Consider the following 56462-nt stretch of genomic DNA (forward strand, 5'->3'; position numbering starts at 1 on the left):
ACCAGCACCCCGGTCACCGCGGCGACCAGCGCGGACAGCACCGTGGCGATCTGCGAGGCGCGGGCCCGGGAGATGCCGATCGCCTCCGCGCCGTCGAGATCGTCGGCGATCGCGCGCAACTCCAGCCCGATCCGGGTGCGCCGGTAGAACACGACGAGCAACCCGGCGACGACGAACAGCGCGGCGACCGCGGTCAGCTCGGCGGGCGACACCGCCAGGCCGGCCAGGTCGAACCGGTGCTTGCTGACGCCGTACGTGAAGTTGCGGGACTCCCCGCTGTAGGGGACGGCCAGCAGTTCGGCCAGGACCACGCTGACCGCGAGGGTGGACAGCAGCCAGGAGGCGGACTGGCCCGACTGCACGAACGGCCGCACCGCGGTCCACTCGACGGTGAGCGCCACCACCACCATCACGGCGAGCGCGGCCACGTAGGCGAGCCAGACCGGCAGGCCGGCGCCCACCGCCACCAGCACCGACATGGGCATGAGCATCACCATCTGCCCGTGGGCGAAGTTGATGACGCCGGTCGTCGTGAACAGCGTGGCGAAGCCGACCGCAACCAACCCGTAGATCGCGCCGTCCGCCAGGCCCGGCACGAGCACCGTCTGGAGGAACTCATGCATGGGGGGACCCACTCCCGGCGCGTGACGTGACGTCTCTCTTCACCATGGCGCGAAACGTATATATGATTTGGATGACAGTCAAGAAGGGCGTCTCGGCGCCCGTGGGGAGGCGCCCGTGTCGGGGAAGAGCGGCCGAGCAGGCCTGGAACGTGCGGATGGGGTGCTGCTCAGCACGGTCGTCGGCGGGACGCTGGTCGTGACCCTCAACCGTCCGAAGTCCGCCAACGCCCTCGACGACGAGCTCATGGACGGGCTGGCGAACCTGTGGCGGGCGGCGGCCGGGGCGCCGGAGCTGCGCGCGGTGCTGCTCACCGGCGCGGGCAAGGCGTTCTGCGCCGGGGCGGACGTGTCCATGCTCTCGGTGCCGAGGGTGAAGGTGGGCGACACCGCGGCCGAGGAGCTCGACTTCCTGCCCGGACCACGCCTGGGGATACCGGTGATCGTCGCGGTGAACGGGGTGTGCGCCGGAGGCGGCCTGCACTTCGTGGCGGACGCCGACATCTGCATCGCGTCGCCGGCGGCCCGCTTCCTGGACCCGCACGTCAGCGTCGGCCAGGTGTCCGCGCTGGAACCGCTGCAGCTGCGGCTGCGGATGCGGCCGGACCTGCTGACCCGCCTCGTCCTGCTCGGCCGGCACGAGTCGCTGTCGGCCGAACGGGCCGAGCGCGCCGGTCTCGTCTCCGAGGTCGTCGAGCCGGACGCGCTCGTCGACCGGGGGATGGAGCTGGCCGCGATGATCGGGCGGAACTCGCCGGAGGCGGTGCGGCTCAGCCGCCGGGTGCTGCGCACGTTCGAGGAACGGCTCATCGCCACCGACATGGATCTCGGCTGGGAACTGATCCGGCGGCACCGGTACCATCCGGACGCCGTCGAGGGCCCGGCCGCCTTCCTGGACAAGCGCGAACCGAAGTGGACGACGTCGTGAGGACAGCCGACTGGAACCGCAGGCCGCGGGTGGTCGCCCCCGAGCTCGCGGACGTCTGGCGCCGCCGGGGCTTCCTCACCGAGGAGCGGATCGGCGACCTGCTGGACCACGGCGCGACGCGGTGGCCGGACCGACCGGCGATCATCACCACGCACGGTGAGACGAGCTTCGCCGAGCTGGCCGCCAAGTCCGCCGCGGTCGCGCGAACCCTGATCGCCGGCGGGGTACGGCCGGGTGACGCCGTCTGCTGGCTGCTGCCGACCGGCCCGGACGCCGTCGCCGTCGCGGCGGCGATCTGGCGGATCGGGGCGATCAGCAGTCCGATCGTGCCGCTGTACGGCCCGCGCGAGATCCGCACCGTGCTGGACCAGATCCGGCCGGCGGCCATCGTCACGTACGCCGACGACCGGCGCCGGGCCTACCCGGACGAGTTCGACGAGGCGCTGCGCGACATCTCGCACGAACCCGCCGCACGGCTGCTCACCACCGGCCGGTCGGCGGGCTGGCGGGCGGCGGGCGGGGAGGGCCCCGGCGCGCTGCCGTCCGGGATCGAGCCCGCCGCCCCCGCGGACCCCTGCCTGGTGCTGTTCACCTCGGGCACCGAGTCCGAGCCCAAGGGCGTGGTGCATTCCGTGGCGGGCCTGCGGCACGAGCTGCGGACGACCGTCGTGGAGTGGGGCCTGACGTTCCGCGACCGCATGGTGATGGCCTCCCCCATCACGCACATCACCGGCCTGCTGCAGGGCTTCATGATCCCCTGCTGGGTGGGGGCCACCGCGGTGCTGATGGAACGGTGGGACCCGGCCGTGTGCGCCGAGCTGGCCGACCGTACCGGTGCCACCTACATGGCCGGCGCCACGCCGTTCCTGCGCGAGCTGCTCGACGTGTACGCCGCCGAGGGGCGGGACCGGTCGCCGCTGCGCCAGTACTGCTGCGGCGGCGCGGCGGTGCCGCCGGCCCTCATCCGGCGCGCCGACGAGCTGGGCATCGCGGCGTACCGGGCGTGGGGCATGACCGAGCTGCCCACCGCGACGCTGCCCAACGAGCTGGACCCGCTGGAGTTCCGGGCGGAGACCGACGGCCGGCTCGCGCCGGGCGTGAAGCTGCGCGCCGTGGACCCCTCGGGTCGGGACGTCGAGCCGGGCGAGGTGGGCGAACTGCTGCTGCACGGCCCGGAGATGATGCTCGGTTACGTGCGCGAGGAGCTGAACGCGCACGCGTTCACCCCCGACGGCTGGTTCCGCACCGGGGACCTCGGCTCGCTGGCCGCCGACGGGCAGGTGCGGATCACCGGGCGGCTGAAGGACGTCATCAACCGCGGCGGCGAGAAGTTCTCGGCCAGGGAGATCGAGGACGCCATCGTCAGGCACCCCGACGTGGCGGCCGTGGCGATCGTCCCGGTGCCCGGCGGCCGGCTCGGTGAGCGGATCGGCGCGGCCGTCGTCTCGGACCGGGAGGACCTGACCCTGGAGGAGGTCGGCCGCGCGGTGACCGGCCAGGGGCTGGCCCGGCACAAGCAGCCGGAGCTGCTGCGGGTGGTCCGCTCGCTGCCGACCAACCCGACCGGCAAGATCAACAAGGCCGCGGTGGTCGAGCTGTTCGACCCGGAAACCGACTGATGGGCGGCCTGCTGGACGGGCGCTGCGTCGTCGTGACGGGCGCCGGGAGGGGCCTGGGCCGCGCCTACGCGCTCGCGTGCGCGGCCCACGGCGCCGGGGTCGTGGTCAACGACGTGGACGCGGCCGCCGCGCGCGCCGTGGCCGCGGAGATCGCCGCCGCCGGCGGGCACGCGGTGGCGGAACCGGGCTCCGCCGGGTCGTGGGAGGTGGCGGCCCGGCTGGCCGGGACGGCGGAGCTGGAGTTCGGCCGGCTCGACGGCCTCGTCGCCAACGCCGGGATCACCCACCACGCCTCGCCGTGGGAGGAGGACGAGGCGCGGCTGCGGCGGATCGCCGAGGTCAACGTGCTCGGTGTGCAGTTCGCCGCGGTGCACGCCATGCGGGCGATGGTCCGGCGGGGCGCCGGCGGGTCGATCGTCACGGTCGTGTCCGGCGCCCGGTTCGGCATCCCCGGCATGAGCGCCTACGGCGCCACGAAGGGAGCGGTGGCCGCGATGACCGCCGGCTGGGCGCGGGACTGCGCGTCCGCCGGCATCCGGGTCAACGCCGTGTCGCCGCTGGCCGAGACCGGCATGGCGGCGCTGGACACCCGGCCCGACCGGCCCGCGCTGGGCGCGCCCGGAGACGTGGCGCCGGTGGTGGTCGCGCTGCTCAGCGACGCCACCCGCGGCGTGACCGGCCGGATCGTCCGCTTCGACGGCACCGATCTCGGCGTGTATGCGCCGGAAGCCCTCACCCCGGTCACCGGCTGGACGGCCGGGGATCCCGCCGAGTCGATCGCGGAGGTCCTGGCCCGGCTCGGCGGCCCCGCAGCGGCCTGAACGCCCCCTGTCCACCCCGGCCCGGGTCCGCGGCCGGACCACCGTTCGAGACGAAAGCCACCGCTGAAATGATCACTACCTCCTTCACCGAGACCTTCGGCGTGCGGCACCCGCTGCTGTGCGGCGGGATGACCGGCCTGGGCCGGGCCGAACTGATCGCGGCCGTCGCCGAGGCCGGCGCCCTCGGGTTCCTGACGGCGCTGACCCAGCCGACGCCCGAGGCGCTCACCCTGGAGATCAAGCGCACCCGCGAGCTGACCGACCAGCCGTTCGGGGTGAACCTCACCATCCTGCCCACCATCCGCCCGGTCCCCTACGACGAGTACCGGGCGGCGATCATCGAGTCGGGGATCACGGTCGTCGAGACGGCCGGCGGCAACCCGGACGCGCATCTGCCCGACTTCAAGGCCGCCGGGATCAAGGTCATCCACAAGGCGGTCGCGGTACGGCACGCCGTCAAGGCGCAGGCGCTCGGCGTGGACGCGGTCAGCATCGACGGCTTCGAGTGCGCCGGCCACCCCGGCGAGGACGACATCGGCGGCCTCGTGCTCATCGCCGCGGCCAGCCGGGCGCTGGACGTCCCGGTCATCGCCAGCGGCGGCATCGCCACCGGCGCCGGCCTGGTGGCGGCGCTGGCCCTCGGGGCGTGCGCGGCGAACATGGGCACCCGGTTCATGGCGACGACCGAGGCGCCCGTCCACGACAACGTCAAGCGGCAGATCGTGGCGAACTCCGAACGGGACTCGATCATCGTCTTCCGCGAGTTCCACAACTCGGCGCGGGTGGCGCGCAACTCGGTGTCGGAGGAGATCGCCGAGATCTCACGCCGGCCGGGCTCGTCCTTCGAGGACGTCGCCCACCTCGCCTCGGGGGTACGGGGACGGGAACGCGTCCTCGGGGCGGGCGACATGGAGGACGGGCTGTGGTGGGCCAGCCAGGCCCAGGGGCTCATCACCGAGGTGGACAGCTGCCGGAACGTGGTGGACCGGATCGTCGCGGACGCCGAGGAGATCATCCGCCACCGGCTGCCGGGGTTCCTGCCGGCGGCCTGACCCGGGTCGGCACTGCGGTGTGGCCGCTCCCGGCACCGGAGGTCGCACCGGCCGTTGCGCGCAGTGCGGCTTATGAGGCCACGCACACCGCGGGTCGGCGGCCGGTTCCGGTGCCACCGGGCGGTCAGTCGCCCGGCTGCCCCCACTCGCGCAGCACGTCCGCCGCGTCAGCCGCCGCCCGCGGCACCGGGGCCACCGGGGCGGCCGGGGTGCGGGAGAACCTGGGCGCCGGGGCCGCCTGGACCACGCCGTCCGCCTCGGCGTACGTGCCACGGGCCGCCAGGTGCGGGTGGCCGGGGGCCTCGGCGAAGCTGAGCACCGGGGTGACGCACGCGTCGGTGCCGGCGAAGTGCGCGGCCCACTCGTCGCGGGTGCGGGAGGCGAACGCGGCGGTGAACCGCTTGCGCATCGCCGGCCAGCTGGCCGGGTCGTTCTGCTCGCCCAGCTCGGCCGGGTCGATGTCCAGCCCGGCCAGCAGCGCCGCGTAGAAGTGCGGCTCCAGCGCGCCCACCGCGACGAACCCGCCGTCGGCGCAGGTGTAGGTGTCGTAGAAGGGCGCGGCGCCGTCGAGCAGGTTGCCCTCCCGTTCGTCGCGCCAGGCCCCCATGCCGCGCAGGGCGAGGGTCATCTGGCTGAGCAGCGCGGTCCCGTCGACCATGGCGGCGTCGACCACCTGGCCACGGCCGGACCGGGACCGTTCGAACAGCGCGGCCAGCACGCCGACGAGCAGCAGCATGGACCCGCCGCCGAAGTCGCCGACCAGGTTGAGCGGCGGCGCCGGGGCCCGGTCGGCGCGGCCCATGGCGTGCAGCGCGCCGGTCAGGCCGATGTAGTTGATGTCGTGGCCGGCCTGGCCGGCCCACGGCCCGTCCTGGCCCCACCCGGTCATCCGGGCGTAGACCAGGCCGGGGTTGCGGGCCAGGCAGGTGTCCGGGCCCACGCCGAGCCGTTCGACCACGCCGGGGCGCAGGCCCTCGATCAGCACGTCCGCGCGTTCGGCGAGGCCGAGGACGACGGCCCGCCCGCCGGCGGACTTCAGGTCGGCGTGGACCGGGCGCCGGCCGCGCAGCACGGCGTCGGTCGCGTCCGGGGCGCCGAGCCGGAGCCCGCGGCCCGCCGGCCGTTCGATCCGGACCACGTCGGCGCCGAGATCGGCGAGCACCATGGCCGCGTGCGGGGCCGGGCCGAGCCCGGCCAGTTCCACCACTCGCAGTCCCGCCAGGGGGCCGTCCTTCATCGGGTTCCCGCCTCTCTACTTGCGCTTGCCGTTCACGAACGCGTCGAGCCGGGCCCCGGCCGCGGCGGACGCGGCGGCCTCGGCGATCGTCGCGGCCTCGATGTCGAGCTGGTCGGCCAGCGACCGCGCCGGGGCGTCCCGGAGCAGGCGCCGGGTCCGGCCGAGCGCCGGGAACGGCCCGGCCGCGATCCGCGCCGCGGCCTGCCGGGCCGACTCGGCGAGCTCCTCGTCGGGGTGGACGTCGGTGACCAGCCCCCAGTCGGCGGCCTCCCCCGCCGTCAGTCGGCGATCGGTCAACGTCAGGGCGAGCGCCCGGCGCAGCCCCACCACCTGCGGCAGCAGCCAGGACGTGCCGCAGTCCGGGGTCAGCCCCGCCTGGGCGTACGCGGTCAGGAACGTCGCCGACTCGCCGGCGAGCACCACGTCGGCCACCAGGGTGAGGGCCAGTCCGGCGCCCGCCGCCGCGCCCTGGACGGCGGCCACGACGGGGACCTCCAGACGGGCAAGGGTCAGCACCGCGCGGTGCGCCGTCCGGGCCAGCTCCAGCACGTAGCCGGCGCGGTCCGCGGCGCCGTGCATCGCGGTGACGTCCCCGCCGGCGCAGAAGTTGCGGCCGCGGCCGAGCAGCAGCACGCAGCGCACCCCCGGGTCGGCCGCCGCGGCCTCGGCGGCGTCGCCGAGCGCACGCGCCATGGGCAGGTCCAGCGCGTTCGAGGACTCCGGCCGGTCGAGCTCGATGGTCGCCACCCCGTCGGCGACCTCGTACCGCACCCAGGTCCCGGTGACCGCCTGCTCGTCCACCGGTGCGGTGGTCAGGCCGGCGAGGACCAGGTCGGCGAGGTGCCGGTAGGCCTGTGCGGCGTCGAACCCGGTGGCCGACTGGATGGCGCCGCGCTGGATGGAGTTCATGACCTCGGCCACCGCGGCCCCCACGAACGACGCGTGGATCGGGCGCAGCACCCCGGCCCTGACCCCCTCCGTCACCAGGCTCTGCACCCGCTCCGCCGCGTAGCGGGTGTTCTCCTGGTAGACCTCGTTGGCCGGGCCGAAGGCGGCCACGTCCGCGAGGAACGCGGCCGAGGCGGGCTGCAGCTCCGCGGCGACGGCCTCCAGGTAGACGGCGAGCTGCCGGGCCGGGTCGCCGGAGGCGGCGACCCGGGCCTCGATGCGCTCGGCCGCCGCCTTGAAGAACGAGCGGACGGCGGCCACCACGATCTGCTCCTTGCTGGGCGCCACCGCGTACAGGGTGGTCCGGGAGCAGCGCAGCCGCTCGGCGAGGTCGCCGATGTTGAACGACGCGAATCCCTCGGCCAGGAACAGCTCGCGGAGCTGCGCCAGTGTCTCCTCGCGCCGGGTGCGAGTCCTGTCGGGCGACGGCATGGCACCGACTCTACGGCAGCCCCTGGCGATCAGTACAGTTTCTGATACTTTGGTACTCCATTCCGTACTCTAAGGAAGCTTCGATGCCCGCATCGCGTGTCATGCCAAGCGAAGAGAGTGCCGACCTGATCGAGATCGTCCGGCACCTCGCCGACGGGGAGCTGGCCCCCCGGGTCGCGAAGGCCGAGGCGGACGAGGACTTCCCGCGCGACGTGTTCCGCACGCTCGGCGCGATGGGCGTCCTCGGCCTGCCGTACCCCGAGGAGTACGGCGGCGGCGGTCAGCCCTACGAGGTGTACCTGCAGGTGCTGGAGGAGGTCGCCCGGGTCTGGTCCAGCGTCGCCGTCGGCACCAGCGTGCACGTGTTGTCATGCTTCGGGCTGTTCAACTTCGGCACCGACGAGCAGCGGCGGGCCTGGCTGCCCGACATGCTCGGCGGCGAACTGCTCGGCGCGTACTGCCTGAGCGAGCCGCACGCCGGCTCCGACCCCGCCGCCATGACCACCCGCGCCGTCCGTGACGGCGAGGACTACGTGCTCACCGGCGCGAAGGCGTGGACCACGCACGGCGGGCGCGCCGACTTCTACACGGTGATGGCACGGACCTCGGACGACCGCAGGGGCATCTCCTGCTTCCTCGTCCCGGCCGGCGCCGAGGGCCTGAGCGCCGACCCGCCCGAGCACAAGATGGGCCTGACCGCCTCTCCGACCGCGACGATGCGCCTGGACGGCGTGCGGGTGCCGGCCGAGCGCAGGATCGGCGCGGAGGGCGACGGTCTCGGCATCGCGCTGGCCGCCCTCGACTCCGGCCGGCTGGGCATCGCCGCCGTCGCCACCGGCCTGGCCCAGGGCGCCCTGGACCACGCCGTGGCGTACGCGAAGGAGCGCTCGACGTTCGGCAGGCCGATCGTCGAGCACCAGGGCCTGGCGTTCCTGCTGGCCGACATGGAGGCGGCCGTGCAGACCGCCCGCGCGATGACGCTGCACGCCGCCCGGCTGAAAGACCTCGGCCTGCCGTTCGGCCGGGAGGCGTCCATCGCCAAGATGGTCGCCACCGACAACGCCATGAAGGTCACCACCGACGCCGTCCAGGTGCTGGGCGGCTACGGCTACACCCGCGACTTCCCGGTGGAGCGTTACATGCGCGAGGCGAAGGTCATGCAGATCTTCGAGGGCACCAACCAGATCCAGCGCATGGTCATCGGCCGCTCGCTCGCCGGGAACACCGCACCCGTGATCACCGCAGTCAGCAGGGAGAAGCACTGATGCAGGTCGCCGACACCGCAGTCATCGTCACCGGCGGGGCCTCCGGCCTCGGCGCCGCGACCGCCGAGTTGCTGGCCAAGGAGGACGCGGAGGTCTTCGTGTTCGATCTCAAGCAGAGCATCGACGCCGTGGACCCGGTGCCGGGAGTGGAGTACCTCCCCACCGACGTCACCAGCCCCGAGGAGGTGCGGGCCGCCGTCGCGACGGCCGCCGCCGGCCTGCCGCTGCGCGCGGTCGTCAACTGCGCGGGCATCGGCCCGTCGGCGCGGATCCTGGGCAGGAACGGCGTGCACGACCTCGACCTGTACGCGCGCGTCGTGCAGGTCAACCTCATCGGGACCTTCAACGTGCTCGCCCTGGCCGCCGAGGCGATCGCCCGCACCGAGCCGGACGAGCACGGCCAGCGCGGCGTGATCGTCAACACCGCCTCGGTCGCCGCCTACGAGGGGCAGATCGGGCAGGCCGCGTACTCCTCGTCCAAGGGCGGCATCGTCGGGCTGACCCTGCCCGCGGCGCGCGACCTCGCCCAGCACGGCATCCGGGTCAACACGATCGCCCCGGGCATCGTGGAGACGCCGATGCTGGCCACGGTCTCCGCGGAGTTCCGGGAGGGTCTGGCGGGCGGCGTTCCGTTCCCGCGGAGGCTGGCCCGCCCGGACGAGTACGCCCACCTGGCGCTGACGATCATCCACCACGACTACCTCAACGGCGAGGTCATCCGGATGGACGGCGCGCTCCGGATGGCACCCCGCTGACCTCAGCAGTCACGACCCGGGCAAAACTCTCCAGAAACCAGAGATGGCCCGGTGCGTGTCGTTTCGAATCGTCAGTCGCGTGTCGGCGACCTGGAAGTCCGACTTTCGGTGAGCGTGGATATCCCTCACCCGAACTGCGAGTGCGGTTGAGTGCACGGCAGTTGCGTTCTCGTGGCTTGCGCGTAGACCTTCCCGCGAAGCAACTCACAGGCATCGACCACCAGATGCGGACCAAGGGGATGAGGGGGTCATGCGCGGGCTCTGTCGGGGAGAGCCGGACTACCGGCGAAGTGGCAGGCGGCGCCGTGCGGCCGCTCGCCGGCGCTCTCGATCGGGTCGGTGGTCACGCAGATCTGTCGGTCGCTGCGCATGGCCGGTCCGATCGGACAGCGTGGGTGGTAGCGGCAGCCGGTCGGCGGGTTGTGCGGGTCGGGCGGCTCGACGTCGGCTGTGGCAGCAACCTCATCGGCCAGCAGATTTCCGGTGCGCGATGGTGCAGCGTCGACCAGATCGCGAGTGTAGGGGTGCCGTGGATCGGTCACCACGGCCTCGGTCGGGCCGACTTCGACGATGCGGCCGAGGTACATGACGGCGATGAGGTCGGACATGTGACGGACCACCGCGAGGTTGTGCGAGACGAACAACATCGACAACCGCAGTTCGCGTTGCAGGTCCCGGCACAGGTTCAGCACAGCGCCCTGCACGGACACATCCAGCGCCGAGGTGATCTCGTCGGCGATGACCACCTTGGGCCGGCCGGCCAGCGCCCGGGAGAGCGCCACGCGTTGCCGCTGCCCTCCGGAGAGCCGGCCGGGCAGCATGCCGGCACGGTCGGAGCCGAGATTGACAAGCTCCAAGAGCCGGCAGACCTCGACATTTCGGGCGGCCCGGCGAAGGAACGCGCCGCGCGGCATGGCCTCGGCGATCGATTCACCGATCGTCATCCGCGGGTCCAGGGACGAGGACGGGTCCTGGAGCACCATCTGGACCGGCCTGTTGCGGCGCGCCTGCCGTCGTACGTCGGTGCCGTCGAGCAGCACCCGGCCGCCACTGACCGGCGAGAGCCCCACTGCGGTACGGGCCAGCGTCGACTTGCCCGAGCCGGATTCGCCGACCAACCCGACGACCTGCCCGGACGGAACCGTCAGGCTGACCCGGTCGACGGCAGTGAGGCCAGTGTGACGGTGACCGTACCGCACGCTGACTTGGTCAAAGCGCAGCTCGCTCATAGCACTCCTTCACGATCGGCGGCCACCCGCCGCCCGTGCTCCGGCTCCGGCGCAGCGCCCGTCGGTTCGGGCGTGTCGGCGGCAACAGGGTGCCAGCAAGCGACGCGGTGCGGCGATGATCAACTTGGGGGAGCCCATAAGCCCCATGCCGATCATCGCGCGTTGCCGCATGCCGCCGGAGAACTCGTGCGGGTACTGCCGCGCGCGGCGTTCAGCGGCCGGAACCCGCACCGCACGCAGCCGTTCCACCGCCCGGTCGAACGCCTGCTAGCGGCTGAGCCCTTGGTGCTGTCCGGCGACCTCGGCCAGCTGACTGCCCATCCGCCGGGTCGGGTTGAACGACGTCATCGGGTCCTGGAACACCAAATGGCCGCATGCCGACCGCAGCCGTCCGCGAGGGGCGAATGTTTTCAGGGGCTTCCCCGCGGGCCGGTGGGGAGTTTGGATCGCTTCGCCGGCACCTGCGGTGAGCTTCCTCGCGCCACCACCACCGAAGCAGACCGTTGCACGGGACGAAGACAGCGTCTCAAGGCCACAGGTTGGTTGTGAACAGCTCGGCGAGCAGCACATACTAGAGGGAATGAAGCCAGCCAGCGGCGCGTCCCGCCGTCACCTGCCCACCAGTCCCTTCAAGCCTCCGCCTCCTGCCCCGCCTGTCGAGCAGTTCAGTGTGAACGACCAGGTAACCCATGATCGGTACGGTCTCGGCGTGGTCTTGGCTGTAGAGGATGGGATTGCTGTGATCGTCGACTTCGGATCACAGCAGGAACGAATCATGACCCCATACAAGAAGCTGCACAAACTCTGAGACAGATGCCCCGTAGGGGAAGCGCATCGCGCGAGTACGGCTCCGTCGGCGGCCACCTCGGCGGGCGTCCACGCGCCGGCGCCCTCCTGCGCGGGCAGGACCTGGATCTTAATCCGTCCTCGTCAGAAGCTCACCTGCCCAGACCGGGCAGCGGCGCTTGCAGGATCGACGAGGTGCGGCATGAGGGAGCGCCTGCCCGGACATGAGCCGGGGCCCGCGCTTGTCGAGCGCGGACCCCGAATCACGATGCGGACCTGGGTCAGACGAGAACGATGTTCTCGGCCTGGGGACCCTTCTGGCCCTGGGTGATGTCGAACGACACCTTCTGGCCCTCGTGCAGCTCGCGGAACCCCCGGGCGGCGATGTTCGAGTAGTGGGCGAAGACGTCGGGGCCGCCACCCTCCTGCTCGATGAAGCCGAAGCCCTTTTCCGCGTTGAACCACTTCACGGTTCCGACAGCCATGTTGAATCTCCTTAAGCAGGGGCCGAACCGGAATCCGCACTGCACAGATTCCGCGTCGCCGGATGAGGCCCCCTCCGGAGATGGCCGGAAAAACAAAATGCGCCTGAAGGTCACATCCCGCCAGGCGCACACAAGTTTTATGGGTACCACAACTGCAACTGCATGGATGGTAGCACACGCCTAAGGTGACGGAACATCCGAGGTTCAAAAGGCGGGATGTCCTGGCCGCTCGGGAGCCCGATCCGCGATAAACCCTGCAGACGCCAAGGCGAGGGGCCGAGCAGGGTCGACCTCGACGGAATTCTGATCACACCGCCCGTGTCGGGCGTGCGGTCCCACCGGCTCTTGCTCTTTCCAGGGTACGGCAGTGCTTTACCCCAGATGACAGGCTACGCGTTACTTGGGATTACAGGAAACAGCGCAAACGTGCGGACGAACGGGGGAAACGATGGCAGAGTCGGCATCCCCGGAAACGGAGCCGTTGTCTCCGGATTTCAAATTTCTCAGATATCTGCGATCACCTGGCACAGCTCCACCAGGGCGTCGGCGTCGACCGTACGGTGCGCGCCCGCCTCCTCCACCGCCGAGGGGACCGGCCGCTCGCGCGTCGCCTACAACCGCCCGGCGTCACTGCGCATGATCCGCCGGTGGAGATCATTCAAAGTCACCTGGTACAGCTGAGCCCTGCAGAAGACAGGCGCTCCCCCTTCCGTTAGCTCAGTCGGGCTACGGCTGGGTGAGGACAGCGGCCGCGTCGTGGTCGGTCGCGTGACCGTTGCTGCCGGCCCAGTCGGACAACATCGAGCGGCCACCGTTTATCCGCGGCAGGACGGGGGCCTGATGGCAAAAGCCCGGCCCCTGTTCGCGGAACGCCTGCCGTGGGCATCCCAGCGCCGGGCAGACCAGGCGCCGTACTGTCACCGACACCACCGCTGTCCGCCCGTCGACCGGGACGTCCGTGGCCGTCCGGCCGCAGAAGCCGTGACACGGGCGGTCAGGACCCCGCACACCGGGCACGGCACGGGCTCATCCCGAGTGCGGGCCATGACCCGGCAAGGCTGGCCGACCTGAACGTCACGGTTGCCGCGCTGCTGGTCCCGCACGGCTGCAACGTCGGCTAAACCCGGTCATCGGCTCGGCCGAACCGCTGACCCGGGACCGGCTGTCGCACGTGGACCAGACCTACCTGCGGCACGCGACCTACCGCGCCGCCAACGCCGCGCTGATCGCCGCGCAGCAGTCCATCGGCCTCGCACAGGCGTGGGGCGGCCGGCTGGTCGCCTCGATCGACGGGATGCGGTTCGTGGTTCCGGTCCCGTCGGTGTACGCGCGGCCCAACCCCAGGTACTTTGGCCGCCGCGGCGGCGCGACCTGGCTCAACATGATCAACGACCAGGCGGCGGGCCTGACTGGCAAGGTCGTGGCCGGCACCCTCACGCGACTCGCTGTATGTGCTGGACGTGCTGTACGACCGCGACGGCGGCGGCCGCCCCGAGGTGGTCGTCACCGACACCTCCTCCTACAGCGACATCGTGTTCGGCCTGCTCACCCTGGCCGGGTACGCCTACGCGCCGCAGCTGGCCGACCTGCCCGATCAGAAGATGTGGCGGATCGACGGCCGCGCCGACTACGGCCCGTTCAACGACGCCGCCCGCGGCCGCATCGACCTGAAGCGGATCGAGCGGCACTGGGAAGACATCCCGCATCATCGGCTCCATCCACACCGGCGCCGTGCGCCCACGACGTGATCCGGATGCTCTCGCGCGACGGCCGCCCCACCCCGCTCGGCAACGCGATCGCGCACTACGGTCGCATCTCTAAGACGCTGCGCATCCTGGATGGCCGACGAACCCGGGTATCGTCACCAGATCAAGGCCAACCTGCAGGAAGGCCGCCACGCCCTGACCCGAAAGATCTCCACGGCCGCAACGGGCAGCTGTACCAGAACTACCAGGAGGGCATGGAAGACCAGATCGGCGCACTCGGCCTGGTCCTGAACGCGATCGTGCTGTTTAACACCCGCTACATGGACGCCGCCCTATCCCACCTCCGCACAACCGGGTTCGACATGCGCGAGGAGAACGTGGCCCGGCTGTCGCCGTTCGTGCCGCACCACATCAACATGATGGGCCGCTGCTCCTTCCAACTCCCCGAGATGCCTGATGGGCCAGGGCCGCTGAACCCCACGTCGTGACCACCTACTCCTCAAGACCGAACACCGCGGAGACTCGCCGTACGAGATCTTCCTCGGTGCCCCCGGAAGCCACCCTGAGCCCGTAGAGGCCCAGATGCCGGGTCTGCTCGCTGAGCCGGTCAGTGAACAGTGCGTCGCGCTGGAGCAGGTTCTGCAGCGCCTGCTGCGGGTCACGGGTCTTGGCGAGGAATCCCCATGCCGGTCCGCCACGGCTGTCGAACACCGCCTGGCGGAACTGGGGAGTCGGCAGCAGCCACACGGCATGGCCTACTTCGGTGAGCAGGGGTCGGACGAGGCCGGGCAGCAGCCGGAATCCCTCGGCGACCACCGGCCGGTCGGCGGGGAGGGCGAGAAGGTCTTCGATGATCAGCTTGAATCCTTCGCCGTGGAACCAGTGGAAGGTATCGAGCATCTCGCGCGGACTTCTGGCCACCCAGCGTTCGTCCATGTTCATGGCAGCGAACCTGCCCAGGTAAGGAGCTTGCTCCACGGGCACGCGGCGGGCGTGGTCGGACATGACCGCGTCGGTATCGTAGAGACGCATCCCATACCGGTCGGCGATGCGTCGGGCGATGGTGGATTTTCCGGACCCGCTGCCGCCGCCGATCCAGTAGACGTGGCGCAAACGTTCCCTCCAACCGCTGGGGGAAGCCCCTTCGTGCAGTGCAGAGTTCATGCGTTAGCTCCTGTCGAGTGGCTGCCCGGCGGGCGTTGAGGGCGAACACCCGGTGCACAACCGAGCCGGACGCGCCGTTCACCGGAGGCGGTCGCCGGGGCCAGCAGGCTGGTGACCTCGGCGATTGCCTCCGGAGAAGGATGAAAGTAGCGGCGCACGTTCTCGGTCTTCTTGTGCCGGGACCTGGCCATCAGCATCAGCAGGCTCGCGCCGCCCTCGCCCAGATGGGTCAGCGCCGAATGCCGAGTGCCCGGCCCGCCGATCGCGGTGTGGGCGTCCAGCAGCGCGCGGGCAGGCCGCCACCGATCCCGTCTGGCAAGACGACTACCGGCGCTGGCTGCCCCCGTCAAACGCGCCATCGCCCGGATCGTCGCGCGGGACAACCGGCGATTACGCTACATCGGCACCATCAAGAACAACTCCTGGCTCCACACCCGGGCGGCCGTCCTCAACCTGCGAACCCTGATCAACCTTGGACTCACCCAAACCGGCAACGTCTGGACACTGGTTCCCAAACTCACTTGAGCGAACCACGGGCCGACCACAAGCAACGGCCGAGACAAGATCTTCAACGGCCTTCTAGAGCGGTCGCCGCGATGCGACGCAGTCCCGGGAACATCGCTGCCGGACTTCCTCCGGCTGATTTCGCCTGTCTGACCTGCGGTGAGCGTGGATGAGAACTCAGCTGTTCCTGCTCGGCTGGTACGGCGCCTGGTCGGCGGCACCGCAGGGGTGGTGCCATGATGGCCGCGTGATGGAGACCCGGGAGCGCGGCCCAGACGCTGCCGGTGTCCCGCCGGAGCCCGGCGACCGGGTTCAGGCGCAGGTGCTGCTGCTGTTCGGCGACCAGGCCGAGGTGATCGCGCCCGGCTACCCGGCGAGCGCCCCGCTGCGGATCCCGGCCGAGCGGCTCGCCGCCGAACTCGGTGTCGCACGCCGGGAGCTGCCGGGATGCGGTTCACCGCGCGGGCCAGCACCGGTCTGGATGGCGAGACGCTCGACGACGCCCGCCTGGTGCAGCTACCGAGGGCGGCGGCGGGCACGGCGCCCGGCTACCGCCCGGTCGACCGTGGAGCGTCCCGATAGGATCAACGCGGCGCACCGCACCGACGCCCCGGGTGTGGCCGGTGCCGGCGATTCACCCTCGACACGTCCGACTGAGCCATCACGTCATGCGTGGGATCACCACACGCGGTGCACGTGCTCACTCCATGGGCGGTTCGCACTGCGGATCATGCGGCGATCACCCGGCGTAGTCCGTCCGGTCCGGGCGTCGGCGAGAACCCTGCCATCACCGACGCACGCACCTCGTCAATGTATGACAGACGGAGATCCGCCTTCCCCACGGGGCGCCACTATGGACCGTTCCCAGAGAGCCGGCTCTTCCCGTTCGCGTCTTCCCATCGATCACCCGACTCCGTAACGACCCCGACCCGCGCGCCGGGTTGAGATACCTCCCCGTGGAGGCCTCCATCGCCAAGCCTCTGCCCGGCCTCCCCCGGCGACAACGCTATGGGCGCAATCGCCGGCACCCGAGCGTTCATCCGTCCCCCTGCCCTGGAAGCAGGACTGCTGCGAGGACGCGCCGACTCGAACGCGCGGCGCCCGAAATCTGAAGGGCGTGATGCGGGCATGGGGGACATCATTCGTGATCATTGTGCATGCGTTGACAATGTGAAACGCATGTCAGTTCGTGCATTAAGTGCTATCGGTCCGCTCCATTGCAATATAGCATCTCTGTTGTCGATAACATTGCGGGCCTTGACAACGTGGGCATCCCAGCAGACAGCGGCGGGCTCCGCATGAGATCACAGTATCACCAAACGATACGACGGAGGTTTATAATTGCATGGAGATATTTCTCAGCACCTGCTTGATCCTGTATATGCTCTACTCAGGTTTCTGGGCTGAACCCGGGCTCATCATGAGCTGGCCCATGTATGCGAGGCGCTGTGCCATCACCATTACCTTCGAGCTTCAGACCGAGCATGGCGATGTTCGCCATGCGGAGCTGTATGACGTCATTCCGCCAGATGACTTGAGCCTCACTCCGTGGCAGCTGATTCACATTTCAGAATATCTGCAACAGCGATACCCGGCGGTATCGGGAGAGGGAAAGATCTATTACGCCGATGGCGAGCGACACCTGAAGCTGGAGAATCAGCGTGTGGTTCTTAGAGGCATTCGTTAGCGGATTTACGCTCCCAACACACGAATGGCGTCTACAGGTATTCCGTATCATCATAGGGGCCGCCTGCCTACTGAAGTTCTCCCTGGCACTTGGCGGGGGCGGGCTGCAGCGATACTCAAGTGACGGGTATCCCTACTACTCCCTGGTCAAACGTCACGGGGAAGATCGTGCAAGAATAATCGCACGGCTGTACAAGCCCGTTGTCATGCTCAGGATACCGGCCGCAGCGAGCTTGATGCTCGGCCTGTATCCGAAAATCGCCGCGCTGCTTGTGCTACTGGCATTGGCATACGAGCTTCTTTACAACTATCGTTCGAATACAACATACCTAGGGCTTGCGGTCGCTCCACTATTGATCGCAGGAAGTTTGGGGCACGGGCTGGATATATCGATGACCGCCATAAGCTCCAGCAACACGTGGGCACAATGGCTGATAGTCTTGATAACCATCGATATGTACTGGAACAGCGCATGGATCAAAGCGAGAACTCCTCAATTCACCAGCGGCCTGGGACTTTCCCAGTACCTCCAGGTATGTGCGAGCGTGAAGGACAGTTTGCCGGCGAAGGAGTACTACTTCCCGAAATGCGTATACACTCTTATCGGTGACGGTAGCGCGAGAGCGCAGAGAATATGGTCCGTGGCGTCTCATCTCACCCTGGCTGCAGAGATCGCCTTGCCGGTCGGCCTGCTGGTCCCCGTCCTCACACCAACAGCTTTTGCTGTCGGCATTGTCCTCCATACGGCATTCGTCTTTCTAAGTCCACGAAATATCGTGGGCTTCAGCGTAGGGACGGTCGGCAGCTACGTCCTATTTGCTAATTGAAGTGCGCTTTCCAGTCGACTCGACGCCGACGCCCTGGATCAAGCGGTGTGCCGTCGAGGCGATGTGAATCAAACGCCAGGTCACAGACGGTGACGTCCGCGACGTCACCTACGCCGAAGACCGTGGCCAGGTCCGTGCCGGCAACGCGCCCCGCGCCATGGTCACCTGCGCAACCTCGCCATCGGGGCCCTACGCCTGACCGGCACCGACAACATCGCTCCAGCCATTCCGCCACATCTCGCGCGACGCCACCCGCACCCTCACCGTCCTCGACCTCGCATGATCGGGTCAACGACAACAGTTCACGCGTCGTCGACGCGGCTTCCCTTCGCATCTCGGCCCGTGCCCACGCCCTCTTCGGTAGCCGGAGCTGGATTTGGCGCGTCCGCGATGCAACCCCAGGGCGCTGTCAATCGTGGGGAAGAAGGCCGGAAGTGGCGCCGGTGTGGTGATGGTGTGGCGCCCAGGCTGACTGTGGAGACTGTAAGCCATCCGCGATCGAGAGCTGACTCCCAGCCCAATCACCGAGGGCCGAGGCGTCAAGCAATAACTCCTTGAGGTCTGATCGCATTGCCGTTCCGATCACGCGGCAGGACCTCACCCCGCACCATTCAGGCAATGACGTCGGCTGGTGTGCAACGCCGGGCACGTGCTGGACCAGCCGCGTCGAGCTCAGCGGGTAGGGCACCAGGACTTGGGCACCGCGGCAACACTGCGAGCAACGACAACTCCCGAGAGCTCCGGTAAAGGGTTCTAGGCGCAGCGGCGACCGTTCGGGCCGGCGTACTGGTTGGTCGGCTCGGGCGTCGAGGCCGAGAAGACGCCCGAGCGCCGATGGCTCAGACGGAATCCGATACGAGGCGAGTCAGAGCGGTGACCGGTGATGGGCTCCGCCCTCACTTGTCCCCCACATGCATCCCACAGAGCGGCGGCAGGACATCATCATGGGCAAACTGGAAAGTTATCGGCATTCTATACGAGTCAAAATCGTCAGTGCCCCGAAGAGGGTGAGAGAAGCAGCAAGCCAAAGACCGGCCGGCACCGCTTACCTGTACGTCGAAAGCCTCGTCGCATGGATCGGGACCGGTCTCTACCTGACCGGCAGCATTTTCTTCTTCACGCGATTCGTCGGCCTCTCCCCCGAGCAAGTCGGCGCGGGCCTGACTGCGGCTGGCATAGCCGGTCTCGCAGTGAATGCGCTGGCTGGACGTGTGATCGATGCTACCGACGCACGAAGCGTCGCGATGATCGCTGGTATCGCACGAGCCGGGATGGCCATCCTATTGATCTACGCCGGCTCCTTTATCGCGTTCATCTTGCTGGTCACACTGCTAAGTATCTCGAACCGGGTCCGGGAGATCGCGATTGGCAAGCTCGTCGCCAATCTGGCCGTGGGGCAGAATCGGGTCGGCGTCAGCGCGTTCATCCATACCTTCAGCAATACCGGATTCCTGATCGGCGCAGTATTGTGCGGAGTGACTCTCGGGTTCGACAGTTCAATCGCCTACTGCCTTATGATGCTGGCATACGCGGCCACCGCTGTCATTTCCGTGCTATCGATCTCCAAGGTGCCCAAATCGGAACGGCACAGCGTAACCAAATACTCGCCGAATGAGCGCACACAGAGCGCGATAAGAGATCTGCCGTACCTCACGATCGCGATGCTGTGTGGAGTCTTGATGATCTCCGACACAGTGCTGACCGCGGGCCTCCCATTACTGATTTCGAATAATCAGAGCATCCCGTCGTCGGTCGCGCCATCGCTGGTCGCACTGAACACCGTCTTGGTGATCGCGTTCCAAGTGAGAGCAAGTCGAAATGTTGGCGGCGCGCAGACGTCGCAACGCAGGATTCGTCAGGCTGGTTTCACCGGTGCAATCGCGTGTGTGCTTTGTGGCGGCGCTGCCATGGGGACGTCGGTTGTCGCCGTCGCGTTTCTTTTCGCCGGCGTCATCGTTCTGACAGTGGGCGAACTGTTACAAACACCGACATCCTGGGACTTGCGCTACAGGCTCGCACCAGAGAGCAAGCAGGGCGAATATGGTGGCATGTTCCAGCTCGCAAGCGGCATCCCGCAGGCCATCGCACCCGGCCTGCTAACACTACTGATAACGCAGACCACTTTCTGGGCCTGGGTGGTTCTGGCCGGGCTCCATGTGGTTCTCATCATGCTGGCCGGCCCTTGTATAGCCTGGGTGGAAGCCACTCGTTCCCAGATCAGGCACCCGCAAGGTGCAGTGACAATTCATGGGCTTGAGTCACGTTCGTAAGCATCCAGCGCACGTGATCGCCGACGATCTGAATTTATCCACGCCTGAACGGAGTTCACATCATGATCCGGGTTCTCCTCATCGACAGTGTGCGGATCGTTCGAGAAGGGCTTGCGGCCATCCTTTCCGGCCACGCCGAAATCGAGGTGGTCGCCAGCACCGCCGCGTCCGCCGAGACCATACGAGCCTTATTGAAGTACCGTCCAAGCGTGATGATCTGGAGTTCGTGCAATCTCGAGCACGAGGAAGTGGCCCTTCTCACGCGCCTGTGCGAGGAGAATCCGGACTGCAGGATGCTCATCCTGACCCAGTGCCGACGGCCGGAAAGGGTGCAGCGCGCCCTCACCACGCGGGTCGCCGGCATTCTGGCGACAGACACCTGTTCCGAGCACGTCATCGACGCGATTCGTACTGTCGCGTCCGGCCGCCGGGTACTCGATCCGGAGCTGGCCTTCGCCATGGTCACCGTTCGCGCCAACCCTCTGAGCGATCGCGAAATGGAGATTCTCGGGCTACTGGCGAGCGGGGTCGGACCCCATGACATCGCACGGAAAATTTCCCTGTCGCCGGGAACCATCCGTAACTACCTGGCCTCCGTGGTGCGGAAGCTCAACGCGCGCAATCGGCTTGACGCGATCCGCATCGCCGCGGAGAGAGGACTCCTGCACTGACTTCGCGCCCCAATCCACAGTGCGGCGGTCAGCTCCTCGCCGATCGGTTCCGACGTGTTCGGAGAGCGTCCACGGAGAGTGCGTGCATGGAAAGCTCCAGTTCGCGACCGAGCAGTATCCGATTCGCCGTCATATGAATCAGTGCCGCTCCCACCTGTGCCGGAGTCGCCGTGGTGGCGTTGCCGAGCGCCTTTTGGAGATCGATGAGAGCGCTCCGATGGCCTTCCCATACCGCCTCCGCGAGCGGCGGCGGTGCGCCGAACGCATAGTCACGTGTGGCAGGCCTCACGTCCATCACGCGCCTGCGCTCGCTGCGTTCCAGATCAACGGGCCGGTACGGCCACTCCCCAGAGCAGACGTGATCGGTGATGTCCAGCGCCATGGCGGTCGCGGTGACCAAACGGTCGTTCGTGACGCGGTTGAGAGTGGCGATCGCGAGCCGTGAGGATTCGCGAAAGACATTTTCGGCCGCCTCCATGACCTCCGGACCTCCATACCGCTCGATTTCCGGGTCATATGAGACGACGCTGATGGGCTTGCAGAGAGCGGATCGCGTCATGGTCTCGGACCACGCGATGATCGCCGGTACCACCACGCTGCGAAGATGGGCGGATGTGCCCCGCACGCGAATCCGGAGATGGTGGCCGACGTGGGCGTCCTGATAACGAAGGAAGAACCACGCTTCGTCGGCGAGTACCTTGGCGACCCGGGCGAGGAGCTCGTCCTGGCAATCGATCAGAGCAGGGACGATCACCGTGAGCCAGGTCTCTCCCGCGTGCCACAGGCCTGCGCCGGGGGGTCGCGCAGCCGCGGCAGGGAGCGGCTTCACCGGGATGCGTGTTTCCCCGTTGGCCGGGCCATCGGCGAAGAGCGGCATCACCACATCGACGATGTGCTTGCCTGTGGGACCGGGCAACCAGGCCGCCGACTCTGGCGGCTCCCATACGTGGGTGGCGCCACGGAGTACCTGACGACGAAGCAGGGCGCGACCGGTGGCTGAGAAATCGACGAGAAGGTGCTGATCATCCACCCCGACCACGATCTCGCCGGGCAACGGCGGTGAGGTGACGTCGCGCCAGCGGTCGATCGCCTGATTCCATCGTTCTGTCTTCGCCGCGGCGACGAGATCGGCCGGAAGGCGCCACGTCGCGGGAGACAGGACAACGGGGCCACGAGACACCCGGGGCGTAAAAGACAGATGCCGGCCGATCGGGCCCCAGTTCCAGTGCTCCCAGCTCATGGCGCCATCGCAGGAAATGGCCTCGAGAAGGTTCACCAGGGGAAAACGCGCGGGGTCGTCGAGCCGATCGAACACCACGGGACGAACCCTGCGGCAATCGCGCCGCGACACGAGGTAGAGGCGATCCGCGGTCGCGCCGATGAGCAGATCGTCGGGAGTCAAATCATCCCCGCCGGCACTCTGATCGATCACTATTCGCCGGTCAGTCCATCCGGTCTTGGCGCTGAGGAAGCGCGTGTGGAGAAATCGCGGCCGGTAGACCACCTCTGCCAGATCTGTTCCTTTGAACTGCGCGGCGAAGACGTCAAGCGCGCGTTGCCCGGTGAGGAGCGGCGCGAACCGGCCGACCATCGCCCCGGCCTGCTGCGATCCAGATCCGAGCAAATGCAGCCGATATCGGCCACGGGCCAGGTCTGCGGGCGATGACGCGATAATTCGGGCGAGCACTTCGACCGATCTGGGAACTTGTCCCGCAGCGGGCGAGATGAGCCTTTCGACGATGGCGTCGTCCAAAAAGATCTCCCGACGACCATGCGCGGCGGCCGTGGCAGCGAGCTCGCCGAGCACCGCGGCGCGCTGGGCCTGCCACGTGTTCGCGCCGGGCGGCTGCACGCTCCCCTCCGGAACCAGAGGCCCGAGGCCGCGCACAGGGTCAAGAGCGGCGAGAGCCGGAATCAGCCTGTGGTGCCCCCAAGCCTCGACGAATCGCGCATGCCACGCCGTGAGCCCACTGCGGAAATCGGCGTGGACGGGAAAGCATCGGGTGAGCAGTGCCACCGCCTCAGCCAGATCGTCGCCAACACTCGTCGGCAGACTTCCTTCGAGCTCGGCCGCCAGATCGGCATGTACGGGGAAGCGCGGCGGGACGGTCGATGCGCCGAACGGAGCGCTGTCGAACTCAGCGCAGACTGAAGTCGCTTCGCTGAGCTCGTTCAAGTGCCCGACACGTTCCATCGTCCAGGCGGCCGGGGCGGATACGGTGGCGTCGGGAACGATGTCGCTGACGAGGAATCCGGCCTGCAGCAGTCGCCGAATGAGTTCGACCGACTCCGAGCGAGGCGTCGCAGGCGATTCCTCGGCAAGGCGGTCGATGACCTGCTGAAGCGTGGGGTGGCTCCGCGCGAGCGAGATGATGCTCTTGACGACGGGCAGGCGTGGCACAGATGCGCTTTGACTGAAACGGGCGCGCGCTGAAGCGGTCTCCCCCGGAGCGAGAGTGACGTAGCGGCTGCCACGAACCGCGGTGCAGTGAGCGACTCCGATTCGTATGGCGGACAGTTCGCTGTCGAGGCCGAATCTCCCCATCGCCTGACGCTGAAGAAACTCGGGACTGGGGCGCGTCCAGGAGCGCCACCCACGCAGCAGGAGCGATGTGCTCTCCGTGGAATCGACCGGTACCAGCGAGACACCGGCGAAGAGGCCGAACGGGGTGGTCCGGTACCGCAATCGCGACGCATACGCGGCGACAGAGGTCACGAGCCGCCCGGATGCGGTTTCATCGACGCCCCGCATCACCTCGGCCGCGACATACGGATTGGCGATGCTCAGGGCTGTCATGAAGACCGCGTTACCGCTTACTTCGCTCGGACTTTCTGGGAGACGGAGAGCCTGCGCAGCAGGAAGAAGCGGGACACGAAGCATGGCGGCCTTGCCTGGCGAATACATACGCTGCACCTCAACTGATCCGGCCGAGGCCCCGATAGGTGACGATCTCCGTGTGTCGTCCGACTCGCTGCGCCCTCCTGCGCGGGGCTTCGCCATGATGCCGACCGGTGAAAATGCCGAGGTGCCCGAGCTCTACGTTGGAACAAACCGATCACGTAGTCCAAGAAAGCGAGGTCCACGCACGCACGGCGGGCGGTGCGTGGCCTACGGGTTCTGGAGCACGCAAGCCATTCGCCGGTCGGCGCGAACCGGCTCAGGACGTGCGGCCGAAGCGGGCCCGCAGGAAGTGATCGGAAACGCGCATACCCGGGTGGGGGCTGTAGGAGAGCACGGCGATCAGGCGCGATCTGCCCTCACCGACCGGGGTCACGCGATGCAAGGTCCGCGTACCGACGAGCAGGAGGAGGCTGCCCGCCGCTCGCGGGCAGCCGTGCACCAGATCCCTGTCTCCATGGAGCACCCGGCTCACGGCATCGTAGTTCTCATCGTCCTTGGACCGGACGTTCGGCACGTATTCGAAATCACCGCCTGATTCCGCTGAGCGGATGTCGAGCAACACGGTGAAGGGCGCGAAGCGGCCGCCATCAAAATGCCAGTCGTTACGATCACCTTTGCCGTATTCAACCACGTTGAGCGGATAGAGCGGGTCGGTCAGCCGGTGGACCGAGGGGAGGGCGAACGCATGAGCGATGAACTGCGCCATCTCGTCTGATTCGTAGAGCCGGCGCAGTAGCGAATCTTCCGGAATCAGGTCGTACGCGACCGCGTTGACCGCAGTTCGGCAGGGGAAGTTACGTGGGTGGTCCGCGGGAAATCTGGAGTCGGACAGAGCACCGGCTTCACTCACCAAAGAATAGACGCTTGATGTGCCGCTGGTGTGGTTGCCGAATCGCGCCAGCCGTTCGGCCTCCGCGCAGATGTAGTTTCTGGCATCATTTGCAATGAATCCGGGCAGCTCGACGATTCCATAATCGCGTAGCCGGGTCTGGCAGGACTTGACGACGGCCCGATAGCGCGGGTCCGCGTGGTCACCGAGGGGATAGGCGGACACGTCGACGACGTCCGCCATCGAGATATCGGTCGGTGTACTCAATTCTTTTCCTCCGTGATCAATATCAGGTGGGTTCGAGCAGGGCCGGAGCACGTGGCTTTCCGCGAACGGCCCCGCCCGAAAATCCTCTGACCGCCATGAGTGGGCTACCGTGCGATACGCGGACGGACCGATTTGCTTGGTCGCCCACTCGATGGCGGCACGATCACGGACCGAAGCTGGATACGACCCGCTGGTTGGCGCCTTCATCGAAGGTGATCACAAGATCAGGGGTTTCCAAGGTCTCCAGCACCGGGCAATCGTTGTCGAACGCTGCGAGCGACATGTTGTCACCTCCTTTTGGATATCCATCCCATTGATAATAGAAATGCTACGTCGCAGTAGAGCGCCGGCGATAGTATTTGATGCACGAACTGACATGTGTTTCGCATTGTCAATGGATGCGAAACGCCGGACCTGCTCGAGAGCCCGACTCTGGGGACGCACACAGCGCGGTCTTCACCACGCCGTGGTCATGGGTAGTGCAGGCCCGAAGGTCAGGGAGGCGGGATGGCATGCAGCCTGAGCAGTGCGGCGACCTCGTCGGCTTCCGGCGAGGATGTGGCGTCCAAAATCGCGAATGAGCGTTGCCAGGCGTCAAGGGCGGCGGGGAGGTCTCCGGCGTCGCGGTGCACATCGCCCAGGGCGCGGAGAGCCAGGCCATGGCGGCGGGTGGCAGGCATGGCCTGGCACATCGCAACAACCTCCGTCAGCGTGGCGACCGCCTCGTCCAAGCGCCGCTGCCTGCGCCGAAGTTCCGCCGTGGTGAACAGGACGCGGGCCTCGCTCACGCTGTCTTCTGTTTCACGATAGATCGCCAGGGCCCGGTGGAGCAGGCGTTCGGCGTCAGCGAAGTCATTCTGGGCGAGCCTGGCCTCGGCCAGTCCCAGGGACGCGTAAGCGACTCCGTGGGGGAAACCCAGCGCGTCGAGGCCTTCCAGCGCCTGGCTGAAGCAGCCTTCGGCAGCAGTGAGGTCGCCTCGGGCGAGCTCGATCTCCCCGAGTACGATCCTGGTGAATTCCCGCGAGCGTACATCGCCGGTGTCGTCCGCCAGCTGTATTGCCCGCCGGATGGACCGGTCTGCGAGTTCGAGCTGCTTTCGATTGAGGTGGATTCGGCCGATGCCCCGCATCACGGTGATCTCTGTGCTCCGGTCACCGGCCTGCGCCAGGCCATCGGCGGCCTGCTCGTAGCGGGCCAGCGCGTCGGCGTTGCGTCCTTGAATGCGGTCGAGTTCGGCCATGTTGACCAGGGTCAGGGCATGTCCGTACCGGTCTTTGGCCTTGTCGAACAGGTGGAGGGCTTCCTCCAGGGCGTGCTTGGCGGTGGCCAGGTTGCACTGAGCGAAATGTAATCGCGCGAGCCCGCCGACCATGGCCGCCTGCCCGCGTATGTCACCTGACATCTGGGCGCTGTGCAGGGCGGTCTCGTGTGTGGTGCGCCATTCGTCGTGGAAGCTTCGTGTCTCGAACAGATTCACGGCGCTCATGGCCAGGTCCCAGCACAGTTCGTCGAGCCCCAACGCCGCGCATTGACGAACGCCGGCGACGATGCCCGCCCGCTCGGCTTCAATCCAGGCGAGTGGGTCATGTACCACGCGTTCAGCGGTCTGGGAATCGGGCCGCCAACGGATTCCGTTACCGTGAATGACGCGGTAGTCGCCACCGCACAGCAGGCTATGTGCTCGCTGTGTCATGACCAACCATCCGCTGAATGCACGTTGGAGAGCGGCGGTCCGTTCACCGACTTCTTCGTCGGCCTCGGCGCGCTCTCGTGCATACTCCCGGGTCAGGTCATGGAACCGGAAACGCGCCTCTCCATCCGGACTGTGGCCTACCGCCTCAAGGAGGCGAACGTCGGCCAGTTGCTCGATGAGCTGCTCAGCGACATGTTCCGATGTTTCGAGCAAAGCGGCGCCGACCCAGGCCGCGAAATCGGGTGCCTCCAGTAGGCCCAGTCGGCAGAACATCCGCTGGGTTTGGGAGGGCAAGCCGTGGTAGCCGATGCCAATGCTGGCCCGGACCTCGTGGGAGCCGTGGGAGAGCTGGCTGAGCCGGTCGCGGGTGTCGCTCAGGCGCGAGACCAGGTGGCGCAGGCTCCAGTACGGGCGCGCGGCGAGCTTGGCGCCGGCGATTCGCACGGCCAGCGGCAGTCTTCCGCAGAGCTCGACCAGGCTGCGTGCGTCAGCGGGCGCTTCGGCGGTCTTGTCGTCGCCGATGATGTTCCCCAGCATTTCGACCGCGTCTTCGACGGGGAGAACGTCGAGATCGATGCGCTGGGTCGCGGGCAGCGTCGCCAAACGGTGCCTGCTGGTGATCAGGGCGGCACACCCTTGCGTCCCCGGAATCAGCGGGCGAACCTGCGCCTCCTCCGCCGCGTTGTCGAGCACCACAAGGTAGCGCCGATCGGCGATCCTCTCCCGGTAGAGCTCGACGCGTTGATCCAGTTCGGCCGGCATCGTGGCACTGTCCGTGCCCAGGGCGCGCAGGAATCGTCCCAGCGCTTCGGCGGCGTCGAGCGGACGCTCTTCAGACCCGCGCAGGTCGATGTACAACTGGCCATCAGGAAATTCGCGCCGGAGCTGATGGGCGATGTGTACGGCCAACGTGCTCTTGCCCACACCTCCTTGGCCGGAGATGGCGCTGATGGGCAGGGCCGTACCGGCGGGTGAGACGTGACGGTGGGCCGAGAGAAGGTTCCTCGTCACCGTGACCAGTTCCTCACGTCGGCCGACGAAGTCTGCGTGGTCGGGCGGGAGCTGGCAGATCGTCTTCCGGCGCCCGGTATCGACCGCAGGTAGGGCGTCGGCCAGGATGACGACCTGCAGTTGCCGCAGCTCATCGCCGGGCTCGATGCCCAACTCGTCGACGAGCCGCGTGCGCGCCTGCTGGTACGCGTCCAGAGCCCGGTGGCGCTGGCCGGCTCGCGCATAGGCGAGCATGAGCAACCGCCACGCGCGTTCGCACAGGGGTTGTTCCGCGAGGAACGGCCGCAAGTCGCCGATCACCTCTGCGTACAGGCCGATGCCCAGCATGGCCTCGGCGCGGTCCAGACGCGTCTCGGCCAGCCGTTCCTCCAGCTCCGCTACCCGGGAAAGCGCCCAGTTGTGCAGCTGGATGCCCTCGGCGGGACGCCCTCGCCACGACTCCAGGGCCCGTTCGAACCGGCGTAAGGCAGCGACGAGATCGCCTTGCTTCACCTCGGCTCGCGCGCGTCGCGTCTCTTGGTCGAACATAAGCAGATCTAGCTCTTCGGGAGTCGCCTCGAGCAGATATCCCGGGCCTTTCGTTAACAGCCGGATGTCGCAGGAGAAGGTCTTGCGTATGCGGGCGACGTGAGTTTGCAGATTGGAAACGGCAGAGGCGGGAGGTGTCTCCCACAGCGCGTCGATCAGCCTCTCCCTGGAGACCGGCACGTTGACGTTGAGGAGGAGTGCTGTCAGAACCGCGTACTGTTTCCCTACGAGCACAGCCTCTCGTCCATCTGCCCTGTGCGCGTGGACGGGGCCCAAGATGCCGAAGGTTGCTCCCGTCATGGCCTCGCTCTCCCGCTGCGGCGATCTATGGTTCTTTCGAATAAGCGTGCGGATACCAGGTTCGTCAAGACCTGAAAAGATGTGCTATGGATCACACCGACGGCGGCCGGCACCTCGGCGGGCGGCAGGCCGGCAGACAGGACACCGGAACGCCATCCTCGGCCGGCTTGAGTGGCCGCGAACCGCCTGGAAAATATCTCGCCCACGAGCGATGATTCTGCCTCACGGCCGCAGTCCCACCTGTCAGCCGCATCGCCGTGTTCGCCGACCCGGACGGCAACCGTGTTGGGCCGGTGCGCCGCTAGGCTACGCAACTCCAGCCCCGCCCGCGTCGGTGGCGGAATCCGCGCGTATGGCTCCCGCGCGGCGCGGTCGAAGGCCTCCGCCGCGTTGTGCAGCCGTCGGTCCTTCAGCAGGCGCGCCGCGACGTGAAGCAGATCGGAGGTCGCCCCGGGCACGTCCGCCACGCCGCCCGGTTGGAGTCGCGGGCGGCCTGGCCGGCGTACAGGTCGGTGGTGGCCGAGGCGATGCCGGCCGGCAGCAGCGCGATGATCGCGATCCACACCGGCAGCAGCATGCGGTCCCTGCGCACAATGAGCCGAATCAGGGCCCAGGTGCCGGTCATCTGGCGGCTCCCTCGTAGTGGCGCAGGAACAGCTCCTCCAGAGTCGGCGGCTGTGTGGTCAGTGCGCGCACGCCCGGCCGGGCCAGCTCGGCGAGCACCGCGGTGAGCGCGTTGCCGTCCACCTGGCAGCGCAGCCGGGCGCCGTCCACGGTCAGGTCGTGCACGCCGGGCAGGGCGGACATGCCGGGTGCCGGCCCGATCAGGTCGGCGGTCACCGAGGTGCGGGTGAGGTGGCGCAGGTCGGCCAGGCTGCCGGACTCCACGGTATGGCCGGCGCGGATGATGCTGACGCGGTCGCACAGCGTCTCCACCTCCGACAGGATGTGGCTGGACAGCAGCACGGTGCGGCCGTCGCGTTTTCCTGCAGGACGCACTCGTTGAAGACCGCCTCCATGAGCGGGTCCAGACCCGAGGTCGGCTCGTCGAGGATCAGCAGTTCCACATCGGAGGCGAAGGCGGCCACCAGCGCCACCTTCTGCCGGTTGCCTTTGGAGTAGGTGCGGCACTTCTTGCGCGGGTCGAGCTCGAAGCGTTCGAGCAGCTCGGCGCGCCGCCTGGGGTCCAGGCCACCACGTACCCTGCCCAGCAGGTCGATGACCTCACCGCCGGTGAGCGAGGGCCACAGGGTGACGTCCCCTGGCACGTGCCTTCGGTGCAGTTGGGTGGCCTCGTGCCAGGGGTCGCCGCCGAGTAACGCCATCCGGCCGCCGTCGGCGCGCATCTGGCCCAGCAGAATGCGGATCGCGGTGGTCTTGCCTGCGCCGTTGGGGCCGAGGAAACCGTGCACCTCGCCCGTCTTGACGGTGAGGTCGAGCCCGTCCAGAGCCTTGGTCCGGCCGAACGTCTTGACCAGGCCGTCGGCATGCACTGCGGCGTTCATTGGTGTCCCTCGAACTTCTCCAGGCCCGTCCGCGCCTGGCCGAACAGCTCGCGGCCGAGGAATTCCGGTCTGATCAAGTCGAGCTGGGCCTTGCCGACGCGCAGTGCGCCTCGCGGGGCGTAAAGGTCCGTGCCGAGGGCACGGGAGACGTGCTCGTGCAGCACCGTGATGCCCAGCTTCATTGCCGTCAGCACGGTTGCGCGGGCGCGGTGGTCGGCCTCGGAGTGGTCGTCGTCGGCGAGGTGCTCCTCCGTCACGCTGACGAGTTCGTCGAACATCGCGGCGGCTGCGGGGGGAACCGTCCACGAGCGCGCGGCCGAGGGCCTACGGTGACCTGCTCGCGCAGGTAGCTGAGGACGTACTCGTCACAAGCCTGTCTCAGCGCTTCCTTGGTGCCGAAGTGGTGCTGCACCAGGCCGGGCGAGACTTTTGCGGCCTCGGCGATCCCGCGGATGGTGGTGGCCTTGACCCCCTGCTCGGCGAACAGCGTCATCGCGGCGTCGCGGATGCTGGCGCGCGCCGCGCCGGGCCCGGCCCTGACCCGCCCCCCGGAGCGGCGCTCGCGCCCCGCGCCGAATCCCGCCTGCCGGCCTGATCGACCGCCATACGAGGCCGCCCGGCAGTGCGGCTCCGAGCGTCCCGCGCCCACTGGCTCAGGACGGGCACAAGGCGAAGCCGGCGCGAGTTCCCAGCCAGGATCCCCGGCGCCGCCGGCGTAGGCGCAGGTCATGTACGCCTACGGCGGAGCGGGCCACCGGTAGAGGTGCTCCGGTCGTCCCGTGGTGCCGTATCTGAGCCCGACGGTCACCCGCCCGGCGGCGGCGAGGTCTGCCAGGTACCGCTGGGCGGTGGCGCGGGACAGGCCGAGGTGGGCCGCGAGATCGGCGGCGGTGACCGGACCTCCGGCGGTGCGCAGGGCCTCGATGACGAGTTGCGCGGTGTGGCTCGACCTTCCCTTCCTGACCGCCGCGTCGACCCGGTCGCCCTCGTGAAGCGTCCGTACGGCCCGGTCGATCTCCTCCTGGCTCAGTGAGGCGGTGCCGCCCAGCCGCCGGTGGAACCGCGCGTACGCCCGCAGCCGCTCGGCGAGCTCGCCCTCGGAGAACGGCTTCACCAGGTAGTTGATCACTCCACGGCCAAGCGCCTCGCGTACGACTCGCGCTTCGTCGGCGGCGGTCAGCATGATGACGTGGCCGCCGAGGCCGGACGCGATCGAGGTCCCCGGCGAGTCTGGCAGGTATTGGTCCAGCAGCACGAGGTGGGGCCGCAGCCGGCGGGCGAGTTCGACGGCCTCGGCGGCGGTGTGGGCGATGCCGACGACCTCGAAGCCCGGCATCCGGCCGAGATACCGGGCGTGCAGGTCGGCGACCCGGAAGTCGTCGTCGACGACGAGCGCTCGGATAACGGGGTCCGTCTGCGTCATGGCGTCCCCTCCGGTGCCGGCAGGGACAGGTGGCCTGCGGGTTCTGCGGCTTCGAACGCGCCGGGGATCCGAGCCACGAAGACGGCGCCGCAGTCCGCTCCCGAAGGCCGGGTGAGTGTGAGGTCGCCGCTGTGCCGCCGGGCCAGCCGGCGTGCGAGCGCCAGCCCGATGCCGTGCGGGCGAGCATCGGCGGGGCTGGTGGTGAAGTCCGGGTCGAACAGCCGGTCCGCCGCTTTCGCCGGGACGCCGTCCCCGCTGTCGACCACCACCAGGTGGAGGATGTTGGCCTCGGCCAGCAGGGACACCTCGACCCATGCGGGCCGCCGCGCGCCGGTGCACGCGGCCGTGATCGCGTTGTCCGCGAGGTTGCCGAGAATCGTGACGATGTCGAGCGGGCAGGAGAGCGGCCCGGGTAGGAACGAGTCCGGGCTGAGCCGCAGGTCGACCCCGCCCTCCGAGGCGACGGCGGTTTTCGCGGCGAGAAGGCCGCGGATGTACGGATCCCGCAGCCGTCCGCCGTCGCCGTACTCGGTTGCGAGGGGGTCGTCGGCGAGTTCCCGCAGATAGGCGGCGGCCTCGTCCCAGTGGCCGAGGCTGAGCAGGCCGGACAACGTGTGCAGGCGGTTGGTGTACTCGTGCGCCTGGGCGCGCAGGGCGTCCGACAGCGCGCGGACCACGTCGAGTTCGCGGGCCATTTCGTCCAGGTCGGTGCGGTCCCGGAGCGTGACCACGTGGCCGAGGTCGTGCTCGCCCCGGCGCACCGGCCCGGCCGTGACGACGAGCACCCGGTCCTCGGTGGCGACGAGCACGCCGCGCGCCGTGTCCCGGTCCGTCAGGAGCGTGCGCAGGTTCGACGGCAGGTCCGCGTCGGACACGGAGGTGCCCGGCTGGGGCCGGCCGTTGAGGAGCCGGGCGGCGGCGTCGTTGCAGATCGTGATCCGCCCTGTGGGGTCGACGGCGAGCACGCCCTCGCCGATGCCGTGCAGGACGGCCTCACGCTCGCGGAGCAGGTCGGCGAGGTCGGCGGGCTCGAGCCCCAGCGTCTGCCGTTTGAGCCTGCGGGCGAGGGCGGCGGAGGCGGCCACGCCGAGCGCCAGCGCGAGACCGGCGAAGCCGGCGGCCCACCGCAGCAGGTCGCCGGCCCTCCTCGCCACCTTGTCCGCGGCGATGCCGACGCTGACCTGGCCGATCACGTGGTGCGTACCGTCCAGGACCGGCACCTTGCCGCGTGCGGAGGGCCCGAGCGTGCCGCGCTCGAAGGTCACGACATCGCTGCCGTCGAGCGCCGCGGGGTCGGTGCTCACCCGTCGGCCGATCCTCGTCGGATTGGGATGGGAGTAGCGGATCCCGTGGTCGTCGGCGACCACCACGAACAGCACACCGGTGCGGAGGCGGACGGCCTCGGCCCGCCGCTGCACCTCGGGGGAGCGGGTGTGGGCCGTCAGCGCCCCAACGACGACGTCGTCGGCTGCCACTGCGCGGGCGACGGCGAGGGCGCGCTGTTCGTACTGCCGCTCCAGTTCCGTGTTCAGCAGGTACGCCACCAGGGCGAACCCCACACTCATGATCAGCAGGAGGACCGCCACCTGCATGAGAAGGGCCTGGGTCGCGAAACGGGGGTGCGGTCTCGGGCCGGACCAGGGCATGCGAGCACGATACCCGTCGCATCGCGCGAAACAAGGGTGAGCAGAACGCGCAGAACGCGATCTATGCGCATTACCCGAACAACTGTCACAAGCCTGGTGCCGTCCGATCACCCGGCTTTACCGTCCGGGCAGCTTTCGCACAACCGACCTCCGAAAGGGACGAATTCCGTGTCAGAAACGTCACCAGCCATCGAGCTGCGTGGAGTGACTAAGCGTTTCCGCACCCGCGACGGCACCGCTTTCACCGCTACGCGCGACATGTCGTTCACCGTACGGCAGGGAGAGTTCGTCAGCGTCGTCGGTCCGACCGGGTGCGGCAAGTCCACCAGCCTGTCGGTGATCTCGGGGCTGGCCGCCGCCGGCGAGGGCGACGTCCTCGTTCACGGCCGTCCGGTCGCCGGCATCCCGGACGGGCTCGGCTACATGTTCCAGCAGGACGCCGTGCTCCCGTGGCGTACGGTCCTGGACAACGTCGCCGCCGGACCGCGGTACCGGGGCGCGGCCAAGCGGGCCGCGCGGGAGCAGGCCGCCGAATGGGTCGCCCGCGTAGGGCTGTCGGGCTTCGAACGCTACTACCCGCACCAGCTGTCGGGGGGCATGCGCAAGCGCGTCGCCCTTGCCCAGACACTGATCAACGAGCCGTCGATCCTGCTCATGGACGAGCCGTTCGGCGCGCTCGACGTGCAGACCCGTGAGCACATGCAGGACCTGCTGCTCGACCTGTGGTCCGGCAGCGGAGCCGCGGTCGTCTTCGTCACCCACGATCTGACCGAGGCCATCGCTCTCGCCGACACCGTTGTGGTCATGACCGCGGCCCCCGCGACCGTCAAGGACGTCGTCCCGGTCAACCTGGAACGGCCGCGTCAGGTCGAGGAGATCCGGCTGGAGGAGGCGTTCCTCGGCGTCTACCGGCGGGTCTGGGACTCGTTGCGGGAAGAGGTCGAGATCGCCCGAGCCCGGGGAGCCCGCCGTGCCGCCTGAAGCCGTGCCCACCGTCGCTTCGGTCCCTGCCGAGGACCCGGAGGACGGCGTCCCCGCGCGTCGCGCCCGCCGTCTCGCCGCACCGAAGATCACGGCTACCCGTGTCCTGCTCGTCGTGTTGTGGCTGGGCAGCTGGGAGCTCGCCACGGACGGCTGGCTCGACCCGTTCTACTACTCCAGGCCGAGCGCCATCTGGGGCAGGCTCGTGGACTGGTTCACGACCGGGACCGCGTTCGGCTCCATCTGGAAGCAGATCGGGGTCACGCTGGAGGAGGCCGTGCTCGGCTTCGCGATCGGCTCGCTCGCCGGGGTCGTGCTGGGCGTGCTACTCGGCCGGGGCCGGTTCATCGCCGAGGTCTGCGCGCCGTTCATCAAGGCCGCGAACGCCATCCCTCGCATCGTGCTGGCATCGCTGTTCGTGATCTGGTTCGGCCTCGGCATGTCGTCGAAGGTCGCCACGGCTGTCGTGCTGGTCTTCTTCGCGGTCTTCTTCAACGCCTTCCAGGGCGCCCGCGAGGTGGACCGGACCCTGGTGGACAACGCCCGGATCCTCGGCGCGAGCCCCCGGCAGATCCTCACCTCGATCGTGCTGCCGAGCGCGACGTCGTGGATCCTCGCCAGCCTGCACGTGGCCTTCGGCTTCGCGCTGATCGGCGCGATCGTCGGTGAGTACACCGGCGCGGACAAGGGCCTCGGCCTTCTGATCAGCCATGCCCAGGGCACCTTCGACTCGGCCGGCATCTACGCAGGAATGATCATCATGACGGTCGTCGCCCTGCTCGCCGAGTGGCTGCTCACCCTCCTCGAACGCCGGCTGCTCGCCTGGCGCCCCCCGTCTTCCGCCAGCGACGTCCAGACCTGATCGGAACCCCCCATGACCACACAGCCCATCGAACTGGCCACCAAGCTCCCCCGCCTCGCCGCCGCCACCGTCACCGGCCTCGCCCTGGCAGCCGCCCTCGCCGGTTGCGGCGACTCACACACCGCAACCACCGGGCCGGGCGGCGCACCGCAGGTGAAGATCATGGTCGGCGGTATCGACAAAGTGATCTACCTGCCCGCCAAGCTCACCGAGCAACTCGGCTACTTCAAGGCCGAGGGGCTCGATGTCCAGTTGCTGTCGGAACCGTCCGGCGCCCAGGCGGAGAACGTGCTCGTCGCCGGGGACGTCCAGGGTGTCGTCGGCTTCTACGACCACGCGATCGACCTGCAGACCAAGGGCAAGTGCATCCAGAGCGTGGTGCAGTTCGCCGACGTGCCCGGCGAGGTCGAGGTGGTGGCCACGGGGAAGGCCGATCAGATCACCTCACCGGCCGACTTCGCCGGCAAGAACCTCGGCATCACCAGCACGGGATCGTCGACCGACTTCCTCACCCAGGCACTGGCCGTGCGGAACGGGGTGTCGCCTGACAAGTTCACGCGGGTGAAGGCCGGCGCGGGAGCCACCTTCATCTCGGCGATCGACAACGGCGGCATCGACGGCGGCATGACCACCGACCCCACGGCTGCCCAGCTGACGACGACCGGCAAGGCCAGGGTCATCGTCGACATGCGGACAGAGGAGGGCACCAAGGCGGCGCTGGGCGGGCTTTACCCGGCGAGCTCGCTCTATATGGACTGCGCCTGGGTGAAGGCCAACAAGCCGGTGGTGCAGAAGCTGGCCAACGCCCTGGTGAAGACGCTGAGGTTCATCAACGGCAACTCCGCCGAGGAGATCGCGGCGAAGATGCCCGCGGAGTACGCCGGCGCCGACCCCAAGCTGTACGTCAAGGCGATCAACGACACCAAGACCATCTTCACGTCCGATGGCGTCATGCCGGCCGACGGCGCCAAGAACGTGCTGGAGGTGCTCAGCTCCTTCTCACCCAACGTCATGGGCAAGAAGGACGCGATCGACCTGGCCGCCACCTACACCACCGAGTTCGCCAGCGCGGTGAAGTAGAGCAGCCCGCGCCCGGCGCCGGGAAGATGCCGGCCCTGGCTGGATCGACCGCGGCCACGGCCCGCCGTGGCCGCGGTGACGCCGAGAGCCTGGCCCACACGCGACCGGCGTGCGGTCGCGGCGATGGATGGCAACGGCACTCACTGAGAGGTCCCGGTAGCGCGGAGGTGGGCTCGAGTACACCAACCCCCATCTGGAACAGATCATGGCCTATCGCCTCTCCCAGGCGATAGGCCGCCCGGTCCTGGCGGTGGATTACCGCCTCGCCCCCGCCCATCAGTTTCCGGCCGCGCTCCAGGATGTGGTGGCCGTCTACCGGAGTCTGCTCGCTCAGGACGTGTCTGCCTCCCGGATCATCCTGGCGGGCGAGTCGGCAGGCGCGACCTTGGTGCTGTCTGCGTTGCTCGTGCCCGCGGCGGCGCTGGCCATCTCGGCAGGGTCGGTTTCGGTCGTGACGCGGGCGGAAGGCTCTTCACCGCCGCGCGGCCGCTCGGCCGGTATCGCCTCGGTCGTCTCCAGATGCTCCGCATCACGCGAGCGCGATCCGGTCACCACCGGGCACTCGCGTGCACCGGGCACCGTCGCCGGCGTCACCTGCCGCAGTTCCTCGAACCCGGTCAGCAGGCCCAGCCCGGCCTACGCCGGTAACTGATCGTCCGGGAAGACGAACAGGTCCCGCGGAGTCCGGGTCGATCTCCTCGCCACGTCCTCCAGCTTCCCATTGCGTGGGCAGCCGCGCCTGACGCAGTGGCGAGTTCGCGACTCCAGCGCGTCGAGCGGCGCGGCGTACCAGCCTCCTTGCGGCAAGGGGGCCAGGGCGCCGTTACCGGTAGCCAGGGTGGACGCCGGGTGTGAGCTTCTGCTGGGCGGCGATGGCTTCCAGTAGCTCGGTCAGCTGGGCGCGCTGGGCGTGGTCCAGGGCGGCGCAGATGTCGTCCTCATGTGCTTTGCCGAGCCGGCGCATCTGTGTCATGACGTGGGTGCCTTGCTCCGTGAGGTGCAGGGCGTAGTTGCGGCGGTCCTGCGGGTTTCGCCGTCGTTCGACGAGCCCTTTGCGCTCCAGGTTGTCGATCAGCGCCACCACCGCAAAGCGTACGGCGCGCAGGCGCGCGACGCCGCGACGGACCTGCTCGCCGATCCCGGATTCGCGGCGAAGGTGGACCGGCTTCCCTTCAAGCCGGGCCAGCGCGTCATAGCCATCGGCGAGAGCACGACCGGCGACCTGCTGTCCTGGTTCGAAATCTTGCGTCACCTCCTCGACCTGCGGCGCCCGGCCGACGCCATCACCCTCATCAACATGGCGATGTCCGGGCAGACGACCACCCAGGCCCTGGCCGCGCTGCCCGGCCTCTGCCTGCAACGCCCCGATTGGGTGCTGTGCATGCTGGGCGCCAACGACGTCCAGCGTTTCCGACCTGCTGAAGAGCCGGCCGACGGGCCCACTCTGGTCAGCCTCGCCGAGACCGAACGCAACCTGCGCGCGCTACGCGAGCTCACGGCGCAGCGCACGACGGCACGCTGGGTGTGGCTGACGCCTCCCACGTGGACGAGGCCCGGGTCGCGGCCTACCCGCCGTTCCAGCACCTGGGGATCACGTGGGCCAATCGCGACATCGACGCCGTCGGCCACATCGTGACCCGGCTGCCGGACAGCACGGTCGACACGCGGCCCGTCATCGCCGGGCAGACGGCGGAGCCGTTCCATATTGAAGACGGGCTGCACCTTTCCCTCACCGGCCAGCGGGCGCTTGCCGCCGCTCTGGTCGACGCCCTCGCCGATGCGCCATGAAGCTGCTCATCTTCGGTGCCACCGGCGGCACCGGTGCCCAACTCCTGGCCCAGGCTCTCGACGCCGGCCACGACGTCACCGTTGTCGCCCGCAACCCGGACAAGATTCCGGCACACCATCGTGACCGGTCAGTCATCGTCCCCGGGGATGTGCTGCAAGCCCGGACGTGGGACGCCGTGACCGGTGGTCACGACGCCGTCCTGTCCTGTCTGGGCAGCCGTGATCGTCGGCATCCCACCGTTATCTACTCCCAAGGCACGGCCAACATCATCGGCGCGATGCGCCAGTCCGGGGTGAGACGCCTCGTGTGCTTGTCCTCCGCGGGTCTCGAGATCCCTCCGGGCACTCCGCTGCCCCAGCGGCTCGTCACCAAAGTCCTCATCCAGCGCCTCTATCGTCACGGATACGCCGACATGGCCCTGATGGAAGGCATCGTCACAGCCAGCCCACTCGACTGGACGATCATCCGCCCACCGATGCTCACCGACCGGCCGCCCACCGGGCGCTACAGGGCCGCCGCGGGCCACCATCTGCCAGACCAGAAAAGCATCTCCCGCGCCGATCTCGCCCACTACATGCTGAATCACATCGAGGATCAGAAGACCTGGAAGAAGATCGTCTGGCCGAGCGGCTAAGAGGTCCTGACAAAGGACCGGTTCGGCGTGCTCATCAACTGCCTGTTCGACGAGGCCAGCCCGGGCCCAAGCCAGCCACGACGTGGACCGTGATGACCGGCGGCGGGTCAGCCCGGTTCCACCACGGCGATGCGCAGCGCACGATGTTCGCCCGGCTCGCCCCCTCGCTCTCCAAAAGAGGTCGCGAGGTTGCGGAATGCCTGCCTGGCCCGCCTGACTCGCAGGGCGCTGCTGTCCGGCGGCGGCGTGGTGGCCGCGGGCGTGACGAGTGCGGCCGTCGTGGCACGGGCGAGCGCCGACACCGAGGACCCGTGTACGGCGGGCTGTACCGCCGACCCGGGCGCGGGCTCACTCCAGGCGGCGGTGGTGGAGCCGTTCCACGGCGCCCATCAGGCCGGTGTCGCGACGCCGCCACAGGCGCACGCCGCGTTGTGGCGTTCGACCTGCGGTCGGGAGCGGACCGAGAGGGCGTGGCGTGGCTGATGCGCCTGCTCACCGACGACGCCCGGCGACTCACCCAGGGCCGGTCGGCGCTCGCCGACACCGAGCCCGAGCTGGCACCGCTCCCCGCCCGATTGACCGTCACCTTCGGCTTCTTCGGACCGGGTCTGTTCGCGGCCACCAAGACGTCCGGTCGGCGGCCGGCGTTCATCGCTCCCCTCCCCACCTTCCGTATCGACCCGTGCGCGAGCTTCGTGGACCACGGGCAGCGTCCCGGTCGCGCTTTCGGTGCCGAATACCTCGATTCCGTCGCCCGATCCTTTCCACTTCTGTTGCGGTCGCATCAAGTTCTGTTCATTCATGGCGAAAGTCGTTAACCTCGACGCAATCGGTCTCACCGGTCCGAGCCGCATCTCCCCATCCAGGGGCCGTACCTCATGGAGAGCAGAAGTGACGATGGCGCGCTGGTTGGGCCGGTTGCTTCTGCCGATCGTCGTCGGCGTGCTGGCGATGACCGCCTTGGCAGCGCCCGCCTCCGCCCACGGCCAGCTCGCGATGTCGACACCGGTCAAGGACAGTACGGTGCGCGAGCCGATGGAGTCCCTCGCGCTCTACTTCACCGAGGCGCCCGCCCCGAACGCGTACTTCGCGGTCACCGCCCCCAGCGGCGCCCGGGTCGACCGGCCCTGGACGCACGGTCAGCCCAAACGCCTCGACAAGCCGGTTCAGGAGTACAACCTCGTCAACGGGGTGTGGGAACCGAGCGTGTACAACACCGGGTTCCCGGCGGTGATCCCGGTCGCCTACTGGCCGGAGCGGGGCGAGTACGTCGTGCGCTACCTGTCGATCGCCTCCGACGGGGAGCCGGTGCGGGGAGAACTGCGGTTCACCTACAAGGGCAAGACCTCGGGGCCGCCCAAGGGCTGGCAGGCCCCGGACAACGAGCCCGACTCCATCCTGCTCGCCTCGGCCGAGCCCGGGAGCGGCACCCAGGCCCCGGTGCCCGAGACCGGCGACAGTCCGGCGGCGATGGGCCCGGCGGTGCCCCAGGCCGGCGGCAGCCCGGCCGCGGTGCCCGAAACCGGCACGGCCCGCACTGCCGCCGGGAACGCGCAGCCGGCCGACTCCGGCGCCGGGCTGTCGGTATGGTTGGTGCCCGCGGTCCTCGTCGTCGGAGCGGGCGTCCTGGTGGTACGGGCCGCGCGACGGCCCGCGCCCGCCACTCCGGCGGCCCGGCGTCCTTCCGGCCGTCCGCAGGTCAAGAGGCCCACACGCGCCCCGGTGTCACGCACCCCAAACAGCCTCAAATCCACCAAGCGACGCTGACTCACCCCGCCCCCTCAGGAGAACCCCCCATGACGATCGCCCCTGCGCGTCTGCGCCCGCTGCTTGCCGCGCTCCCGCTCGGCGTGGCCCTGCTGATGGCCACGTCGGCCTGTGGCGGGTCGGATGCCGCCGCCCCCGCCCAGTCGGCTGCCCCGGTATCCACCGAATCGGCTGCCCCGGCTCCTGCCGAGTCGGCTCCCGCAGCCCCCAGCGAGTCGGCCGCAGCCGCCCCCACCGACTCGGCCATGAAGGAGATCACCGTCACCGTCGCCGGTCGCAAGGTCACGCCGCCGCCGGGACGGATCGAGGTGACCAAGGGCCAGACGGTGCGGATCACGGTCACCAGCGACGCCGCCGACGAGGCGCACCTGCACGGGTATGACAAGGAGGCCAGCTTGAAGCCCGGCACCCCCGCGAGCATCGAGTTCGTCGCCGACGAGACCGGGCTGTTCGAGATGGAGACCCACGAGTCGGGACTGCAGCTGTTCCAGCTCGTCGTGCGTTAGGCCGGCGAGATGCTGCTGGCTCACGGCGTCGGCGGCCGCCAGGACCTGCCGATCCCGTTCTCGGCCGCGCTGACCGGAGCGGCCCTCGCGTTGCTGGTGTCGTTCGTGGCGCTCGGCGCACTGTGGAAGGAACCGCGCCTGGGTGCCACCCTCACCGGTGCCCGCTCGCTGCCCACCGCCATCCAGACGGCGGTGACCGCGCCGGCCTGGCGGTGGGTCTGGCGAATCGCCGGGCTCGTCGCCGCGGCGTACTTCTGCATCGGGTTGATCTTCGGTCCCGATCGGGCCGACAATCCCACGGCCGGGGCGTTCTACGTCCTGTTCTGGGTCGGCCTGGTGCCGCTGTCGCTGCTGTTCGGCCCAGTGTGGCGCGGCTTGAACCCGCTGCGGACGCTGCACCTGCTGGCCTGCAAGGGGCTCGGACGCGACCCCGAGCTCGGCCTGCGGCCACTGCCTCCGAGCGTCGGATACTGGCCCGCCTGCACCGGCCTGTTCGCCTTCGTCTGGCTGGAACTGGTCGCCCCCGAACGGGCCACCCTGCCGGTCATCGGAGCCTGGCTCGCGGCCTACGCCGTGCTCATGCTCGCCGGAGCGGTGGTCTTCGGCTCCCGGTGGTTCGACCACGCGGATCCGTTCGAGGTCTACAGCGACCTCGTCGGCAGGCTCGCCCCCGTGCACAGGCGCCGCGACGGCGTCGTGGCCTGGCGCAACTCCCTCGACGGCATGGCCGGGCTACGACCTGCACCGGGACTGACAGCACTGGTGGTGGTGCTCTTGGGCTCCACCATGTACGACAGCCTGTCCAACGCCCCGGTATGGGTGCGCTTCATGCAGGAGAGTTCGGTGCCGGCCCCGGTTACGGGCACCGCCGGCCTGGTCACCGTCATCGCTCTGGTGCTCGTGGCGTACCGGACCGCGACCGCGCTCGCCGGCCGATGGGGCGCGGCCCAGCCCGGCACGACGGCGGGTGAGATCGCTCACTCGATCGTGCCGATCGCCGTCGGATACGTGATCGCCCACTACTACACGTTGTTCCTCCTGGAGGGGCAGCGGACCATCGCCCTGCTGTCCGACCCGCTGGACATCGGCGCCGACTGGCTCGGCACCGCCGGGTGGATCATCCAGGCGCTCGGCACCACTCCGGCCGGAGTCGCCACCCTCCAGGTCACGGTCATCGTCATCGGCCACGTGCTGGGCACCGTCCTGGCGCACGACCGCGCGCTGGCACTGTTCCCCCGGCGTACCGCCGTGCTCGGGCAGATTCCCCTGCTCGTGCTGATGGTGGTCTACACAGTGGTGGGCCTGCTTCTCCTGTTCGCCGCCTGACTTGAGATGGAGGGTGCGGCGGGTCGGGAGAATAGCGGTGCCGGTATCAACCAGGGCCCCTGGCCGGCTCCGTAGTCGCGCCCTCTCCGCCGTACGCACCTCAGGTCATGTCCACTCACGCTCACCACTCACTACATGGCGGGTGAGGTAGCCGAAGCCCGGAGTTCCTTGCGGAGCCGGGCTCCGGCTGCACAAGCCATGCGCCTAGCCGGCCATCCTGGAGCGGAGCCCGAGCAGGGTGTCAATCACCCAGGAACGCGGCCAGGGAGATGCCCATCAGGGGCAGGAAGTACCCCACGACGAGGGCGAGCAGGGCCAGCGGCGCCAGGACTCCCCAGTGCACCGCCCGCCAACCGCCGCGGGGGTAGGGCCTGCCGAATCCGCGGGTCGGGCGGCGCCGCCACCACATCCGGTAGCCCAGCACGATCAGCGTGATGAGCCCGGCCGCGATCGTGGCCAGGACGATCTGGTTGACCAGGCCGAACAGCAGCCCCCTGTGCGCGTCGATGCCCCACCGGGTGAGCTTGGCGGCCAGGGGGTAGTCGGCGAACCGCAACGCGCCCACGATGTACCCGGTCGCCGGGTCGACCGCCACCTGGTCCAGCCGCGTGGGCGCGGTCTTGTCGATCTCCATGACGATGTAGGGGCTTCCGGTTTCGCCAGGCCAGGTGATCTCCAGCGGGCCGGACAGCCCCGTGCCGATCCCGACCTCCAGGACCCCGGTCCACGCCCACGTCAGAGTTCAGGTCGACGTTCTGGTGGCCCATCGCGACGTGCGCGGCGTGGTCGATGGGAGCCGCGCTGATCGACGGAGTCGCCCAGCCGAAGGCGGTGCGGAGTTCGTCGATGTTCGCTCCGGCATACTTCGACCAGGTCAGACCGGTAGCGGACGGGAACAGCACGCCCAGCACAGCCCACAGGCCCACCGAGCCGTGCCAGGACAGCATGCGGCGCAGCCCGGTGGCGGCGCGGTCGGGAGCGAACAGGCCGCGCAGGCCACGGCCGTTACGGCGACGCCTGCTCAGCCACAGCGTCAGCCCGCCGAGGGCGACGACCCACAGCCAGCTGGCGGCCAGCTCGCTGTAGATCCGCCTGGGCTCTCCCAGGTGGAGGCGACGGTGCAGGTCGGAGATCCAGGCGCGTACGGGCAGTGCGCCGGAGCTGCCGTAGCTTTCCAGCGTGCCGCGCACCTGACCGGTCCGGGGGTCGACGAAGACCGCCATCTGGGTGCTTTCGGGCAGGTTCGGCACGTCCAGCAGCACCCGAGTGGTCAGGCCGGGCTCGGCCGATGAGCGAGTTGAAGCCGTTGGCGGCGGCGGTCTCAGAGGCGGACACTGCGCCCATAATCGAGGCGGGCATGGCGGAGTAGCCGAGACCGGTTCCGGAGGACACGACGGTCGCGGCGAGCACGATGTGCCATACGTCGTCCATCAGGAACAGCGCGACGGCGTAGCCGGCGACCGCGCACAGGGCGCCGATCATGAGCGTCACCCGAGGCCCGTAAGCGCCGGTGGCACGGGCCGAGACCGGCGAAAGCACCATCATCATCGCGCCGCCGACGGCCATGCACAGCCCGGCCTCGAACAGGGACAGTTCCAGGCCGTAGCCAGTGATGCCCGGGGCCTGGAGCACCTGAGGGAACACCAGGCTGGCCCCGAACATGGCGAACCCGAACGCGATGGACGCGACGTTCGTGATCAGCACCTCGCGCCGGGCGGCCGCCCGCAGGTCGACCAGCGGATCTGCCACCCGCAGCTCCACGAACCCCCACACGAGGAGGATCACCGCCGACACGGCGAACAGGCCCAGGGTGAGAGGGCTGTCCCAGCCCCAGCCGCCGCCCTTGCTCACAGGCAGCAACAGGCACACCAGACCCGCCGACAGCCCCGCCGCACCGAGGAAGTCGAACCGTCCGCCCGTCCGCAGCGGCGAGGCGGGCACCCACCGTGAGGGTGAGGACGAAGCCCACCGCCCCCATGACGGCCGCCGCCAGGAAGAGCATGTGCCAGTCGACGACCTGTGCGACGAGAGCGCCCAGCGGCAGCCCGATCGCACCGCCGGCACCCAGGGTGGCACTCATCAGCGCCATGGCCGAGGTGAGCCGCTCGGGCGGCAGCAGGTCGCGCATGATGCTGATCCCGAGCGGGATGACCCCGACGGCACAGCCCTGCAGCGCCCGCCCGAGCACCACCACGAGCAGCGAACTGGAGACCACGCAGACGACCGAACCGGCGACCATCAGCACAAGGCTGACCACCACCATACGGCGCTTTCCGTACATGTCGCCGAGCCGTCCGCTCACTGGGGTGAACACGGCCGAGGACAGCAGCGTGGCGGTGACGACCCAGGAGGCGTCCTCTGCCGGAGCCGACAGCAAGCGGGGCAGGTCGGGGATGACGGGCACCACCAAGGTGAACATCATCGAGACCACCATGCCGCTGAACGCCAGCGCACCGGTGACGACACCGGATCTGGCACCCGTGATGGGCGTCGCCACCGTACTCCTTCCATCGAGGACGATCGATCGCCACCTCAGCCGTTCGGCCTACCCTCAGGCCGTCATGGAGGCGGTCATGAGCCACCTCAGCTCCCACCCCTGGCTACCGACTAGCGGTCACGGAAGACGGGGTCACGTTTCTCGAGGAAGGCCCGGATCGCCTCGCGGGTGTCCTGGTGGTCCCGTTGAGGTTCTGAGCGTTCGCCTCCCGCAGTGCGCTTTCATGGAAGCCCGTCGCGGCGGCGAGGTTGAGCATCTCCTTGGTCTGCGACAGAGGGAGAGGGGCGAGGGTCAGCAGCTCGCGCGCCCACTCGTACGCGTGCGCCAGGGCCTCCCCCTGCGGCACCACCTTGTTGAGCAGCCCGATGGCGTGGACCTCGCTCGCGGAGAGCACCCGGCCGAAGAAGGCGAGCTCCTTGGCTCGATGAAGTCCGATCATGTGGGTCAGAAGCCAGGTTCCGCCGAAGTCGACGGAAAGGCCGCGTTTGGCGAAGATCTGGGAGAATCTCGCCGTCTCCTCGGCGATCGCCAGGTCGCAGGCGAGCGCCATGTTGAAGCCGGCGCCGACCGCCACCCATGGCGCAGCGCGGCACGTACGTACGCGAGTTCGGCGTGATGCAGCCCGCGCCCGCCCCCCGGTTCTCCCTGACCCCGGCCCGGATCGGCGTACTGACCGAACTCCTCAGACTTCAGGACAGCTCCGAATAGCCGCCATGCGCTTGGCAGTGGTGAGGCGGCGAGCGGCGCACTCGGGCTGGGGTGGCCGAAGGCGGAGTGCCGTCAGCGGGTGTCCTAGCCAATGATCATCCGAAGACGGCCACCCGCATCCAGGGAAGGTTCGGAACGCATCGCACCGAATCGATTCGAAACAAGAGCCATGAGCTGGAACTTCAGCGCAGTCACCCGAAAACCTTCGCAGGTCCAGGAGCCGTAAACATCCCCTTCATACACAGGCCACATCTGATTGACATGCCTTCCTGCCCAAATTTAAGCTGTCTGCGAATCGATTCGATTAGGTGGACCTGCGTTGAGGCCGCCCGTTCGCTTCACCCCGACCGCCGGACGGCGACCCCACAGGCTCCAGGACGATGCCACGGCTCGTCCTGCAATCCCCACCCCCCTTCCGTCGAAGGAGTCACGCGTGGACATCACCTTCAGTTGGCGGCATAGACGCCGCGGCCTGGCCGTCCTGCTCTCCGCCGCTGCGCTCGTCGCCGCGTCCGTCGTCGCGACCGCCGCGCCGGCCCAGGCCGCCGACGAGTCCATCACCGTCGACTTCTCAGTCGCAGGCGGCTCCCCGACGTATCGGGCCTCGGGGTGGATCTACGGCATGACCGAGAACGCGGCCGCGCCGCCGGACAACTACTTCACCGACGTGAGGTTCCGGTACATGCGGGCCGGCGGCGCCCAGCTCGACAGCCCCGGCGGATGGGTGTCGGGCAAGTACGACCGCCGGTGGAACGCCACCCGCGCCCAACTGCTGCGCACCCGGTCGCTAGGCGGCCAGTTCGTTCTGCTGGTGCACGACCTGTGGGGCGCCGACGGCTACCCGATCTCCCGCTTCCCCGGCGACAACGGCAACTGGACCGACTACGACGACTTCCTCACCCGCCTGATCAACGACGTGCGGGCCACCGGCGCTCCGGTCCAGTGGGACATCTGGAACGAACCCAACATCACCCTGTTCTGGAACCGCCCTCAGGCGCAGTACTTCGAGATGTGGCGCCGCGCCTACCAGCGTATCCGCGCCGCCTTCCCCTCCCACCTGATCGTCGGCCCCAGCTGCGCCTGCGTGCCGTCCACCAGCGGCTGGTGGACCCAGTACCTCGACTACGTCAAGGCCGACAACGTCGTCCCCGACATCGTCAGCTGGCACTCCCTGCCGGGCGACCCGGTGGCGAACGTGGCGACGGCGAACACCACCCTCGACTCGCGCGGCATCGCCCACCCACGCCCGTACCAGATCAACGAGTACGGAGCGTCCAACGAGCAGAACCCCGCCGACGGCGCCTGGTACATCGCCCGGCTGGAGCGGGCCGGCGCCGACGGCCTGCGCGCCAACTGGGCCGGCGGGAGCAACCTGCACAACGACCTGGCCAGCCTCCTCGTCCACAACTCCTCCGGCCAGTACCAGCCCAAGGCCGAATGGTGGGTCTACCGCTTCTACGGCTCCCAGACCGGACAGATCGCCTCCGTCACCCCCAGCACCTCCTACGACGCCTTCGCCACCAAGGCGAGCGGGAACGCGAAGATCCTCGTCGGCGGTGGCCGCACCACCGGCGACATCGCCGTCAACCTCCAGCGCCTGGACACCACCAGCGGCATCGTGCAGAACAACCAGGTCCGCGTCCTCGTCGAGCGCATCCCCTACAACAGCGGCGGCGCGGTCCAGGGACCGGTCACCGTCCAGAACACCGTGGCGACCCTGTCCGGCAACGGCACCACCGTCAACCTGCCGCACACCGCCATCGACGACACCTTCACCATCACACTCCTGCCACCCTCGAGCGGCGGCGGGTCGACGTCGGCGTTGCGCAACGTGAACGCCGGCCGCTGCCTCGACGTGCCGAACCTGTCGCAGGCGAACGGCACGCAGCTCCAACTGTGGGACTGCAACGGCCAGGCCAACCAGCAGTGGACGTACACCACCTCCCGTCAACTGCAGGTGTACGGCAACAAGTGCCTGGACGCCGAGGCCGCCGGAACCGCGAACGGCACCAGGGCGATCATCTGGGACTGCAACGGCCAAGCCAACCAGCAGTGGAACTTCAACGCCGACGGCACCATCACCGGCGTGCAGTCCGGCCTCTGCCTGGAGGCGAGCAACTTCGGCACCTCGAACGGGACGAAGGTACAACTGTGGTCCTGCACGGGCACGACCAGTCAGAAGTGGACCCGAAGCTGATTCGGTGACGGGCGACGCCGACTCGCTTCGTCTGGAGCCGCCACGCCGGTTGGACGTACACCACACGTCCAACCGGCGTCCGGCCTTGCGGGCCCACGGGCTACACGCGGGGCCGCTCGCTTGACGACGCCTGATCGTCCGAGCCGGCTGTCTCCCGTTCCCGGCGCTCATGGGCGGCGGCGAGGATGAGATAGGCGCTGGCCGTCCACGTGTAGGCGCGGTCGCGCAGGCCGATGCCGCTGAGGGCGTCGAAGTTCTCCGCGAATCCCGACTTCTCACACAGGACGCGGAAGCGGGTACTGATCTCGTCCGCGAGCTGCGTGTGCCCGGCACGGCGGAGGCCGTCCTCGATCAGAACGGTCGAGGGTGCCCATATCGGACCGCGCCAGTAGCCGTCGTCCTGGTAGTCCGGAGAGGTCGGCAGCTCCGTGGCGAGCCCGAACGCGGTCAGGTGCGCCTCGATCCGGGCGGCCAGCACGTCGCGGACGGATGCGGGCAGTTCGTCGGCCAGGACGATCGGCATGAGGTCGAGGAGGCTGGCGCTGGACCAGGTCCGGCCGGAGTGCACGCCCCGTGTGACGAACCTGTCGCCGTCCCACAGCTCGGCGATCAGCGCGTCGCGCATGCGGTCGGCCTCCCGCGTCCAGGTGACGGCCGCGCCGGGCATGGCGAGCTCGGCCGCCAGGCGGGCGAGCTCGCGCATCTGGAGGATGAGGAACGCCGCGAGGTCGGCCGTCTCGACGAGGCGCTCGGGATCGAAGGCGGTGGCGTTGTCCCAGCCGCTGTCGTTGCCGTGCTGGTAGTGGGCAAGTGCGCGGCCGGGGACGCGGCGAGCGGTAAGCCAGAATGAGGTCCAGCGCTCCAGCAGCCGGTAGACCTCGGCCGACTCGCCCTCGTGCGACGAGCGCAGCCGGCCCAGGGCCCACCCGTGAATGGGCGGCTTGACGAAGTTGTAGAGGACCTCGGAGTGGGCGACGGAGTCGGGAAGCGCTCCGGCGGCGTCCTGGTGGTCGAACACCAGCCGCAACTGGTCCCATGCCAGATCCGGCAGGCCGCCGGCGAGAGCGATGGCGTTGAAGCAGTGGTCCCAGCTCCAGACCTTGTCCATCCAGTGCTTGGACATCAGCACGGCAGGGCGGGTGACGAATCCGGCCGGACGCACCGTGGCCGACCAAAGGACGTAGGCGGCCAGCTCGGCGGCGGGGGTCCGGTCGCTGCGCCAGGGCGCGACGGCGTCGCGGAACGCGTCGAACTCGGCCCGCGCCGATGCCGCCACGTGCTCGAAGTCGTTCGCGCCTGTGTAAGGGGCGCGGGCGGTCTCGTACTCCTCGACGGCGATCTCCCACGGCTCGCCGTCACCGGACAGCAGGACGCCGCGCTCGGCCGTGCCGAGTGTCTGCGCTCCCCACACCTCGGCCCGGCCTGCGAGCAGGGTGATCCGATAACGGCGCCCGGTCTGGTACACGGTGAAGACCCACGAGTCGTCGCCGGGGTTCTGGTAGAAGTACGGGCCGCTGAACGGCGTGAGGACCGGGTCGGCCGCCAGCAGGCGCAGGCCGAGGCCCTGGCCGCGCAGCCGTACGGTGTCCGGGTTCTCGTACGCGAGGTCGATCCGGCCGGCGTCGCACGTCCAGGTGAGCCGGTGCGGTGCGGCGGCGACGGTCGTCTCGGCGCGGGCGCCCTCCACGGTGGGGATCAGCCGCAGGATCGGGTGCATCCCCGTCTGGTGGGACACCAGGTGGACGTCCTGCGCGTACCTCTCCTCTCCGATCACCGGGGAGAAGCCGAACCAGGATCCGCGGAAGCTGAACGGGATCTCCCGCAGGGAGAACGCCGGACCTGCGGCGACGGTCATGAAGTGGGAGTCCCTTCTATCGGGGAGAGGGCGGGTCAGTGCTTCACCGCGCCCGCGGTGACACCGGCGGCGACGTAGCGCTGCGCGACGACGAGCGCGCCGTCCACCCGGGCCGCCTGCAGCAGTTCCTCGGGGATGCCGGACATGAACGTCGTCAGGACCAGCACGGCGAACGGCACCGCCAGCGTGGAGTCGGCCACGATCAGCCCCGGGACCGTGTTGAGCACGCCGGCGCTGAGGAAGATGGCGTAGAAGCCCATCGCCATGATGATTCCCGGGATCATCTGGGCGATCAGCAGCAGGAAGCCGAGCGTCCCGCCGCCGCGCGGGCGGAGTTCGGCCAGCGAGTAAGCGGCCGGCGCCGCGACCAGCAGGGTGAGGGCAACCGTGCCCAGCCCGACGACCAGGCTCACCCCGAGGTACGGCAACTGCTGGTCGAACACCGCCCGGTAGCCCTCCAGGGTGCCGTCCACCGGGAACCAGTTCGGCGGCGACTTACGCATGTCCTCCTCCCGGGTGAAGGACACGTTGATCATCCAGTAGACCGGGAACAGCATCACGCCGGTCAGCACCAGCCCGATCGCGGTCGTCCCCCACGTACGCGAGGCGCTCATGACAGGGCCTGCCTTCGCTGTAGGCGGATGTAGATCAGTCCGAAGACCAGGGCCGTCACGATCAGCAGGTTGCCGACCGCCGCCCCGGGGCCGAAGGCCGGCAGGAGGTTGCCGAAGCTCAGCCGGTACGACCAGGTGGCGAACGTGGTCGAGGAGTCGCTCGGCCCTCCCCTGTTCATGATCCAGATGATGTCGAACACCTTGAGCGTGTAGACCAGCCCGAGCAGCAGCGTGATCGCCGAGACCGGCCTCAGCAGCGGGAACGTCACCTTCCAGAAGCGCTGCCAGCCGCCCGCGCCGTCCAGTGCCGCCGCCTCGTGGATGACCGGGTCGATCGCGTGGAGGCCGGAGTACAGCACGACCAGGTTGAAGGGGATCCCGATCCAGATGTTGGCGATGGTCACCGACCACAGCGACCAGTCCGGCGAGGTCAGCCAATGGACGGGCCCCACGCCGAAGACGGCGAGCACCGCGTTGACGACGCCGGAGTCGCTGTCGAGCATCCACGACCAGGTGGAAGCGGACACGATCAGCGGCAGCAGCCACGGCACCAGGAACAGCGCCCGCAACGTGGCCGACAGCCGGAAGTTCCTGTGGAAGAACATCGCCAGGGCGAGCCCGACGGTGAACTGGAAGCCCAGTGACACCAGCGTGAACACCATCGTGTGCCACAGCGCCGGCCCGAATGTCGCGTCGCGTACGACCTTCGCGTAGTTGGCGAGCCCGGTGAACGGCGCGTCGCCCTGGACGAACGAGCGCACCGTGTAGTCGCGCAGGCTCAGCTCGACGTTGCGGTAGAGCGGATAGGCGTAGAAGACCAGCAGGTAGACGACGACCGGCGTCAGGAAGGCCCAGGCCGCCCACTGCCCGGACCGGGCACGTGTCGCCGCCCGTCGGCCCAGTCCTGGCGCCGGCACGAGCGCGGCGACGGAACGGACCGCGGCCTGTGTGACTCGATTCATACTCGCGTCGTCCAGGTGTCTACCGCGTGGCGCTCGCCGCGGCGGCCTCGGCGTCGGCCATCGCCTGCTGCGGGCTTTTCGACCCGCTCAGCGCCGCCTGCACCGCACCCCACATGGGCTCGGAGATCTTCGGATACTTGGTGCCGAGATCGTCGCTGGTGCGGCCCTTGGCAGCCTTCACCGCCTCCACCCACACCTTCAGGCTCGGGTTCTGCTCGACCTGCTTGGCCTGCACCTGCTCCGTGGGCGCGACGTACGACAGCGTGGTCGTGGTGGTGAGCGAGCTGTCGGTGCTGGTCAGACACATCACCAGCTTCTGTGAGGTGGCGTAGCGGGCGGCGTCCTTCTGCACGGGGATGGTCACGAACTCGCCGCCGGTCGGCGCCGGGGCGGTGCCGCCGTCCTTGCCGGGGATGGGGATGATGCCGTACGCGAAGCCGGTCTTCCCGGCGTTGGCGAGCTGCCAGGTGCCGTTCTCGCCGAAGGCGAAGTCGCCGGTCGCGAACTCCTGCCAGCTGGTGGTCTGGGTGTTGTTGATGACCGAGTTGGGGGCGTACCCCTTCCTCAGCCAGTCGGCCCACAACGACAGCGCCGCCACGCCATCCGGCGAGTCGAGCTTGGTCAGCTGTGCCCCGGATCCCCAGAACCACGGCAGGAACTGGAAACTGCCCTCCTCGGTGCCGATCGCGGAGAAGGTGATGCCCTTCTTGCCCGCCGCCTTGACCTTCTCCAGGGCCGCGGTCAGCGAGGCCCAGTCCGTGACCGATGCGGCGTCCACCCCGGCCTTCTTCAGCACCTCCTTGTTGTAGTAGAGGGCCAGCGTGTTCGCCCCGATCGGGACGCCATACGTCTCGCCTCCGCTCTGGCCCGCCGCCAGCAGGTTCGGCGCCACGGCCGAGGTGTCGAGCTTGTTCTCCTCCGTGGTTGTCAGGACCCCGGCCTCGGCCAGCGTCGAGACCACCGGGTTGTCGACGATCAGCACGTCGGGCGCGTTACCCTGCTGAGCCGCCAGCAGCGTCTTGTTCGTCAGGTCCGTTGTGTCGTAGGCCGTGCGCTCGACCTCCACACCTGCCTGAGTGCCGCACGTGTCCAGCAGCTTGCCCCACGCCGAGCTCTTGTCGTACTGCGGGTACGGGTCCCAGATGGTGGAGGTGCCTCCCCGTCCGGCCTGGCTTGCGCTCGCGGTGCCACCACCGCCGCTGCTCGAGGACGAGCATCCGATCAGACCGCCCGCGGCCGCGAGGACCGCCAATCCAAGGCCGGCCGCACGCCGGTTCGTTGTCGCTGATCCCATGATCATGACCTCCGCTGACCCGCGCGACGCGGTCGCCGCCGCCTAGAAGTCGAATCGGTTCGCATGAACATAAGCCCGTAGACGGCATGCGTCAACGGGGTGAAGTAGGACGCCGCCGGAGTCGAGGGCGTCGTTCCATACGCTCGATTCGACTTACGATGTGCGTATCGGTCGGATCAGGTGAGGAGGGCCGGTGAATATCGGGGAGATCGCCAAGCGGTCGGGTGTGGCGCGCAGCACCGTCTCGTACGCCCTCAGCGGCAAGCGTCCCGTGTCGGAGGAGACCCGCCGGCGTATCCAAGCGGTCATCGACGAACTGGGCTACCGGCCCAACGCCGCCGCCAAGGCGCTCAAGGAAGGCAGGACCCACACCATCGGGCTGGTCATCCCGCCCGCCAGCCGGCGCCTGACCGACATGCAGCTCGGCTTCGTGGCCAGCGTCGTCGACGCCGCCGCACGCGCGGACCTGGACGTCCTGTTGTCACCGTCCGGGGGCGAGCACGACCGGTCATTCGAGCGCGTGGTCGGCGGCAGACGCGTGGACGGCATCATCGTCATGGAGATACGGCTGGAGGACGACCGGGTCACCCGCCTGCGGCAGGCCGGGCTGCCCTTCGTGGGAATCGGCCGTACCTGTCACCCCGAGGAGATGTCCTGGGTGGACATCGACTACGAGAAGCTGATCGCCAACTGTGTGCATCACCTGGCCGACCTCGGACATCGCCGCATCGCCCTGGTCAACCGTTCAGAGGAGCTGGTGGCGGCCGGGTACGGTCCCGGCCACCGCGCCCAGGCCGGTTTCACGAGTGCGATGACAGAGCGTCGTCTGGACGGCGTGCAGGTGTGCTGCGCCGACGATGCCCAATCAGGGGTGTCCTGCGTCGAGCGGCTCCTCGACGCACACCCCGGCCTGACCGCCATCGCCACCATCAACGAGGCCGCCACCCCCGGGATGTACCACGCGCTCGCCCGGGCCGGCCTGGTCGTGCCCCGTGACTTCTCCATCGCCGGCGTCTCCGCACGGCACTGGGCGGAGAACCTGCACCCTCCGCTCACGGCCGCTGACGTCCCCGCGGATGAGCTCGGTGCCCGCGCCGTCGAGATGCTCATCCGGCTGATCTCCGATCCCGCCACCCCGCACGGCCATCTCCTGGTCGCGCCGCCCATTTCCCTGCGTGGCACGACCGGACCCGCGCGCGCCCGGGATCACCATCACTGACGGCTGCGCGGCACCGGCGGCACGCCCGGCCGTCACGCGGGTCCTCCGCCCCATCCCATTCGCCGGCTGTCGAATCGGGTCGTTGGTGGGTGTCCGTTCAGCATGCGGGCTGCGCGGGGGTCCGGTCAGATCGCGGTGACGGTCCACTGCAGGTTGGTGCTGGAGTCCGGCGTCCACAGCTTCACCCTCGCGCCGACCGTTGAGTCGCCGCCGCTGTCCAGTGCCGTGCCGGTGCCGCGGTTGACGACCCGGTAGCGGCCGTTGCCAAGGCTGTCGAGCCTCCATTGCTGGTTGTTGCCGCCGTTCCAGGCCGCCTGCAGACAGGTCGCGCCGTTGGTGGTGTCGCCCCAGCTGTCGGCGACCATGCCGTTGGTGCGATTGACGATGCGGTAGTACCCGTTGCCCAGGTCGACCAGCTGCCACTGCAGGTTGGTGCTGCCGTCCCAGCTCCACTGCTTGAGTCCCGAGCCGGACGCGACGTTTCCGCCGCTGTCCAGGACGAGGCCGGTGGTGACGTTGGCGATCCGTACCCATCCGGTGGGGATGGGACCGGATCCCAGGGCGGGGATCTGGCCGCTGAAGGTCAGCTTGACCACGTACGCCGGGGCGCTGAACGGGGCGTTGGACGAGGGCATCGAGATGTGCAGGGCGGAACCGTCCTGAGTGCGGTTGGGGAGGTCGATGTACTGGCCGGCCGAGGGGCCGAGCAGTTGCACCGACACCAGGTTGCTCAGGTTGATCCGGTTGGCGCCCAACGTCGTGATGTGGAGGGTGCTGCCTGGCCAGCCCATCACCGTGGCGTACAGCACGGTGTTGTCCTTGCTGCGAGTGAAGCGGATGTCGGTGTTGGTGCCCGCCCGCGGCGTGGTGAACGAACCGCCGCCCATCTGCGTCGGGCCCTCGCCGTAGGTCGCCCAGGCCCGGGTGGCGTAGACGGACTCGCCGAAACGCTTGAGGTAGTCGCCGATGCCCAGCAGAATCGACCGCTGCCCGGACGGAATGGTGCCGTCGGCTATGGGGGCGATGTTCAGCAGCATGGTGCCGTTCTTGCTGACCCGGTCGATAAGTGAGTGCAGCATGGCGTTGAGCGAGTAGTAGCCGATGCCGACGGTGTAGCACCAACTGGAGCTGGAGATGCTGTCGTCGGTCAGCCAGTAGGGGTTCTGGATGGCGGCCGGGCCGCCGCGCTCGTAGTCGAAGACCTCGCCCCGAGTGTTGAACCCGTCCTTGTAGGTCGCGATGACGTCCCTGTTCCAGGCGACCGCCTGGTTGTAGTAGTACGCCAGGAAGGCCAGCCGCCGGGACTCGTCGAGCCGGCTGAGGTTGAAGTCCTGCCAGATGATGTCGGGCTGGTAGCCGTCGATGACCTCCTTGAGCTTGTCGTACCAGAGCTGCTGCTCCTCGGCGAAGCCGAGCTGGCCGTACAGCTTCTTCAGCGAGGTGGTCGACTGGGCCGGCACCCACTGGTAGAAGCCGGTGAAGTTGTAGGTGTGGTGCATGGCCACCAGCAGTTTGAGGCCCTTGGACCGGATGGCGTCGGCGTGTAACCGCAGCAGGTCGAGCTTGGGGCCGGTGGCGACCGAGTTCCACTCGTTCACCCGGCTGTTCCACATCGAGTAGCCGTCGTGGTGCTCGGCCACCGGCCCGGCGAACCTGGCGCCGGCGTCGGCGAACAGCTGCGCCCACTCGCCGGGGTCGAAGTTGCCGCCGGCCGACTTCAGCTTCGGCGCGAACTGCACCCAGTTGCCGGCCTTGTCCCGCGCCCCGTTGATGAAGTTGTGATACGGCCACACCGACGGATCACCGTAGACGCTCTTGTGGTGATTATTCTCGTTCGACCCGTTGCTGTACATGTTGCGCGGGTACCACTCGTTGGCGAACGCGGGGACGCTGAACACGCCCCAGTGGTAGTAGATGCCGAACTTCGCGTCCTGGAACCACTCGGCGGCCGGCGGATGCTGGTCCACCGACGACCAGCTCGCGGTGTAACTCTGCGGACCCGCCGTGGCCCACGCAGGAGCCGCCTTCAGCAGGCCCGCGGCCGTGGCGGCCCCGGCCGCGACGAGCATCTGTCTGCGACTGAACTGGAACGAGGACGAAGCCATGGGTGAACCCTTTCGGAGTGGGACGTTCTTCTCGATCACTTGAGTCGCGCGAAATGGAGACTCAGCCGCATGCCGGATCGACGCCTTGCCCAACGCCCAGCGGCGTGGTCGCGCGAATCCATGATCTCGAACCGATTCGACAACGGATGTCATCCGCCTGCGAGCACCACGCCGCCCATCAACGCGAGCCCGCACCCTGTTGCCGCGGCGGCCCCTGCCGCCCGCCACCGACGCAGGATACGACCGTCCGAGCAGCCAGTCTGAAAACCGTCACGAAACATGTCAAGGCTGTAGGCAGATAGTTTCCAGGATTCCGATGGAAGATCTGGCCATTTACCTGGTGTTTCTTCCGGCCTTGTGGAGTGAAATTTCGTCAGCTCTCGCTGAATGCCTCGAGTGACTCGTCAGCGTCAGGTCATTGTCGTGAAAGTTTCATTTCTCGCATCTCGCAGCGATCGGGCCCCACCCCCGTTTCGGCAGGTGAGGCACCCCGGCAGCCCGGAAGGGTCGGCCGGAGAGAGGCGGGAGCCTTGACGCGGGATCCGCGCGGCGTATTTGCTCCGCCGCACCACCGTCTACGTCAGCAGAGAGAGGAGCCCGGCCTATAGACAGAAATGTTAGCGTTAACAGGATCGGCCGGATCAAGGGCCGGTCCCTGCGGCCCGCCACCCACAGCCCGCACATGATGGACGAGCCCGTACGCCCATCCACGAATGTGAGCGCCAACAGCGCATGCCCTGCACTGCACACCCAGGAGTATCCATGAAGATCGCATCCCTCCGGCGCCTGGTCAGCGCCGAAGTCACCGCAGCCGGCGAAGTGACCGGCGGCCAGGGCACCAGAGGCCGAACCGGCCTCACCGACATCCGGATGGAGGGCTGACCGTGCGCACCTGGAGACGATGGGCGACCACGGCGCTGCTGACCGCGGTCGTGGCGGCGACGGGCACGCTGATG

The 56462-nt window shown here is 68.7% G+C and carries 52 protein-coding genes and 5 pseudogenes (2 of these 57 running past the window's edge); 30 read left to right on the forward strand and 27 right to left on the reverse strand.

Going from position 1 to position 56462, the window contains the following annotated elements; translation table 11 throughout:
- Positions 1-623, reverse strand: the 5' portion of a protein-coding gene (locus ACQEVJ_RS27740) for a branched-chain amino acid ABC transporter permease (RefSeq protein WP_433105974.1). Its footprint begins 256 nt before the window's first position; only the first 623 of its 879 coding nucleotides appear in the window; its start codon is at positions 621-623; the stop codon falls past the left edge of the window.
- Between the two features lie 115 nt (positions 624-738).
- Between ACQEVJ_RS27740 and ACQEVJ_RS27745 the strand changes: the two genes are divergently transcribed.
- The 4 genes from ACQEVJ_RS27745 to ACQEVJ_RS27760 all read left to right on the forward strand — a co-directional run bounded on the left by ACQEVJ_RS27745 (position 739) and on the right by ACQEVJ_RS27760 (position 5040).
- Positions 739-1548 carry an enoyl-CoA hydratase/isomerase family protein gene (locus ACQEVJ_RS27745; RefSeq protein ID WP_433105976.1) on the forward strand — a complete coding sequence of 270 codons (810 nt, stop codon included), beginning with the start codon at positions 739-741 and terminating at the stop codon, positions 1546-1548.
- Complete coding sequence (locus ACQEVJ_RS27750; protein ID WP_433105978.1) at positions 1545-3167, forward strand: class I adenylate-forming enzyme family protein; 1623 nt, start codon at positions 1545-1547, stop codon at positions 3165-3167. Before ACQEVJ_RS27745 ends, ACQEVJ_RS27750 begins: the two co-directional genes overlap by 4 nt.
- Complete coding sequence (locus ACQEVJ_RS27755; protein ID WP_433105980.1) at positions 3167-3988, forward strand: SDR family NAD(P)-dependent oxidoreductase; 822 nt, start codon at positions 3167-3169, stop codon at positions 3986-3988. Before ACQEVJ_RS27750 ends, ACQEVJ_RS27755 begins: the two co-directional genes overlap by 1 nt.
- Positions 3989-4056: 68 nt before the next feature.
- A complete protein-coding gene (locus ACQEVJ_RS27760) occupies positions 4057-5040 on the forward strand; it encodes an NAD(P)H-dependent flavin oxidoreductase (RefSeq protein WP_433105982.1) in 984 nt (327 codons plus the stop codon).
- Between the two features lie 124 nt (positions 5041-5164).
- Here ACQEVJ_RS27760 and ACQEVJ_RS27765 read toward each other — a convergent pair whose 3' ends face one another.
- Positions 5165-6277 carry a CaiB/BaiF CoA transferase family protein gene (locus ACQEVJ_RS27765; RefSeq protein ID WP_433105984.1) on the reverse strand — a complete coding sequence of 371 codons (1113 nt, stop codon included), beginning with the start codon at positions 6275-6277 and terminating at the stop codon, positions 5165-5167.
- Positions 6278-6292: 15 nt separating this feature from the next.
- Positions 6293-7657, reverse strand: a complete 1365-nt coding sequence (locus ACQEVJ_RS27770; RefSeq protein WP_433105986.1) for an enoyl-CoA hydratase-related protein — start codon at positions 7655-7657, stop codon at positions 6293-6295.
- Positions 7658-7740: 83 nt separating this feature from the next.
- Between ACQEVJ_RS27770 and ACQEVJ_RS27775 the strand changes: the two genes are divergently transcribed.
- Positions 7741-8922, forward strand: coding sequence for an acyl-CoA dehydrogenase family protein (locus tag ACQEVJ_RS27775; RefSeq protein ID WP_433105988.1), 1182 nt, complete (start codon positions 7741-7743; stop codon positions 8920-8922).
- Positions 8922-9677: an SDR family NAD(P)-dependent oxidoreductase gene (locus tag ACQEVJ_RS27780; RefSeq protein ID WP_433105990.1), complete on the forward strand. Its 756-nt coding sequence runs from the start codon at positions 8922-8924 to the stop codon at positions 9675-9677. The genes ACQEVJ_RS27775 and ACQEVJ_RS27780 overlap by 1 nt, the downstream gene beginning before the upstream one ends.
- A gap of 248 nt (positions 9678-9925) precedes the next feature.
- On the opposite strand, the gene ACQEVJ_RS27785 is transcribed toward ACQEVJ_RS27780, so the two are convergent.
- The gene (locus ACQEVJ_RS27785; RefSeq protein WP_433105992.1) at positions 9926-10906 is read right to left on the reverse strand and encodes an ABC transporter ATP-binding protein; all 981 of its coding nucleotides are present in this window, start codon (positions 10904-10906) and stop codon (positions 9926-9928) included.
- Between the two features lie 580 nt (positions 10907-11486).
- Here ACQEVJ_RS27785 and ACQEVJ_RS27790 point away from each other — a divergent pair.
- Complete coding sequence (locus ACQEVJ_RS27790; protein ID WP_433105994.1) at positions 11487-11714, forward strand: hypothetical protein; 228 nt, start codon at positions 11487-11489, stop codon at positions 11712-11714.
- Positions 11715-11973: 259 nt separating this feature from the next.
- On the opposite strand, the gene ACQEVJ_RS27795 is transcribed toward ACQEVJ_RS27790, so the two are convergent.
- Together ACQEVJ_RS27795 and ACQEVJ_RS27800 are read right to left on the reverse strand one after the other, a co-directional pair.
- On the reverse strand, positions 11974-12177 hold the full coding sequence (locus tag ACQEVJ_RS27795; RefSeq protein WP_193205280.1) for a cold-shock protein: 204 nt from the start codon (positions 12175-12177) through the stop codon (positions 11974-11976).
- An 849-nt stretch (positions 12178-13026) separates the two neighbouring features.
- Positions 13027-13241 (reverse strand): annotated as a pseudogene (locus ACQEVJ_RS27800) (transposase family protein); the annotation flags it as partial.
- Between the two features lie 107 nt (positions 13242-13348).
- On the opposite strand from ACQEVJ_RS27800, the pseudogene ACQEVJ_RS27805 reads away from it, so the two are divergent.
- The 3 genes and pseudogenes from ACQEVJ_RS27805 to ACQEVJ_RS27815 all read left to right on the forward strand — a co-directional run.
- A pseudogene (locus ACQEVJ_RS27805) lies at positions 13349-13540 on the forward strand (Tn3 family transposase); the annotation flags it as partial.
- Positions 13541-13628: 88 nt separating this feature from the next.
- On the forward strand, positions 13629-13925 hold the full coding sequence (locus ACQEVJ_RS27810; protein ID WP_433105996.1) for a Tn3 family transposase: 297 nt from the start codon (positions 13629-13631) through the stop codon (positions 13923-13925).
- 5 nt (positions 13926-13930) lie between these two features.
- Entirely contained in the window at positions 13931-14371 is a 441-nt protein-coding gene (locus tag ACQEVJ_RS27815; protein WP_433113011.1) for a Tn3 family transposase, read from the forward strand.
- 4 nt (positions 14372-14375) lie between these two features.
- Here the strand turns inward: ACQEVJ_RS27815 and ACQEVJ_RS27820 are convergent, their stop codons facing one another.
- Positions 14376-15047: a shikimate kinase gene (locus tag ACQEVJ_RS27820; protein ID WP_433105998.1), complete on the reverse strand. Its 672-nt coding sequence runs from the start codon at positions 15045-15047 to the stop codon at positions 14376-14378.
- Entirely contained in the window at positions 15044-15406 is a 363-nt protein-coding gene (locus ACQEVJ_RS27825; RefSeq protein ID WP_433106000.1) for a hypothetical protein, read from the reverse strand. Before ACQEVJ_RS27825 ends, ACQEVJ_RS27820 begins: the two co-directional genes overlap by 4 nt.
- Positions 15407-15998: 592 nt before the next feature.
- Between ACQEVJ_RS27825 and ACQEVJ_RS27830 the strand changes: the two genes are divergently transcribed.
- The 5 genes from ACQEVJ_RS27830 (at position 15999) to ACQEVJ_RS27850 (ending at position 21005) form a co-directional block, all read left to right on the forward strand.
- A complete protein-coding gene (locus tag ACQEVJ_RS27830; protein WP_433106002.1) occupies positions 15999-16133 on the forward strand; it encodes a hypothetical protein in 135 nt (44 codons plus the stop codon).
- A 763-nt stretch (positions 16134-16896) separates the two neighbouring features.
- Positions 16897-17238 (forward strand): hypothetical protein, encoded by a 342-nt coding sequence (locus tag ACQEVJ_RS27835; RefSeq protein WP_433106004.1) that lies wholly within the window; start codon positions 16897-16899, stop codon positions 17236-17238.
- On the forward strand, positions 17213-18064 hold the full coding sequence (locus ACQEVJ_RS27840) for a hypothetical protein (protein WP_433106006.1): 852 nt from the start codon (positions 17213-17215) through the stop codon (positions 18062-18064). Before ACQEVJ_RS27835 ends, ACQEVJ_RS27840 begins: the two co-directional genes overlap by 26 nt.
- 944 nt (positions 18065-19008) lie before the next feature.
- Complete coding sequence (locus ACQEVJ_RS27845; protein WP_433106008.1) at positions 19009-20334, forward strand: MFS transporter; 1326 nt, start codon at positions 19009-19011, stop codon at positions 20332-20334.
- 62 nt (positions 20335-20396) lie between these two features.
- Positions 20397-21005, forward strand: a complete 609-nt coding sequence (locus ACQEVJ_RS27850; RefSeq protein WP_433106009.1) for a LuxR C-terminal-related transcriptional regulator — start codon at positions 20397-20399, stop codon at positions 21003-21005.
- Positions 21006-21033: 28 nt separating this feature from the next.
- Here ACQEVJ_RS27850 and ACQEVJ_RS27855 read toward each other — a convergent pair whose 3' ends face one another.
- The 9 genes and pseudogenes from ACQEVJ_RS27855 to ACQEVJ_RS27895 all read right to left on the reverse strand — a co-directional run bounded on the left by ACQEVJ_RS27855 (position 21034) and on the right by ACQEVJ_RS27895 (position 33110).
- A complete protein-coding gene (locus ACQEVJ_RS27855) occupies positions 21034-23802 on the reverse strand; it encodes a lantibiotic dehydratase (RefSeq protein WP_433106011.1) in 2769 nt (922 codons plus the stop codon).
- 361 nt (positions 23803-24163) lie between these two features.
- Entirely contained in the window at positions 24164-25003 is an 840-nt protein-coding gene (locus ACQEVJ_RS27860) for a HalD/BesD family halogenase (protein WP_433106013.1), read from the reverse strand.
- Between the two features lie 494 nt (positions 25004-25497).
- A complete protein-coding gene (locus ACQEVJ_RS27865) occupies positions 25498-28470 on the reverse strand; it encodes a BTAD domain-containing putative transcriptional regulator (RefSeq protein WP_433106015.1) in 2973 nt (990 codons plus the stop codon).
- A 475-nt stretch (positions 28471-28945) separates the two neighbouring features.
- Positions 28946-29161, reverse strand: a complete 216-nt coding sequence (locus ACQEVJ_RS27870; RefSeq protein ID WP_433106017.1) for a hypothetical protein — start codon at positions 29159-29161, stop codon at positions 28946-28948.
- Positions 29158-30041, reverse strand: a pseudogene (locus ACQEVJ_RS27875) (ABC transporter ATP-binding protein). The gene ACQEVJ_RS27870 and the pseudogene ACQEVJ_RS27875 overlap by 4 nt, the downstream one beginning before the upstream one ends.
- Positions 30038-30298, reverse strand: a complete 261-nt coding sequence (locus tag ACQEVJ_RS27880; RefSeq protein ID WP_433106019.1) for a hypothetical protein — start codon at positions 30296-30298, stop codon at positions 30038-30040. Before ACQEVJ_RS27880 ends, ACQEVJ_RS27875 begins: the two are co-directional and overlap by 4 nt.
- Positions 30295-30771: a TetR/AcrR family transcriptional regulator gene (locus ACQEVJ_RS27885; protein WP_433106021.1), complete on the reverse strand. Its 477-nt coding sequence runs from the start codon at positions 30769-30771 to the stop codon at positions 30295-30297. Before ACQEVJ_RS27885 ends, ACQEVJ_RS27880 begins: the two co-directional genes overlap by 4 nt.
- A 6-nt stretch (positions 30772-30777) precedes the next feature.
- Entirely contained in the window at positions 30778-31464 is a 687-nt protein-coding gene (locus ACQEVJ_RS27890) for a response regulator (protein WP_433106023.1), read from the reverse strand.
- A complete protein-coding gene (locus ACQEVJ_RS27895) occupies positions 31461-33110 on the reverse strand; it encodes an ATP-binding protein (protein ID WP_433106025.1) in 1650 nt (549 codons plus the stop codon). Before ACQEVJ_RS27895 ends, ACQEVJ_RS27890 begins: the two co-directional genes overlap by 4 nt.
- Before the next feature lie 204 nt (positions 33111-33314).
- Here ACQEVJ_RS27895 and ACQEVJ_RS27900 point away from each other — a divergent pair, with 204 nt between their 5' ends.
- The 4 genes and pseudogenes from ACQEVJ_RS27900 to ACQEVJ_RS27915 all read left to right on the forward strand — a co-directional run.
- Positions 33315-34091: an ABC transporter ATP-binding protein gene (locus ACQEVJ_RS27900; protein WP_433106027.1), complete on the forward strand. Its 777-nt coding sequence runs from the start codon at positions 33315-33317 to the stop codon at positions 34089-34091.
- Positions 34081-34953, forward strand: coding sequence for an ABC transporter permease (locus tag ACQEVJ_RS27905; protein ID WP_433106029.1), 873 nt, complete (start codon positions 34081-34083; stop codon positions 34951-34953). Before ACQEVJ_RS27900 ends, ACQEVJ_RS27905 begins: the two co-directional genes overlap by 11 nt.
- Before the next feature lie 12 nt (positions 34954-34965).
- A complete protein-coding gene (locus ACQEVJ_RS27910; protein ID WP_433106031.1) occupies positions 34966-36033 on the forward strand; it encodes an ABC transporter substrate-binding protein in 1068 nt (355 codons plus the stop codon).
- 175 nt (positions 36034-36208) lie between these two features.
- A pseudogene (locus ACQEVJ_RS27915) lies at positions 36209-36685 on the forward strand (alpha/beta hydrolase fold domain-containing protein); the annotation flags it as partial.
- Between the two features lie 171 nt (positions 36686-36856).
- Here the strand turns inward: ACQEVJ_RS27915 and ACQEVJ_RS27920 are convergent.
- On the reverse strand, positions 36857-37393 hold the full coding sequence (locus ACQEVJ_RS27920; protein ID WP_433106033.1) for a MarR family winged helix-turn-helix transcriptional regulator: 537 nt from the start codon (positions 37391-37393) through the stop codon (positions 36857-36859).
- Between ACQEVJ_RS27920 and ACQEVJ_RS27925 the strand changes: the two genes are divergently transcribed.
- From ACQEVJ_RS27925 to ACQEVJ_RS27960, 8 genes are all read left to right on the forward strand, one after another.
- The gene (locus ACQEVJ_RS27925; RefSeq protein WP_433106035.1) at positions 37277-37669 is read left to right on the forward strand and encodes an SGNH/GDSL hydrolase family protein; all 393 of its coding nucleotides are present in this window, start codon (positions 37277-37279) and stop codon (positions 37667-37669) included. The genes ACQEVJ_RS27920 and ACQEVJ_RS27925 overlap by 117 nt on opposite strands.
- Entirely contained in the window at positions 37558-37821 is a 264-nt protein-coding gene (locus ACQEVJ_RS27930; protein ID WP_433113373.1) for a hypothetical protein, read from the forward strand. Before ACQEVJ_RS27925 ends, ACQEVJ_RS27930 begins: the two co-directional genes overlap by 112 nt.
- Positions 37818-38456 (forward strand): NAD(P)-dependent oxidoreductase, encoded by a 639-nt coding sequence (locus ACQEVJ_RS27935; protein WP_433106037.1) that lies wholly within the window; start codon positions 37818-37820, stop codon positions 38454-38456. The genes ACQEVJ_RS27930 and ACQEVJ_RS27935 overlap by 4 nt, the downstream gene beginning before the upstream one ends.
- 189 nt (positions 38457-38645) lie before the next feature.
- Positions 38646-38939, forward strand: a complete 294-nt coding sequence (locus ACQEVJ_RS27940; protein WP_433106039.1) for a hypothetical protein — start codon at positions 38646-38648, stop codon at positions 38937-38939.
- A complete protein-coding gene (locus tag ACQEVJ_RS27945) occupies positions 38927-39274 on the forward strand; it encodes a Dyp-type peroxidase domain-containing protein (protein WP_433106041.1) in 348 nt (115 codons plus the stop codon). Before ACQEVJ_RS27940 ends, ACQEVJ_RS27945 begins: the two co-directional genes overlap by 13 nt.
- A 79-nt stretch (positions 39275-39353) precedes the next feature.
- Positions 39354-40223 carry a copper resistance protein CopC gene (locus ACQEVJ_RS27950; protein ID WP_433106043.1) on the forward strand — a complete coding sequence of 290 codons (870 nt, stop codon included), beginning with the start codon at positions 39354-39356 and terminating at the stop codon, positions 40221-40223.
- Positions 40224-40252: 29 nt separating this feature from the next.
- Positions 40253-40729, forward strand: a complete 477-nt coding sequence (locus tag ACQEVJ_RS27955; RefSeq protein WP_433106045.1) for a hypothetical protein — start codon at positions 40253-40255, stop codon at positions 40727-40729.
- 9 nt (positions 40730-40738) lie between these two features.
- Positions 40739-42055, forward strand: a complete 1317-nt coding sequence (locus tag ACQEVJ_RS27960) for a hypothetical protein (RefSeq protein ID WP_433106047.1) — start codon at positions 40739-40741, stop codon at positions 42053-42055.
- A 241-nt stretch (positions 42056-42296) separates the two neighbouring features.
- On the opposite strand, the gene ACQEVJ_RS27965 is transcribed toward ACQEVJ_RS27960, so the two are convergent.
- The 4 genes and pseudogenes from ACQEVJ_RS27965 to ACQEVJ_RS27980 form a co-directional block, all read right to left on the reverse strand.
- The gene (locus ACQEVJ_RS27965; protein ID WP_433106049.1) at positions 42297-42689 is read right to left on the reverse strand and encodes a PepSY domain-containing protein; all 393 of its coding nucleotides are present in this window, start codon (positions 42687-42689) and stop codon (positions 42297-42299) included.
- Between the two features lie 193 nt (positions 42690-42882).
- Positions 42883-43317, reverse strand: a pseudogene (locus ACQEVJ_RS27970) (PepSY domain-containing protein); the annotation flags it as partial.
- A 59-nt stretch (positions 43318-43376) separates the two neighbouring features.
- On the reverse strand, positions 43377-44489 hold the full coding sequence (locus ACQEVJ_RS27975) for an MFS transporter (protein WP_433113014.1): 1113 nt from the start codon (positions 44487-44489) through the stop codon (positions 43377-43379).
- A 166-nt stretch (positions 44490-44655) separates the two neighbouring features.
- Positions 44656-45126: an enoyl-CoA hydratase/isomerase family protein gene (locus tag ACQEVJ_RS27980; protein WP_433106051.1), complete on the reverse strand. Its 471-nt coding sequence runs from the start codon at positions 45124-45126 to the stop codon at positions 44656-44658.
- Positions 45127-45693: 567 nt separating this feature from the next.
- On the opposite strand from ACQEVJ_RS27980, the gene ACQEVJ_RS27985 reads away from it, so the two are divergent.
- The gene (locus tag ACQEVJ_RS27985) at positions 45694-47457 is read left to right on the forward strand and encodes a ricin-type beta-trefoil lectin domain protein (protein ID WP_433106053.1); all 1764 of its coding nucleotides are present in this window, start codon (positions 45694-45696) and stop codon (positions 47455-47457) included.
- 100 nt (positions 47458-47557) lie between these two features.
- Here ACQEVJ_RS27985 and ACQEVJ_RS27990 read toward each other — a convergent pair whose 3' ends face one another.
- The 4 genes from ACQEVJ_RS27990 to ACQEVJ_RS28005 are packed head-to-tail and all read right to left on the reverse strand — an operon-like array spanning position 47558 to position 52182.
- A complete protein-coding gene (locus ACQEVJ_RS27990; protein ID WP_433106055.1) occupies positions 47558-49312 on the reverse strand; it encodes an amylo-alpha-1,6-glucosidase in 1755 nt (584 codons plus the stop codon).
- A 35-nt stretch (positions 49313-49347) separates the two neighbouring features.
- Positions 49348-49926: a carbohydrate ABC transporter permease gene (locus tag ACQEVJ_RS27995; protein WP_433106057.1), complete on the reverse strand. Its 579-nt coding sequence runs from the start codon at positions 49924-49926 to the stop codon at positions 49348-49350.
- Positions 49923-50888, reverse strand: coding sequence for a carbohydrate ABC transporter permease (locus ACQEVJ_RS28000; RefSeq protein WP_433106059.1), 966 nt, complete (start codon positions 50886-50888; stop codon positions 49923-49925). The genes ACQEVJ_RS27995 and ACQEVJ_RS28000 overlap by 4 nt, the downstream gene beginning before the upstream one ends.
- 19 nt (positions 50889-50907) lie before the next feature.
- Positions 50908-52182, reverse strand: a complete 1275-nt coding sequence (locus ACQEVJ_RS28005) for a sugar ABC transporter substrate-binding protein (RefSeq protein ID WP_433106061.1) — start codon at positions 52180-52182, stop codon at positions 50908-50910.
- A gap of 193 nt (positions 52183-52375) precedes the next feature.
- Here ACQEVJ_RS28005 and ACQEVJ_RS28010 point away from each other — a divergent pair, with 193 nt between their 5' ends.
- Positions 52376-53401: a LacI family DNA-binding transcriptional regulator gene (locus ACQEVJ_RS28010; RefSeq protein ID WP_433106063.1), complete on the forward strand. Its 1026-nt coding sequence runs from the start codon at positions 52376-52378 to the stop codon at positions 53399-53401.
- 125 nt (positions 53402-53526) lie between these two features.
- On the opposite strand, the gene ACQEVJ_RS28015 is transcribed toward ACQEVJ_RS28010, so the two are convergent.
- Positions 53527-55506 carry an alpha-L-fucosidase gene (locus ACQEVJ_RS28015; protein ID WP_433106065.1) on the reverse strand — a complete coding sequence of 660 codons (1980 nt, stop codon included), beginning with the start codon at positions 55504-55506 and terminating at the stop codon, positions 53527-53529.
- A gap of 884 nt (positions 55507-56390) precedes the next feature.
- Between ACQEVJ_RS28015 and ACQEVJ_RS28020 the strand changes: the two genes are divergently transcribed.
- Positions 56391-56462, forward strand: partial view of a ricin-type beta-trefoil lectin domain protein gene (locus ACQEVJ_RS28020; protein WP_433106067.1) — the 5' portion only. 1062 nt of this gene lie beyond the right edge of the window; 72 of the gene's 1134 nt are visible here — the first part of the coding sequence; it begins with the start codon at positions 56391-56393; its stop codon lies beyond the right edge, outside the window.

Origin of the sequence: Microbispora sp. CA-102843 (genome assembly GCF_050936215.1) — a bacterium.
GTDB lineage: Bacteria > Actinomycetota > Actinomycetes > Streptosporangiales > Streptosporangiaceae > Microbispora.

Bases quoted from the DNA above. Each gene is read 5' to 3' on its own strand.
- ACQEVJ_RS27755 (WP_433105980.1), top strand. From the start codon at position 3,167: ATGGGCGGCCTGCTGGACGGGCGCTGCGTCGTCGTGACGGGCGCCGGG.
- ACQEVJ_RS27760 (WP_433105982.1), top strand. From the start codon at position 4,057: ATGATCACTACCTCCTTCACCGAGACCTTCGGCGTGCGGCACCCGCTG.
- ACQEVJ_RS27765 (WP_433105984.1), bottom strand. From the start codon at position 6,277: ATGAAGGACGGCCCCCTGGCGGGACTGCGAGTGGTGGAACTGGCCGGG.
- ACQEVJ_RS27770 (WP_433105986.1), bottom strand. From the start codon at position 7,657: ATGCCGTCGCCCGACAGGACTCGCACCCGGCGCGAGGAGACACTGGCG.
- ACQEVJ_RS27775 (WP_433105988.1), top strand. From the start codon at position 7,741: ATGCCCGCATCGCGTGTCATGCCAAGCGAAGAGAGTGCCGACCTGATC.
- ACQEVJ_RS27780 (WP_433105990.1), top strand. From the start codon at position 8,922: ATGCAGGTCGCCGACACCGCAGTCATCGTCACCGGCGGGGCCTCCGGC.
- ACQEVJ_RS27785 (WP_433105992.1), bottom strand. From the start codon at position 10,906: ATGAGCGAGCTGCGCTTTGACCAAGTCAGCGTGCGGTACGGTCACCGT.
- ACQEVJ_RS27790 (WP_433105994.1), top strand. From the start codon at position 11,487: ATGAAGCCAGCCAGCGGCGCGTCCCGCCGTCACCTGCCCACCAGTCCC.
- ACQEVJ_RS27795 (WP_193205280.1), bottom strand. From the start codon at position 12,177: ATGGCTGTCGGAACCGTGAAGTGGTTCAACGCGGAAAAGGGCTTCGGC.
- ACQEVJ_RS27815 (WP_433113011.1), top strand. From the start codon at position 13,931: ATGCTCTCGCGCGACGGCCGCCCCACCCCGCTCGGCAACGCGATCGCG.
- ACQEVJ_RS27820 (WP_433105998.1), bottom strand. From the start codon at position 15,047: ATGAACTCTGCACTGCACGAAGGGGCTTCCCCCAGCGGTTGGAGGGAA.
- ACQEVJ_RS27825 (WP_433106000.1), bottom strand. From the start codon at position 15,406: ATGGCGCGTTTGACGGGGGCAGCCAGCGCCGGTAGTCGTCTTGCCAGA.
- ACQEVJ_RS27830 (WP_433106002.1), top strand. From the start codon at position 15,999: ATGCGGTTCACCGCGCGGGCCAGCACCGGTCTGGATGGCGAGACGCTC.
- ACQEVJ_RS27835 (WP_433106004.1), top strand. From the start codon at position 16,897: ATGGAGATATTTCTCAGCACCTGCTTGATCCTGTATATGCTCTACTCA.
- ACQEVJ_RS27845 (WP_433106008.1), top strand. From the start codon at position 19,009: ATGGGCAAACTGGAAAGTTATCGGCATTCTATACGAGTCAAAATCGTC.
- ACQEVJ_RS27850 (WP_433106009.1), top strand. From the start codon at position 20,397: ATGATCCGGGTTCTCCTCATCGACAGTGTGCGGATCGTTCGAGAAGGG.
- ACQEVJ_RS27855 (WP_433106011.1), bottom strand. From the start codon at position 23,802: ATGACAGCCCTGAGCATCGCCAATCCGTATGTCGCGGCCGAGGTGATG.
- ACQEVJ_RS27870 (WP_433106017.1), bottom strand. From the start codon at position 29,161: ATGACCGGCACCTGGGCCCTGATTCGGCTCATTGTGCGCAGGGACCGC.
- ACQEVJ_RS27885 (WP_433106021.1), bottom strand. From the start codon at position 30,771: ATGACCTGCGCCTACGCCGGCGGCGCCGGGGATCCTGGCTGGGAACTC.
- ACQEVJ_RS27890 (WP_433106023.1), bottom strand. From the start codon at position 31,464: ATGACGCAGACGGACCCCGTTATCCGAGCGCTCGTCGTCGACGACGAC.
- ACQEVJ_RS27895 (WP_433106025.1), bottom strand. From the start codon at position 33,110: ATGCCCTGGTCCGGCCCGAGACCGCACCCCCGTTTCGCGACCCAGGCC.
- ACQEVJ_RS27910 (WP_433106031.1), top strand. From the start codon at position 34,966: ATGACCACACAGCCCATCGAACTGGCCACCAAGCTCCCCCGCCTCGCC.
- ACQEVJ_RS27935 (WP_433106037.1), top strand. From the start codon at position 37,818: ATGAAGCTGCTCATCTTCGGTGCCACCGGCGGCACCGGTGCCCAACTC.
- ACQEVJ_RS27950 (WP_433106043.1), top strand. From the start codon at position 39,354: ATGGCGCGCTGGTTGGGCCGGTTGCTTCTGCCGATCGTCGTCGGCGTG.
- ACQEVJ_RS27955 (WP_433106045.1), top strand. From the start codon at position 40,253: ATGACGATCGCCCCTGCGCGTCTGCGCCCGCTGCTTGCCGCGCTCCCG.
- ACQEVJ_RS27960 (WP_433106047.1), top strand. From the start codon at position 40,739: ATGCTGCTGGCTCACGGCGTCGGCGGCCGCCAGGACCTGCCGATCCCG.
- ACQEVJ_RS27965 (WP_433106049.1), bottom strand. From the start codon at position 42,689: ATGGAGATCGACAAGACCGCGCCCACGCGGCTGGACCAGGTGGCGGTC.
- ACQEVJ_RS27975 (WP_433113014.1), bottom strand. From the start codon at position 44,489: ATGGTGGTCTCGATGATGTTCACCTTGGTGGTGCCCGTCATCCCCGAC.
- ACQEVJ_RS27990 (WP_433106055.1), bottom strand. From the start codon at position 49,312: ATGACCGTCGCCGCAGGTCCGGCGTTCTCCCTGCGGGAGATCCCGTTC.
- ACQEVJ_RS27995 (WP_433106057.1), bottom strand. From the start codon at position 49,926: ATGAGCGCCTCGCGTACGTGGGGGACGACCGCGATCGGGCTGGTGCTG.
- ACQEVJ_RS28000 (WP_433106059.1), bottom strand. From the start codon at position 50,888: ATGAATCGAGTCACACAGGCCGCGGTCCGTTCCGTCGCCGCGCTCGTG.
- ACQEVJ_RS28005 (WP_433106061.1), bottom strand. From the start codon at position 52,182: ATGGGATCAGCGACAACGAACCGGCGTGCGGCCGGCCTTGGATTGGCG.
- ACQEVJ_RS28015 (WP_433106065.1), bottom strand. From the start codon at position 55,506: ATGGCTTCGTCCTCGTTCCAGTTCAGTCGCAGACAGATGCTCGTCGCG.